At 68.5% G+C, this 57,131-nt stretch carries 50 protein-coding genes (1 of these 50 running past the window's edge); 24 read left to right on the forward strand and 26 right to left on the reverse strand.

What is annotated here, in order from left to right; genetic code table 11:
- Positions 1-189: 189 nt before the first annotated feature.
- The 5 genes from AAF430_13980 to AAF430_14000 all read right to left on the reverse strand — a co-directional run bounded on the left by AAF430_13980 (position 190) and on the right by AAF430_14000 (position 5,033).
- On the reverse strand, positions 190-384 hold the full coding sequence (locus AAF430_13980) for a hypothetical protein (GenBank protein MEM7411342.1): 195 nt from the start codon (positions 382-384) through the stop codon (positions 190-192).
- Between the two features lie 184 nt (positions 385-568).
- Positions 569-1,528, reverse strand: a complete 960-nt coding sequence (locus AAF430_13985) for a fumarylacetoacetate hydrolase family protein (protein MEM7411343.1) — start codon at positions 1,526-1,528, stop codon at positions 569-571.
- 15 nt (positions 1,529-1,543) lie between these two features.
- Positions 1,544-2,554: a VOC family protein gene (locus AAF430_13990; protein ID MEM7411344.1), complete on the reverse strand. Its 1,011-nt coding sequence runs from the start codon at positions 2,552-2,554 to the stop codon at positions 1,544-1,546.
- On the reverse strand, positions 2,551-4,245 hold the full coding sequence (locus tag AAF430_13995) for an FAD-dependent monooxygenase (GenBank protein ID MEM7411345.1): 1,695 nt from the start codon (positions 4,243-4,245) through the stop codon (positions 2,551-2,553). Before AAF430_13995 ends, AAF430_13990 begins: the two co-directional genes overlap by 4 nt.
- Before the next feature lie 8 nt (positions 4,246-4,253).
- Entirely contained in the window at positions 4,254-5,033 is a 780-nt protein-coding gene (locus AAF430_14000; GenBank protein MEM7411346.1) for an SDR family oxidoreductase, read from the reverse strand.
- A 125-nt stretch (positions 5,034-5,158) separates the two neighbouring features.
- Here AAF430_14000 and AAF430_14005 point away from each other — a divergent pair, with 125 nt between their 5' ends.
- Together AAF430_14005 and AAF430_14010 are read left to right on the forward strand one after the other, a co-directional pair.
- A complete protein-coding gene (locus tag AAF430_14005; GenBank protein ID MEM7411347.1) occupies positions 5,159-5,830 on the forward strand; it encodes a TetR/AcrR family transcriptional regulator in 672 nt (223 codons plus the stop codon).
- A 97-nt stretch (positions 5,831-5,927) separates the two neighbouring features.
- Positions 5,928-6,797, forward strand: a complete 870-nt coding sequence (locus tag AAF430_14010; protein MEM7411348.1) for a TIGR03619 family F420-dependent LLM class oxidoreductase — start codon at positions 5,928-5,930, stop codon at positions 6,795-6,797.
- A gap of 19 nt (positions 6,798-6,816) precedes the next feature.
- On the opposite strand, the gene AAF430_14015 is transcribed toward AAF430_14010, so the two are convergent.
- Positions 6,817-7,599 carry a glucose 1-dehydrogenase gene (locus tag AAF430_14015; protein ID MEM7411349.1) on the reverse strand — a complete coding sequence of 261 codons (783 nt, stop codon included), beginning with the start codon at positions 7,597-7,599 and terminating at the stop codon, positions 6,817-6,819.
- Positions 7,600-7,801: 202 nt separating this feature from the next.
- Here AAF430_14015 and glk point away from each other — a divergent pair, with 202 nt between their 5' ends.
- On the forward strand, positions 7,802-8,776 hold the full coding sequence (glk, locus tag AAF430_14020; protein ID MEM7411350.1) for a glucokinase: 975 nt from the start codon (positions 7,802-7,804) through the stop codon (positions 8,774-8,776).
- A 19-nt stretch (positions 8,777-8,795) separates the two neighbouring features.
- On the opposite strand, the gene AAF430_14025 is transcribed toward glk, so the two are convergent.
- Both AAF430_14025 and AAF430_14030 read right to left on the reverse strand, forming a co-directional pair.
- Complete coding sequence (locus tag AAF430_14025) at positions 8,796-9,857, reverse strand: FHA domain-containing protein (protein MEM7411351.1); 1,062 nt, start codon at positions 9,855-9,857, stop codon at positions 8,796-8,798.
- 17 nt (positions 9,858-9,874) lie between these two features.
- On the reverse strand, positions 9,875-11,098 hold the full coding sequence (locus tag AAF430_14030) for a serine protease (GenBank protein ID MEM7411352.1): 1,224 nt from the start codon (positions 11,096-11,098) through the stop codon (positions 9,875-9,877).
- Positions 11,099-11,338: 240 nt separating this feature from the next.
- Here AAF430_14030 and AAF430_14035 point away from each other — a divergent pair, with 240 nt between their 5' ends.
- Positions 11,339-12,991 (forward strand): hypothetical protein, encoded by a 1,653-nt coding sequence (locus AAF430_14035; protein ID MEM7411353.1) that lies wholly within the window; start codon positions 11,339-11,341, stop codon positions 12,989-12,991.
- Positions 12,992-13,012: 21 nt separating this feature from the next.
- On the opposite strand, the gene AAF430_14040 is transcribed toward AAF430_14035, so the two are convergent.
- Complete coding sequence (locus AAF430_14040; protein MEM7411354.1) at positions 13,013-13,924, reverse strand: LLM class flavin-dependent oxidoreductase; 912 nt, start codon at positions 13,922-13,924, stop codon at positions 13,013-13,015.
- Between the two features lie 58 nt (positions 13,925-13,982).
- Between AAF430_14040 and AAF430_14045 the strand changes: the two genes are divergently transcribed.
- Positions 13,983-15,113: a nuclear transport factor 2 family protein gene (locus AAF430_14045; GenBank protein MEM7411355.1), complete on the forward strand. Its 1,131-nt coding sequence runs from the start codon at positions 13,983-13,985 to the stop codon at positions 15,111-15,113.
- Here the strand turns inward: AAF430_14045 and AAF430_14050 are convergent, their stop codons facing one another.
- Both AAF430_14050 and AAF430_14055 read right to left on the reverse strand, forming a co-directional pair.
- The gene (locus AAF430_14050; GenBank protein ID MEM7411356.1) at positions 15,114-15,818 is read right to left on the reverse strand and encodes an EthD domain-containing protein; all 705 of its coding nucleotides are present in this window, start codon (positions 15,816-15,818) and stop codon (positions 15,114-15,116) included. It lies immediately after the preceding gene.
- Between the two features lie 8 nt (positions 15,819-15,826).
- Positions 15,827-16,639 (reverse strand): SDR family oxidoreductase, encoded by an 813-nt coding sequence (locus tag AAF430_14055; protein MEM7411357.1) that lies wholly within the window; start codon positions 16,637-16,639, stop codon positions 15,827-15,829.
- A 240-nt stretch (positions 16,640-16,879) separates the two neighbouring features.
- Between AAF430_14055 and AAF430_14060 the strand changes: the two genes are divergently transcribed.
- Complete coding sequence (locus AAF430_14060; protein MEM7411358.1) at positions 16,880-18,052, forward strand: sulfotransferase; 1,173 nt, start codon at positions 16,880-16,882, stop codon at positions 18,050-18,052.
- Between the two features lie 32 nt (positions 18,053-18,084).
- On the opposite strand, the gene AAF430_14065 is transcribed toward AAF430_14060, so the two are convergent.
- Both AAF430_14065 and AAF430_14070 read right to left on the reverse strand, forming a co-directional pair.
- Positions 18,085-19,254, reverse strand: a complete 1,170-nt coding sequence (locus tag AAF430_14065) for a hypothetical protein (protein MEM7411359.1) — start codon at positions 19,252-19,254, stop codon at positions 18,085-18,087.
- 59 nt (positions 19,255-19,313) lie between these two features.
- Positions 19,314-20,081, reverse strand: coding sequence for an enoyl-CoA hydratase/isomerase family protein (locus AAF430_14070; protein MEM7411360.1), 768 nt, complete (start codon positions 20,079-20,081; stop codon positions 19,314-19,316).
- 335 nt (positions 20,082-20,416) lie between these two features.
- Here AAF430_14070 and AAF430_14075 point away from each other — a divergent pair, with 335 nt between their 5' ends.
- Positions 20,417-21,586, forward strand: a complete 1,170-nt coding sequence (locus tag AAF430_14075) for an amidohydrolase family protein (protein MEM7411361.1) — start codon at positions 20,417-20,419, stop codon at positions 21,584-21,586.
- A gap of 63 nt (positions 21,587-21,649) precedes the next feature.
- Here the strand turns inward: AAF430_14075 and AAF430_14080 are convergent, their stop codons facing one another.
- The 3 genes from AAF430_14080 to AAF430_14090 form a co-directional block, all read right to left on the reverse strand.
- Positions 21,650-22,927 (reverse strand): hypothetical protein, encoded by a 1,278-nt coding sequence (locus tag AAF430_14080; protein MEM7411362.1) that lies wholly within the window; start codon positions 22,925-22,927, stop codon positions 21,650-21,652.
- Positions 22,928-23,057: 130 nt separating this feature from the next.
- On the reverse strand, positions 23,058-23,750 hold the full coding sequence (locus AAF430_14085; protein MEM7411363.1) for a VOC family protein: 693 nt from the start codon (positions 23,748-23,750) through the stop codon (positions 23,058-23,060).
- A gap of 205 nt (positions 23,751-23,955) precedes the next feature.
- On the reverse strand, positions 23,956-24,888 hold the full coding sequence (locus tag AAF430_14090) for an SDR family NAD(P)-dependent oxidoreductase (GenBank protein ID MEM7411364.1): 933 nt from the start codon (positions 24,886-24,888) through the stop codon (positions 23,956-23,958).
- A gap of 185 nt (positions 24,889-25,073) precedes the next feature.
- Here AAF430_14090 and AAF430_14095 point away from each other — a divergent pair, with 185 nt between their 5' ends.
- From AAF430_14095 to nei, 5 genes are all read left to right on the forward strand, one after another.
- A complete protein-coding gene (locus tag AAF430_14095) occupies positions 25,074-26,033 on the forward strand; it encodes a hypothetical protein (GenBank protein ID MEM7411365.1) in 960 nt (319 codons plus the stop codon).
- Positions 26,033-26,863, forward strand: a complete 831-nt coding sequence (locus AAF430_14100) for a metal-dependent hydrolase (protein MEM7411366.1) — start codon at positions 26,033-26,035, stop codon at positions 26,861-26,863. The genes AAF430_14095 and AAF430_14100 overlap by 1 nt, the downstream gene beginning before the upstream one ends.
- Before the next feature lie 25 nt (positions 26,864-26,888).
- Positions 26,889-27,251, forward strand: a complete 363-nt coding sequence (locus AAF430_14105) for a VOC family protein (protein ID MEM7411367.1) — start codon at positions 26,889-26,891, stop codon at positions 27,249-27,251.
- Positions 27,252-27,320: 69 nt separating this feature from the next.
- Positions 27,321-28,085: a sulfite exporter TauE/SafE family protein gene (locus AAF430_14110; GenBank protein MEM7411368.1), complete on the forward strand. Its 765-nt coding sequence runs from the start codon at positions 27,321-27,323 to the stop codon at positions 28,083-28,085.
- 72 nt (positions 28,086-28,157) lie between these two features.
- The gene (gene nei, locus AAF430_14115; protein MEM7411369.1) at positions 28,158-28,991 is read left to right on the forward strand and encodes an endonuclease VIII; all 834 of its coding nucleotides are present in this window, start codon (positions 28,158-28,160) and stop codon (positions 28,989-28,991) included.
- A 19-nt stretch (positions 28,992-29,010) separates the two neighbouring features.
- Here nei and AAF430_14120 read toward each other — a convergent pair whose 3' ends face one another.
- The 3 genes from AAF430_14120 to AAF430_14130 all read right to left on the reverse strand — a co-directional run bounded on the left by AAF430_14120 (position 29,011) and on the right by AAF430_14130 (position 32,149).
- Positions 29,011-29,922, reverse strand: a complete 912-nt coding sequence (locus tag AAF430_14120; protein ID MEM7411370.1) for a 3-keto-5-aminohexanoate cleavage protein — start codon at positions 29,920-29,922, stop codon at positions 29,011-29,013.
- A 60-nt stretch (positions 29,923-29,982) separates the two neighbouring features.
- Positions 29,983-30,567, reverse strand: coding sequence for a hypothetical protein (locus AAF430_14125; protein MEM7411371.1), 585 nt, complete (start codon positions 30,565-30,567; stop codon positions 29,983-29,985).
- A gap of 172 nt (positions 30,568-30,739) precedes the next feature.
- A complete protein-coding gene (locus AAF430_14130; protein ID MEM7411372.1) occupies positions 30,740-32,149 on the reverse strand; it encodes a DUF3336 domain-containing protein in 1,410 nt (469 codons plus the stop codon).
- 177 nt (positions 32,150-32,326) lie between these two features.
- On the opposite strand from AAF430_14130, the gene AAF430_14135 reads away from it, so the two are divergent.
- Positions 32,327-34,189, forward strand: coding sequence for a class II glutamine amidotransferase (locus AAF430_14135; GenBank protein ID MEM7411373.1), 1,863 nt, complete (start codon positions 32,327-32,329; stop codon positions 34,187-34,189).
- Here the strand turns inward: AAF430_14135 and AAF430_14140 are convergent.
- A complete protein-coding gene (locus AAF430_14140; protein ID MEM7411374.1) occupies positions 34,186-34,983 on the reverse strand; it encodes a 20S proteasome subunit A/B in 798 nt (265 codons plus the stop codon). The genes AAF430_14135 and AAF430_14140 overlap by 4 nt on opposite strands.
- A complete protein-coding gene (locus AAF430_14145) occupies positions 34,980-38,327 on the reverse strand; it encodes a transglutaminase family protein (protein ID MEM7411375.1) in 3,348 nt (1,115 codons plus the stop codon). The genes AAF430_14140 and AAF430_14145 overlap by 4 nt, the downstream gene beginning before the upstream one ends.
- A 214-nt stretch (positions 38,328-38,541) precedes the next feature.
- Between AAF430_14145 and AAF430_14150 the strand changes: the two genes are divergently transcribed.
- Entirely contained in the window at positions 38,542-39,267 is a 726-nt protein-coding gene (locus AAF430_14150; GenBank protein ID MEM7411376.1) for a mobilization protein, read from the forward strand.
- Between the two features lie 43 nt (positions 39,268-39,310).
- On the opposite strand, the gene AAF430_14155 is transcribed toward AAF430_14150, so the two are convergent.
- Positions 39,311-41,236, reverse strand: coding sequence for a DUF3604 domain-containing protein (locus AAF430_14155; GenBank protein MEM7411377.1), 1,926 nt, complete (start codon positions 41,234-41,236; stop codon positions 39,311-39,313).
- Positions 41,237-41,397: 161 nt separating this feature from the next.
- On the opposite strand from AAF430_14155, the gene AAF430_14160 reads away from it, so the two are divergent.
- From AAF430_14160 to AAF430_14170, 3 genes are all read left to right on the forward strand, one after another.
- Positions 41,398-42,156: an SDR family oxidoreductase gene (locus tag AAF430_14160; GenBank protein MEM7411378.1), complete on the forward strand. Its 759-nt coding sequence runs from the start codon at positions 41,398-41,400 to the stop codon at positions 42,154-42,156.
- A gap of 69 nt (positions 42,157-42,225) precedes the next feature.
- Entirely contained in the window at positions 42,226-43,566 is a 1,341-nt protein-coding gene (locus AAF430_14165; GenBank protein MEM7411379.1) for a TIGR00366 family protein, read from the forward strand.
- 74 nt (positions 43,567-43,640) lie between these two features.
- The gene (locus tag AAF430_14170) at positions 43,641-44,816 is read left to right on the forward strand and encodes an acyl-CoA dehydrogenase family protein (protein MEM7411380.1); all 1,176 of its coding nucleotides are present in this window, start codon (positions 43,641-43,643) and stop codon (positions 44,814-44,816) included.
- A gap of 2 nt (positions 44,817-44,818) precedes the next feature.
- On the opposite strand, the gene AAF430_14175 is transcribed toward AAF430_14170, so the two are convergent.
- Positions 44,819-46,048, reverse strand: coding sequence for an acyl-CoA dehydrogenase family protein (locus AAF430_14175; protein MEM7411381.1), 1,230 nt, complete (start codon positions 46,046-46,048; stop codon positions 44,819-44,821).
- A gap of 159 nt (positions 46,049-46,207) precedes the next feature.
- Here AAF430_14175 and AAF430_14180 point away from each other — a divergent pair, with 159 nt between their 5' ends.
- The 5 genes from AAF430_14180 to nthA all read left to right on the forward strand — a co-directional run bounded on the left by AAF430_14180 (position 46,208) and on the right by nthA (position 50,060).
- A complete protein-coding gene (locus AAF430_14180) occupies positions 46,208-46,825 on the forward strand; it encodes a TetR/AcrR family transcriptional regulator (protein MEM7411382.1) in 618 nt (205 codons plus the stop codon).
- Positions 46,822-47,706: a metal-dependent hydrolase gene (locus AAF430_14185; GenBank protein MEM7411383.1), complete on the forward strand. Its 885-nt coding sequence runs from the start codon at positions 46,822-46,824 to the stop codon at positions 47,704-47,706. Before AAF430_14180 ends, AAF430_14185 begins: the two co-directional genes overlap by 4 nt.
- Entirely contained in the window at positions 47,703-48,716 is a 1,014-nt protein-coding gene (locus AAF430_14190) for an alcohol dehydrogenase catalytic domain-containing protein (GenBank protein ID MEM7411384.1), read from the forward strand. The genes AAF430_14185 and AAF430_14190 overlap by 4 nt, the downstream gene beginning before the upstream one ends.
- 47 nt (positions 48,717-48,763) lie before the next feature.
- Entirely contained in the window at positions 48,764-49,396 is a 633-nt protein-coding gene (gene nthB, locus AAF430_14195; GenBank protein MEM7411385.1) for a nitrile hydratase subunit beta, read from the forward strand.
- Between the two features lie 76 nt (positions 49,397-49,472).
- On the forward strand, positions 49,473-50,060 hold the full coding sequence (nthA, locus tag AAF430_14200) for a nitrile hydratase subunit alpha (protein ID MEM7411386.1): 588 nt from the start codon (positions 49,473-49,475) through the stop codon (positions 50,058-50,060).
- Positions 50,061-50,073: 13 nt separating this feature from the next.
- On the opposite strand, the gene AAF430_14205 is transcribed toward nthA, so the two are convergent.
- Positions 50,074-51,360, reverse strand: a complete 1,287-nt coding sequence (locus tag AAF430_14205) for a RidA family protein (GenBank protein ID MEM7411387.1) — start codon at positions 51,358-51,360, stop codon at positions 50,074-50,076.
- Positions 51,361-51,423: 63 nt separating this feature from the next.
- Complete coding sequence (locus AAF430_14210) at positions 51,424-52,623, reverse strand: DUF1565 domain-containing protein (GenBank protein MEM7411388.1); 1,200 nt, start codon at positions 52,621-52,623, stop codon at positions 51,424-51,426.
- A 313-nt stretch (positions 52,624-52,936) separates the two neighbouring features.
- Here AAF430_14210 and AAF430_14215 point away from each other — a divergent pair, with 313 nt between their 5' ends.
- Positions 52,937-55,312 carry a tetratricopeptide repeat protein gene (locus tag AAF430_14215; protein MEM7411389.1) on the forward strand — a complete coding sequence of 792 codons (2,376 nt, stop codon included), beginning with the start codon at positions 52,937-52,939 and terminating at the stop codon, positions 55,310-55,312.
- Here the strand turns inward: AAF430_14215 and AAF430_14220 are convergent.
- The gene (locus AAF430_14220; GenBank protein MEM7411390.1) at positions 55,309-56,052 is read right to left on the reverse strand and encodes a hypothetical protein; all 744 of its coding nucleotides are present in this window, start codon (positions 56,050-56,052) and stop codon (positions 55,309-55,311) included. The two genes, AAF430_14215 and AAF430_14220, sit on opposite strands and share 4 nt — an antisense overlap.
- Positions 56,053-56,190: 138 nt before the next feature.
- Here AAF430_14220 and AAF430_14225 point away from each other — a divergent pair, with 138 nt between their 5' ends.
- Positions 56,191-57,131: the 5' portion of an acyl-CoA dehydrogenase family protein gene (locus AAF430_14225; protein ID MEM7411391.1), read on the forward strand. Its footprint extends 205 nt past the window's final position; 941 of the gene's 1,146 nt are visible here — the first part of the coding sequence; it begins with the start codon at positions 56,191-56,193; the stop codon falls past the right edge of the window.

The following is a 57,131-nucleotide window of genomic DNA, read 5'->3' on the forward strand; positions in this document are numbered from 1 at the left end:
CGTCAACCGCTAACTGCTGGGCTTGGCACCCCCTACCTTGTGTTTTGTTTGTGGGGTGCCTATGTGCTTGGGTGCGGGGTTGGGGCTGGGGCGCCCTTTGCGGGGGGGGGGGGCCCCCTGCGGGGCCGCCCCCCGACGCCTTCGGCCGGCACAAGCGATACGCCGAAGCGGCGGTCGCTCCGTTGGCGCTCAGGGCGCCGCGGGTGACGGGGAGCCGAGCAGCGGCTCTCCCTCGCGGGCAGCGATCGAGTTGTGCCGGAGCACGTCGACGCGAAAGCCGCGCTCTTCACGTTCGATGTCGCAGAAGTGATCGAGGTCGAACTCGCCCGCGGCGCACTTCTGAGAGCGAGATCTGCGCGGCCCGACGGCGTTGGCCTCCAGCATCTTCGGTAGGCGCCAGAAGGGCCGCATCGGACCGGCGCCGTTCGGAGGCCCGAGATCGTTCAGGTCGCCATGACTTCGCGGGTGTACGACCGCATCTCTCGATCCAGATCCGACCACGTGCGCGGCATTCGAGGTAGTAGGCCTGGGGCGCTCCTCCGCGTTGGCATGCCTCGGGCAGTGAGTGCTAGCCGGCCGCCGCGACGACCTTGTTGCGCTGGACGCCGAGGTCGATGGCTCCGTCGTCGGTGCGGACCCTCGCCTCGACCACGTCCCCCGGCCGCAGGCGCTTCGGGTTGTTGGCGGCCACGCGCCGGAGCAGCGCCTGTCGCCTGGCGGGAGAAACGATCTGGGCGACCAGGGCGAGCGGCTTCGCCGGCGCCTGGAGCGCGCAGCCGCCCGGGGTGCCGGTGGCCAGCAGATCGCCGGCTTCCCAGTCCTGGAGACCCGAGAGCTCGGTGAGGCTGGGGGCGGGTTTGTGGACCATGTCGCTCGCGAGCGAGTTCTGTCGCTCCTCGCCATTCACCGAGAGCTGGAGCCGCAGCTCGTCGAAGCGCGCCAGTTCATCGGCGGAGACGAGGGTCAGGAACGGACCCGCGGGCCCGAAGGTGCGGTAGCTCTTGCCCTTGTAGAACTGCATCTCCGGCAGCTGGACGTCGCGCGCGCTGACGTCGTTCAGAAGCACGAGGCCGCCCACGTAGTCGCCGAGGTTGGCGACACGCACGTCGATCGGTGCGCTCACGTCCTGGGAGAACACGAGGCCGATCTCGACTTCGTAGTCGAGGAACTCGACGTGGGCCGGCGAGACGATATCCGTCGTCGCTGGCGCCAGACAGGACGAGGCTTTGCGGAAGAAGATGTTGAAGGGGCTCGAAGCCGGGTCGATGCCCGACTCGCGCATGTGACTGTGGTAGTTGATCGCCTGGCACAGGAACTGGCGATCCGAGGTGATCGGGCACAGGACTTCGACGTCGGCCAACGCCAGCGTCTCGCCGCTCGTAGCGCCGGCGCGGGCACGCTCGGCGCCCTCGCGCATGAAGGCGCGGGTGGTGGGGTAGTCCCCCTCGAGGGGCGCTACTGCATCGCCGTCCACAATGCCCCAACGGGTCGCGCTGCCCTGCCGATACCGAACGACCTGGGTTGTCATGGGTCCTCCTGAACTTCAGCTGCGCGCGCCGCGCAGGCGCGCGCCGAGCAGGCTCGCCACGTTCTGGATCGCTTTCCAGTTCCAGCGCGCCACCAGGAACGCGGGCGTCGGCGGCGGCCCCCAGTAGTCCTGCAGACCCGCGACGTCGGCGTCGGTGGGAACGTTGTCCTCGTTGACGAGATCCGTATCCGTCCAGTGCTCGTGGATGACGCCCCACGGGCTCGACCAGTAGTCGAAGATCTGTCCACCGAAGCGGTGCCGGCCGATTCCCCAGACGTTCTTGTACTTCTTCTTCTTCAAGTACTCGTGGCCGGCCATCAGATCGTCGAAGTTTCCGACCTCGAACGCGACGTGCTGGACCCGCGCGCCTTCGTCGAGAGCGTACTGGAAGCCGACGACGTGGTGGTCGACGAAGTCCGGACCCCGGTCGAGGTGGGCGAAGCGCATCTGGGTCGTACCGTCGGGCAGGCGCACTTCATCGGCTTTGCGGAGCCCGAGGTGTGCGTGGTACCAGTCGTACACCGAAGCCGGGTCGGCGCTCTCGAGCACCAGATGCCCCAGCCGTCGCACGTGAGACGGCCCCGGACGGACGCTCGGGAGCGGTCCTGCGCGGAGGCGCTTGCCATCCATGTTGAAGGCGTGCGAGGGCGCCGGGTCGATTGCGTCGAGCGCACTCTGGCCGTGGACGACTTCGACGGTCGTTCCCTGTGGGTCGCGCAAGCGGACGACTTGGCCCCCGGCGGGTTCGTCCAGCTTCTCGATCGCGGAAGCGCCGGGGAGCTGGGCGAGCTTCGCGAGGTCGGCCTCTTCGTCGGCTTCGAAGGCGATCGCGTGCACACCGGGCGCCCCCTGGGTGAGGACGTAGCAGTGGGGGTTCGCGTCGGTGCCGCGCAGGTAGACGGCGCCGCCGGCCCGCGCGGCGACCTCGAGCCCGAACTCGAGCAGGAAGGCTTCCGCCTTCCCGAGGTCGGGGGCACCCACGCGCACATAGCTCAGCCGCTTCGCCTTGATGGTCGGTTCAGTCATGTCGGTTCTCCCAGGATGTGGGTGAGCGCGCTTTCGAGCGCCGTTCGCGGCGCGTCGGGAAGGGTGGGGGCTCGCCACGCGACGTGCTGATCGGGACGGATCAGCAGCGCTCCGTTGGAGTCGAGGCCGCACGTCGTGCGCCAGCCGTCGTCGGACCGTTCGTCGTCGGAAAACTGGAAGTCGTTCCCCATCCGAACCAGCCGAATCGGAACGTCGCCGGCCTCGACGATGGCGTCGGCCCAGGCTTCGTGCGCTCCCACGCTCAGCAGGGTCAAGCCGTCGCCCTCGATCAAGTCGAGGGTCGAGCGGCGCTCGCCGGCGACGTCGATCCAGGCGTGGGGCAAGCGCGCCCCCGGGTGTGCCGTCGGCACGTAGTCGCGGGCGGACTCGAGCTTTGGCGGGGTGCCCTCGGGCACGAGCGCTCCCGCACCGTAGATGTAGCCGAGCTGCAGCCCGAGCATGTCGAAGTGCTCGGCCTGTTCCTGCACCGCCACCTCGGCTGCGGCGCGCGTTTGCGGGTCGGCGAGGGCGGCCTCGATGCGCGCACGCGTCGGCTCGGTGTCGGTGCCCAACGCCTGGGGCAGCAGCACCATCTTCAGCGCGTTCTTTAGACTCTGTTGGGTGTTCTCGTGGGCCACGGGCAGGCGCTCGGCGGCGTAGGTGTCGAGGAGCGCGGGCGGGGCCCAACCGTCCTCGACCGCGCAGAGCTTCCAGGCGAGATTGTGCGCGTCCTGGAACCCACTGTTCAAACCCAGGCCTCCCGTCGGGGGGAAGCGGTGGGCCGCATCGCCGGCGAGGAAGATCCGCTCCTTGCGCATGCCGTCGGCGACCTGCGAGCTCATGTGCCAGCTGCCCTTGTGCAGGATCTCGAGCGGGACCTCGCATCCGATGGCGTTCGACACGAGTTCTCGGCAGCGGGCGTCGTCGAAGTCGTCCTCGCTCTCCGCGTCCGGGTCGAAGCCGTGCATGAACACCCACTCGCGGTCGATGTCGTGGGCGATGAAGGCACCGCGGACCTCGGGATCCATCACGAAGTGGAGAACGCCCGGACGATCCCGGACGATCTCGCGCAGATTCGCCCCGAAGTGGATCATCAGGAAGCTCTCGAGGCGCGGCGGGCCCTGCATCTCGATGCCGAGCGACCGACGCACACGGCTGCCGGCACCGTCGGCCGCGATCACGTAGCGGCTGCGGACCTCGTGGCGTTCACCGCTGTCGAGGTCGCGCAGGGTCGAGCTGACCCCGCTCGCATCCTGCCGGCTCTCCTCCCACTGCCAGCCGTAGCGCAGGTCGATGTTCGGCTCCTTGCGGAGCGCCTCGACGAGGATCGGCTCGAAGCGGTGTTGGGAGAGGTTGCGCAGCGGGGTGGGCGTGAACCGCAAGCATTCTTCGCCCTGCCGCTCGAAGGGCAGGTGGCCGATGGACTCTCCGGCGAGACGCGTGACGAAGCGGACGTGGCCCGCGTCCTCTGGTCGTTTGCAAGCCGCCTCGACGGCGGCCATGTCGAGTCCGGCCTGACGACAGATCTCGAAGGTTCGCGCGTTCACCACGTGTGCGGCGGGTGCGGTCTGGGGGCCGGCGCGTCGCTCGGCCACGAAGCACCGGCGCCCTCGATGCGCCAGCAGCAGAGCCTCGATCATGCCGACGGGGCCGGCACCCACGACGAGGAAGGGAACCTCGAATTGTGCCATGACGTCTCCTAGATCAGCCCGGCGTAGCTTCCGCCGTCGAGCTGCAGATTCTGTCCTGAGATGAAGCCGGCCTGAGCGCTGCACAGGAACGCGCATGCGTCGCCGAACTCTTCGGGGCGGCCGAGGCGACCGGCCGCGATCGTGGCCTTCATTGCGTCGTAGGCCTCTTCGAGCGTGATCCCACCGAGCTTCGCGTGCAGCTCGGCCATCCCGCGTTGTCGCGCCGTGTCGATGCGTTCAGGCAGCAGGTTGTTGATCGTGACGTTCGAAGCGGCGACGTCGTGAGCGAGGGCCTTGGACATCGACGTGAGACCGGTGCGTGCGCCGGTGGAGAGCCCCATCGGTGCGCGCGGCGTCTTCACCATCGCCGACGTGATGTTCACGATGCGTCCGAAGCTGCGTTCGCACATGCCTTCGAGCACGGCCCGGATCATCGCGAGCGGTGCGAGCATGTTGGCGTCGAGGGCCGCGAGCCAGGCCTCGCGATCCCAATCGGCGAAGCGGCCGGGCGGTGGGCCGCCGTTGTTGTTCACGAGGATGTCCGGCGCCGGGCAGGCGTCGAGGAGCGCCCGCTGGGTGGTCTCCGCTGCGATGTCGCCGACCACCGTCTCGACCCGGACGCCGTGAGCCGCGCGAATCGCTTCGGCGGTTTCTTTGAGGGTGCCCGCGTCGCGACCGTTCAGCGTGACGTGGACCCCCTCGCGTGCCAGGGCCTCCGCGCAGGCGCGACCCAAGCCGCGGCTCGATGCGCAGACGATGGCCTGGCGGTCTCGAATCCCAAGGTCCATGGGGGGAACTCCTCGTGTGCGCACGTGCTTCGAAGCCCCTTCCGCGGGCTCGGGCAGCCAGTATCCCCATAATTGGGACTATTGTCAATATTGGGAATGGCGTCGTTTTGGCCTAGGCTCTCCCCATGCCCGACACCTCTGGAGCCCGACGCACCCGGGGCCACAAGAAGAAGGAGCGGACGCGCCGCCAGCTGGTGGAGGCGGGACTCCGCGTGCTCGCGTCGAAAGGGCAGGGGCTGACCGTGAGCGACGTCGTGGCCGAGGCCGACGTCTCCAACGGCACCTTCTACAACTACTTCGCCGATCGAGAGGTGCTGCTCGAAGCACTCGCCGAGCACACGGCCCTCTCGTTGGCGGCTGCCGCCGCTCGTGAGCCGATCGAAGACCCGGCCCGTCGTTTCGCCATGGCCACGACGCGCGTGCTGCTCCACGCGCGCGAGGACGAAACCTGGGCCCGGGTGATGCTGCGCCTGCTGGGCCGGCCGGGCTCGGGTATCGAGCTGGCGCGCTATCTGCGCGAAGACCTCGCCGACGGCGCGGCGAGCGGGCGCTTCGATTTCGCGCCGGAGCCGGGTCGCTCGGGAGCCGACGGCGTCTTGCCCGACGACGCGACGCTCGACCAGGTCACCGGGCTGGTGGCGATGACGATCCGCCGCATGGTCGAGGGCCACGCCGCTCCCGACGCCCCGGAGCAGGCCGTGCAACGCGGACTTCGCGCCCTGGGAGTCGATGCCCGCGAGGCCGCCGCGCTGGCGGCGGATGCCGCCGCCGCCGCGCGTCGCACCCACGCCGACTGACAGCCGGGCGCGTCCGTCGGCCAGACGCCGGGTGCTACACCTCTCGGACCCGCTCCCCGCTCGCGAGAGCCGGAGGAACACGAAGAGGTCCGTCCGCGTGCAGTTCAGTCTCTCCACCCAGTTCACGAACACCGCCGACTTCCTCGAGCTGGCGCCCGTCGTCGAGTCCCATGGCTACGGCGAGATGGTGATGGGTGACCACCTCGTCTACCACGAGCAGATCGCGTCGAAGTATCCGTACGGAAAGTCCGACGAGCGCATGTGGCACCGCGAAACCGAGTGGCCCGACGTGTGGGTGGCCTCGGGCATGATGGCGGCGGTCACCAAGACCCTGCTCTTCAGTCAGGCCGTCTACGTCCTTCCCCAGCGCGACCCGGTGCTCGTGGCGAAGGCGGCGGGCACGGCCGCGTTCCTGTCCGGCGGTCGCATGCGCATCGGCGTGGGCCTCGGTTGGACGCGTGAAGAGTTCGAGCTCGTGGGCGTTCCCTTCGAACGGCGCGGTGCCCGCACCGACGAGATGATCGAAGTCATGCGCAAGCTGTGGACCGGAGACACCGTCGAGCACCACGGCGAGTTCTTCGATCTGCCGCCGATGACCATGCGTCCTCCGGTCGAGGGCGGAGTCCCGATCGTCATTGGCGGCATCTCGAAGCCTGCGATGCGTCGCGCGGCGCGCCTGGGCGACGGTTGGGCCCCGGCCTACCTGACGGTCGAGCAGACCCGGGCAGGCCTGGAGGAGATCGCCGCGATGCGCGTCGAGGCCGGGCGCAGCGGTCCCTTCGAGGTCTGCACGGCTTGCGTGGATGCCTTCGACCTCGATGGCTACCGGCGCATGCGCGACGCCGGCGTGACCTTCGCCACCACCGCACCGTGGGTGCTCTACGGAAAACCGCTGATCGACCCGCCGCGCGACGTCGTGTTCGACAGCGTGCGGCGGTTCGCCGACGAGATCATCGCCAAGCTCTGAAGGCGACTCGCCGACCCTCTTAGAGGGTGTTGAAGCCGGGCACGAAGCAACCCGCGGTGGCGCCGCCATCCACGGGAAGGTCGACTCCCGTGCAGTGTCGGCTGGCGTCGCCGGCGAGGAAGGCGATGGCGTCCACGATGCTCTCGATCGGGGCCGAGCCCGGAATGCCCCGGTTCTCGTTGTAGGCCAGCGTCTCGTCGAGGAATCCCATCACCTGGTCCATCCACGGCGCGTACATCTCCGGGTTGCCGCCGGCCGGGCAAACCGTGTTGACGCGAATCCCGTCGCGGCCGAGCTCGAGGGCCGCTGCCTTCGCGAGGCCGCGCAGCCCGAATTTCGAGGCGCAGTACGCGGTCAGGCCGTTCATGGCGGCGAGCGAGTCGATCGAGCCGACGTTGACGATCGAACCCGCGCCCTGCTCCCGCATGGGGGGCGCGACGGCCTGAATGCCGAGGAAGGGTCCGAGAGTGTTGACCTCGAGGAGCCGGCGGAAGTCGTGCTCGGAGGTGCGCTCGATGGCCCCTTGGTGAAGCACGCCCGCGTTGTTCACGAGGATGTCGATGCGCCCGAACTGATCGAGTGTCCGGCGGACGAGCGCGGACCACTGGGTGGCATCCGTCACGTCGTGGCGGACGAAGGACGCATGGCCTCCGAGGCGCGCCGCCGTCGCGGCGCCGGCGTCGTCGCGGACGTCCCCCAACACCACGCGCGCGCCCTCGGCGCAGAAGCGCTCGGCGACGGCCGCGCCGGTGCCGCGGGCCGCACCCGTCACGATCGCCACTTTTCCTTCGAAACCCGTCATGCCCACCTCCTCACTCAGCGCGATCCCCTTCGTATTTGCCGAAGCCTGATCTGGGCGTCGCGAAGCCCGAGACCAACGCGCCATCGTCGCATGCTTCGGCCCAGGGAGCTGCGTCGAGTCGCAAGTTCGCAGCGGTGCGGGGAGTCGCTGTATCGTGAGGCCCGCAAGCGATCGCGAGGAGCCAGGTCGAAGGCATGACGGCATGAGGACGGGGCCGAGCTATCTCGTCGCCGATATCGGCGGCACGAACGCGCGCTTCGCGATCGCTCGGGGGGGACCCGAGGGTGGGTTTTCGCTCGATCACGTACGCCGCTTCAAGAACGAGGAGTTCGCGGAGCTTCGCGACGCGGCACGCGACTACCTCGACAGCTACGACGGCGAACGTCCGCTGCGAGGCTGCATGGCGGCGGCCGCCGTGGTCGGGTCGGGCGTCGTGCAGCTGACGAATGCGAGCTGGAGCTTCCACCCGGACACTCTGGCCCGCGATCTCGGACTCGAATCGCTGCTGGCGGTGAACGACTTTGCGGCTCAGGCGCGCGGTGCCCCGCTGACCGCTCGGGCTGACTTGGTGCCCATCCACGACGCCACGCCCAAGGCCGACGCGCCCTGCGCCGTACTCGGCCCCGGTACGGGGCTCGGGCTCGGACTCCTCGTGCCGAGCGAGACCGGCTGGGTGGTGGTTCCCACCGAAGGTGGCCATGCCGGGTTCGCTCCGCGGACGGAAGAAGAGGCGGGCATCCGCCGGGTGCTCGCCGATGACTTCGACTTCGTCTCCTGGGAGCGACTGCTCTCGGGTGTCGGTCTGGTCCACATCGACCGCGCTCTCGGTCAGCTCGAGGGACGCGTTCCGCGGGAGACGCGACCCGAGGAGATCACCGAGGAGGCGTTGGCCGAGCCGGGCTCGGTGTCCCGGCGCGTGGTGGACGTCTTCTGCGCCGTGCTCGGTTCCTTCGCTGGCGACGTGGCGGTCGTCTCGGGGGCGCTCGGCGGGGTCTACCTCGGGGGCGGGATCCTGCCGCGAATCCGCCCCATTCTCGAAGCCAGCGAGTTCGTCACGCGCTTCGTGCGACACGATCCGATGACGGACTACGCGGCGTCGATCCCGGTGTGGATGATCACCGCGGACACCACGCCCCTGCTCGGCGCCGCGGCCCTCGCTTCCGCGTCGCGGGGCTAGCCGCCGACGGCAGCTGGGCCTAGTCCGAGGGCTCGGTGGAATCGGAAGGCGCGGAGACCTCCGCCTCCAGATCCTCGTCCGCGAGCGCACGGGCCTCCTCGAAGAGGCCGGGAAGCGACTCTCCGAGGGAGGACGCGGGTTCCGGAGTGGCGAACAAGAGCGCGGGCTGGCGTACCGGTGTGTAGTAGTCGGGCCCGAACGAGAAGAAGCCGTCCTCGGTGGCCAGCGTCCAGATCAGATTGAGGCCGAGGAGCACGGCGGCCGTCCCGCCGGCCGCGTACAGGCGGGCTCGGGGACGCAGCCCGGTGGCAAGGCTGATGCTCGCCCAGATCGCCGCGGACAGGGAGAGCGTGCCCAGGATCATCTCGATCCCGTCCTGGAGTGCGGCGCTGCTCGCGTTGTAGCCGAGCCAGCCAGCGACGAAGGTCGTCACCGATTCGACGAGATCGACCCCGATCCAGATCGACAGGTGGGCGAGGAAGTGGGCGCGGTGCCGAATGACACGCCCGACGAGCGCCCAGACCGCGGCGACGATCGCCCAGACGAAGGGCAGCGAGAGTGCCGGCGCCAGCAGGGTTTCGGTTTCGAGCGCTTCGACGCTGCTCCAGTAGGTCTCGACGGCGGTTTCCCCGACGAGCAGCGCGACGAGCGTCGTCACGATGGGAAGGCGTCCGAGCCCCGCGAGCCAGATCTCGGTCCACTCGAGAGGCTGGGCCGGTTCGACCTCGTGGTGCTCATCGAAGACGTGGAGTGTGGTGCGACCGAGGGTGAGGGTGTCCCCCGAAGCGATGTGGCCGTCTCGTGCGGCGGAGCCGGGGTGGCCGAGGCCGTTCGTGGAATCCAGGTCGACGAAGCGCCAGCCCGCGTCGATGCGCTCGAGCCGCAGGTGCCGTGGCGACACGTAGACGTCGTCGACGATCAGATCGTTCTCGAAGGAACGGCCGATGGCGATCGTGCGCGCCGTCGTGCGGAATCGCTCGAGGAGCTGGCCCCCGGCACCCCGCACCTCGACGATCGTCGTGGCGGCTTCCTCTTCGCCGCTCGAGAGCGCGTCGTCGGAGGGCTCTGCTCGGACGCCCAACGGTTCTTCTCCGAGGTTCAACGTCCCGCCGCCTCCAGGAAGCGCTCGAGGAAGCGTTCGATCGACGCGCGGCTCATGCCTGCCAGCGTGAAGTGGCTCATGTACGCGCTGCGCGGGGTATCGACGGATCCGCGAATGAACAGCGCATCGAAGAGCTCCTCGTACTCGCGATAGGCGCGGATGCAGAGGACGGTCTTGTCCGTGTGCCCGCGCTCGTCGGTGATGAAGGATTCGTCACAGACGAAGTCTCCCGCGTCGTCCTCGCCGGCGACGTTGTCGGGACGGAAGCTCTCGAAGACCGACTGGTACTGGGTCTGGAAGCGCGGCGCCTCGAGCTCGTGGGCCTCGAGCCAGATGAACTGGTAGGCGAGCACACCCGTGTTGAAGCCCGAACGGAGAAAGATGCCCTGGTCGCTCGCGCACAAGTTCGAGATCGACTTGTAGAGAGCGTCGGGTTCGCTCGAGCTGCCCCAGCACTTCACGAAGGGCTTGAGCTCGCCGATCGCCCGGGCGCTCGCCATCTCCTCCTCGGGCCACTCTTCGGCGAGCAGGCGCGCCATGAAGCGCTCCTGGTTGGCGAAGAGCTGGTCGCGAATCCGCTCCCGGAAGCTCTCGATCGCGCCCTCGCGGTCTCGCCACTCCCCGATCAATCGTCCCAGAGCCTTGCTGGGCACGAGGAAACTGACCTGATTTCCGGCGGTGGAGACGTTGACTCCGACGACGCGGCCCTGACGGTCGAGTACGGGACCGCCGCTCATCCCCGAGTTGATGGAGCCCGAGAAGTGGATGTGTTCGTAGTAGCTGCCCCGATCGATGCCGTTGTAGGTGCCGGGGACGACGGTGAAGCCGATGTCGAAGGGGTTGCCGAGGGAGTAGATCGTGACGCCCTGCTCGGGAGGCGTCTCGGCCAGTTCGAGCGGCGCCGGCATCGGGTCGTCGGTGCGCAACAGCGCCAGATCGTGCACGACGTCGACGTCGAGCAGGGTGAGCGCGCCCGCCTTTCCGGCCTGGTCCAGGTACTCCAGGCGGTAGCGCTCGGGATAGTCCACGAACTGGGAGATCACGTGGTAGTTCGTGGCGACGAGTCGGTCTTCGGCGACGAGGAAGCCGGTTCCCAGGGACGACTTGTTCTCGGCCTCGCGATCGACGACCCGAACCTGGAAGACCCGGTCCTTGTGGCGGCTGAACAGATCGGCTGCGCCCGGTTCCTCGGCGTGGGTCGCGGCCGCGAACAGGGCCACGAGAGCGGCGCTCCACCACCGAAGGCAGGCTCGACGTCGCTCCCGGCCCCGGTTTCGATGCGGTCGGTCTGCAAAGGGCGGGGAGACCGGCGAAGTGCTTCGGCTCACCCGGGGAGGATAGCTCCAAGCGTGGCCGGGGGATGCCTATCTTCCGCGCGGCAAGCGCTGGACAGCCCCGCGAACGCTGGTCACCCTGGCCCGGCCGCTCGGAACGAGCCGGCCAGACCGCGAGGAGTTCCCATGCCCGTTGCCTCCCGTCCCGGTTGGACCGCCCTGGTGATCGCGTTGGCGGCAGGTGTGCTCGCGGCCCCGATTTGGGCGGACACCCCGGAGCGGGCGCTCCACACCCTGGCGCCGCGGAACCCCTTCGCGGCCGATGGCCCCTACCCGATGTCCCACCACGATCCGGGGCAGACCGACACGACGGTCGTGGCCGGACCGACGAAGGGCAAGCCGCTCACCCGCGCCGACGCGAAGACCGTTCCCGTGTCCTGGTGTTCTGCACCGATCGTCAAGAAGGTGGGCGATCACACGACCGTGATCGCCGGTACGCCGCACGGCCTCGCGAAGATCGACGCGACCGGGGAGAACTTCGCGCTGGTCTCCTTCATGTCCTATCCGGGCTCGGAAGACGCCGTGGTCTCGCACGAGGATCTCGATTGGCATCGACGCAAGATCGACGAGCGCCGGCGCGGGAAGCAGGACTGGCGGCTGCTCTTCCAGTCCGCCTACCTGCTCTATGACCTCGGGCTGCGCGAGCACAACGGCGGATCGGGTGCCTACGGGATCATCGATCGCGACGGCTACCACTACACCTTCTACGACGCGATCCGCCTGCTGAAGTCCACGGATGGCAACGAGCGGGACGCGCCGCTACGTCCGATCGCGTCGACGTCGATCACCGAGGGCCTTCCCGAGGAGGCGAAGCGCGAGGTGACGCGGATCCTCGGGATCTCGATGACCTACGACGGCCACCTCGCCGTCGCGTCCAAGGGCGGGCTCTTCATCTTCGACCGGGAACTCGTGCGCAAGGATGTTCTCCTCTTCCCGCCCGGTGAGCACGTGGAGAACTCGATCGCGGTCGACGAGAAGCGCATCTACGTCGTCACTTCGAAGGCGATGCGCGGCGTGGCTTGGGACGGGAAGCGCCTCTCGGTCGAAGAGGAAGATGGAGGCTGGGTCTCGCCCTACGAAGCGCTGCCCGAAGGCGAGGCCATCTCGCGGGGGGCGGCGTCGCACGGCTCGGGGACGACGCCGACGCTGATGGGCTTCGGCGACGATGAAGACAAGCTCGTCCTGATTTCCGACGGCAGTCGCGATGGGGCCCAGCTGGTGGCCTTCTGGCGCGACGCGATTCCCGAAGGCTTCGAGCAGAAGCCCGGCACGCCCTCGCGGCGGGTGGCCGACGCGATCCGGATCCAGGTGAGTCCTCTCACCGTCGAGGCCTCGCCGGCGGCCTACGGAACCGGGGTGATCGTCCTCAACTCGACCTATCCCGAGTCGGCACCCGCTCCGCTGAACATCATCGGCAATGCGTTCCTGGCGGGCGAGACGCGTCCGGCCCCGCGCGGTGCCCAGAAGTTCGATTGGAACGTCGCGGAGAACCGCTTCGAGGAGGGCTGGTTCCTCGAAGACATCGACAACACGGACTGGATGCCGCCGGCGATCTCTCCGCAGAACGGCCTCGCCTACGTCGCCACGCGCGTCGACAGCGTGTACGAGTACCGGGCGATCGATTTCGCCACCGGTGAGACCGTCGCCCGTTGGACGTTTCCCGACGACTCGGTGCTCTGGAACAACTGGGGCGGGATCACGACGCTGCTCGAGGACGGCGATCTGCTCCTGGGCGGCTGGTTCGCCGTCAAGCGCTACGACGTGGGACACCTGCGCTAGCGCGCCGCACCGGCGCCTTGCTCAGGTTTCGCCGCGCCCGCGCCGCGCGCGCTCGGCGAGGAAAGCCCGGGTGCGAGATGCGCACTCCGGGTCCGCCTCCCCCGACACGAGGATCGGGTTCAGGTCGGTCGCGCCGCTCGCATCGAGCCTCGCCAGGCCGGCCTCGAGGGTCTGTTCGTTCCCCACGATCGCGAGCTCGCTCACGCGCTCGAAGCCCTGGGTCTGCATCGTGCGCTGGTATGGCGCGAGGGCCATGGAGGGGGCCGTATAGGCGTTCACCAGTTCCTCGATGGCTGCGCCTCGGTCGGTCAATGCGACGGGGACGCTCGCGACGATGCGCTTTCCGGCGGGCAGTCGCGACGCGACGTGCCCTGCGATGAAATCGGGTCCCGCAAAGACGAGGGTCACGCCGTCGGCGAGTTCGCCGGCCAGCTCGATCATCCTGGGCCCGAGCGCAGCGAGGATCACCGGCGGCGCCTCGGTACCGGGCACCGGCGTATCGACGCGCACCCGTTCGAACTCCCCCGCGTACTTCACGTATTCCCCGCGCAGGAGCGGGCGCAACACCTCGAGCGTTTCCCGTGTCCGGCTGAGCATCCGGTCGCCGTCGAGCCCGAGCTTCTTCTGGAGGATCACCGCATGGCCGCTGCCGACGCCCAGGCACAGGCGGTTGCGGGAGGCCAGCTGGGTGGTGAGGGCCTGCTGGGCGAGGGTCGCGACGTGGCGGGTGGGGAGCGGCACGACCGAGGTGCCCAGCTCGATGCGCTTCGTGCGGAGCCCGGCCATCGCGAACAGGGTCAGCACGTCGTGGGCGAAGATCTGGCCGATCCAAAGGCTGTCGAAGCCTTCCGCTTCGGCTACCTCGAAGTCCGCGAGCAGGCTCTCTGCGTCGGGCGCGGCGCGCGTGTCGAACTGAACTCCGATCCGAAGCATCGGCTCCATAGTCTACACTGCGTTGTCATCTCCAGACGACATGGTAAAGGGGCCCTGCATGGGACGGTGGAGCAAGGAAGAGATCGAGCGCGCCTTCAAGACCTATCAGGTGCAGGGCCGCGCCGCAGCGCGCTCGGGTGACTGGCACCGCTGGGGCGAGATGTTCACCGAGGACGCCACCTACCTGGAACATCAGGTGGGCGAATGGGGTGGGCGAGCCGCCATCGCGCGCGAGATGGCGGCGCTCATGCACAAGAGCGAAGACACGCCTTGGGTCTGGGTCAACCAATACCCGGTGAAGGCCTACCTCGTCGACGAGGACCGCGGTTGGGTCTGGTCGCAGATCTGGAACCGGATGGAGGATCCGGGCAACGGCCGCGTTTTCCAAGAGAACTGCTTGACCATGCTGCGCTACGACGGACACGGACTCTTCAGCTACGAGGAAGACCTCTACAACCCACACGCCTACGTGCGGATGGTCGAGGAGTGGGTCGAGGTCCGCGCGGAGTGTGAACGAGACGGCGCCGACGCGACGACCCGCGCCGCGCGCGCAGATGCGGCGCGCGCCTTCGCCGACATCCCGACGTTCGCAGCAGCGACTCCGCCCGACACGATCGGTGCGGCGCACGCCGACGCGCGGGCGGCCCGCGGCACCCGCGGACGCTTTCCGCGGGAAGAGATCGAGGAGGCCTTCGATCACTTCCGCAAACAGCTCGCACTCGCCGGGAAGACGCGGGATTGGAACCACCTGGGAGCCGCGCTCACCAAGGACGTCACCTGGATCGACTGCGCGTTGGGTCATCTCGGGAAGCGCGAAGGCATCGTGCGGGTGCTGGAGGAGCGGTTGCATCGGGTCGACCCCGATGCGCCCTGGGTCCAGCTCTGTCGCTTCCCGGTCGGTGAGTTCATCATCGACGAAGCGCGCGAGAGCGTGTGGGCCTTCTTCTGGGCGCGCTTCGACGACGTGGGTGATGGCAGTCGGCACGAAGCGAAGGTCTTCGCCGAGCTGCAGTACCACGGCGACGGCCTGTTCAAGGTGGTCGAGACGCTCTACAACCCGAATCACTTCGATCGGGCGATGGAGTCCTACAAGGCGGCGCGCGATGCCTACGAGGAGCGTCGCGAACGCCGGGCGAAACGTCTGGCGGAACGCGAGGCGAAGGCCCGCGCCGTGACGCCGGACGATTGATCAGGCCAAGGGACTTCGCCAGGGCGCCGCTCGGAGGATCGTCTCGCTCATCGTCACCGAGCCCATGGTCTTGAAGTTCACGAAGCGGAGCAGATCGGCCACCGCTTCACGCTGGCCTTCTTCGCTTCCGTAGAAGGCGTCGCGATCCGTGAGGATCTCGAGGGAGGCGACCGATTCGAAGACGATCCCACGATAGGGCGGGGCGTCCTCGGTGACGGGCCGGGCGATGGTGTTGCGCACGTAACGCGTGAGCGGGTGGATGCGCAACGAAAGGGGCGTGTGCGATCCATGCCAACACGCGAAGAACTCGTCGTCCGAGAGGCCAGGCTTCGGACCGAGGGCGGTGCCGATCGAAACCGTCGGACTCGTGACCCCGTCGGGCCAGTCGCGCTTCGCGTACTCTCGGGGAGTCGACTCAGCGACCGAGTAGCCCGCGAGTCGCGTGCTCACGCCCCGAAGCGCCTCCTCGATGGGGGTTCGGCCGTCGACGCTGTCGAGCCAGACCGAGATGCTCGCCGACATCAGGCCGAGCGGATCCATCTGGCTCTCGACGGGCGGCGCGTCGGGGCCACGCTGGTCGCTCACGTAGACCTCCAACTCGAGGAGATCCGTCGCGAGGAGCCGTTCGGCGACGGGTCCGACCAGCGCCTCTCGAAGCGCGTTCGGCTCCATCTCCGAGCCGAGCAGGTAGATGAGCTTCTCCATCGGGTGTCCTATTGGGCGAAGTACTCGCCGCCGTTGGCATCGAGGGTCTGCCCCGTCACCGCGAGCGAGCGGGGCGAGGCCATCAAGAGGACCGAGCCCGCGATGTCGTCCGACGTGGGGATGCGTTGCCCGAGCGGGATCCGCGCCTCGATCTCGCCGCGCACTTCGGCTTCGCTGACCCCCCGCTGCGACGCGTCCCAGGTGATCCACTGCTGGACGCTCGGGCCATCGATCCAGCCTGGCGCCACTGCGTTCACGCGCACCTGCTCGGGGCCGAGTTCCAGGGCCAGCATCTTCACGGTGGTGTGCAGACTCCCCTTCGAGATGGCGTAGGCCCCGTCGCCCACGCGCACCTTCCGCATCGCCATGGAAGTAACGAACACGACCGAAGCGTCGCCGCGTTCCGCGGCCGCGCGCACGAGGTGCGGTCGGCACGCCTTCGTCAGCTCGAGCGGGCCGTAGAGATTGACCTCGAAGATGCGCCGCCAGTCCTCATAGTCGGCGTCGACCACGCCGGCGGGGGCTCCTGCCGTGAACGCGTTGTGCACCAGCACGTCGACGGCGCCGAAGGCATCGAAGGCGGCGGCGGCGAGACCTGCCGCCTGTCGCGGGTCGGCGAGGTCGGTGGGCACCGCGATGGCTTCCGCACCCGTGGCGGCGAGTTCCTGTTGTAGTGCTTCGAGGCGGTCGCTCGAGCGTGCTGCCAAGACGAGCTTCGCTCCCGCTTCCGCGAGAAGCCGGGCCGTCGACACGCCCAGCCCGGGTCCGACGCCCGAGACGATTGCGACCTTGCCTTCGAGCCCCAGCAGATCCGTGCCCACGCGCGGTCCTTTCGATGGGACGCCGCGCAGATTCCGTCAGGGGGCTGCGTGATCGTCCAGATCGGAACACGGTAGCGGTTCATGACCGGCCCGTGTCCGGCTCGCTTCGATCGAGTGCGCGCGATTCGGGGGTGCCCGGGCGAGCCGGGAGCGTGAGCGCCGGACGGAGGCGTGCTATCCCGCTGGCGGTTTCCTCCGGCTTCCGACGAGCCGGGGCCGTACGCAGCGCAGGAGCCTCTGATGACCACGCCCGACGTCAGCCTCGAACCCGACGATCTCCTCGCCGAGGCGTCCCAACGCGCCGATGGGCTCACGGACCTCGGCGAAGAGCCGTTTCGCGAGGGGTTGGAGCGGTTCAGCGCTTCCCTGGAGTCGGAAGGGAAACTGAATCCCCTTGGACGCGTGATCGCGAAGGAACGGGCACTCGGTCATGCGGTGAACCGGCTGCGCTACGTCGACGACCGCAAGACGCATCCCGAGATCGCGAAGCAAGAGATCGAGAAGCCCGTGTTCATCGTTGGGCTTCCGCGCACAGGCACGACGATCCTCCACGATATCCTGGCGAAGGACCCGTCGAATCGCGCCCCGATGACGTGGGAGACGATGTTCCCGTCGCCGCCCCCGGAGGCCGCGACCTTCGACACCGACCCCCGCATCGCCCAATGCGCCGCCACGTTCCCCGACGTCTTCGACCAGATCCCGGGCTTCAAGGCGATGCACCCGATGGGGGCCGAACTCACCCAGGAGTGCGTCACGATGATGGGGGAGGCGATGATCACGCCGCTCTTCCACAACCAGTTCCGCGTTCCGAGCTACCAGGACTGGGTCGATGACGAAGCCGATTTCGGTCCGGTCTACGCGTTCCACCGGAAACAGCTCCAACACCTCCAATCACGGCACGCGCGCGATCGTTGGATCCTGAAGACGGGCGCCCATATGTGGGGGCTCGCCCATCTGCTGGAGACCTACCCCGACGCGCGGATCGTCTTCACCCACCGCGATCCGGTCGACTCGATGACCTCCTACGCGAGCTTGACGTCCTTGGTTCGGACGATGGGGAGCGATTCCGTCGACCGCGAGGAGATTGCGGCCGACTGGACGGCGCGCCTGCAGAAAGTGGTGGCGCGCACCCTCGCGGTCCGAAACGCCCGGGACTACCCCGACGCTCAGTTCACCGATGTCCTGTTCTCGGATTTCGTCGCGGACCCCTTCGCGACGGTACGCCGGATCTATGAGGCCTTCGGGATCCCGATGAGCGCCGAGGCCGAGGCCCGGGTGCGCGCATTCATCGACGACAACCCGAAGGGGAAGCACGGGGTTCACGAGTACGCGGCCGAGGACTACGGGGTCGATCCGCGCGCCGTGCGGGACGCTTTCGCCGGGTACGTCGAGCGCTTCGGGCTGGCGCCGTAGCCGCGGTTGCGCGCGCTGTGAGGGCGTAGCCCTCAGACCAGGAAGCTGTCCGGCGAGAGCCCCACCCGGAGGCGACCGTAGAGTTCGTGGCGCGCGTCGGCATCGAAGGCGATGTGGCCGACGACCACGTTGGCGTCGCGCAGGGCGCGCTGCAGCGGATCGGTGGAGAACTGGGCGCTACCGCCGCTGGCGTTGGATACGAGCTGGATGGTGTCGCGGGCCTGGTGCACCGAGCGCGTCATCGCGAGCGCCCAGCGCGCGCGGTCGAGCATGCTGGCGTCGCCGCGTCGCGCCATGACGTCGGCGATCGTGTCTCGCATCCGACGTTCCGCGTCCTGCAAGCCGGCCTCGGCTTCGGCGATGCGCCGTTGGATCGAGCTCTTCGCGCTCTCGGGTTTGCTGCCGAGCATGCGCACGCGCGCCGCGGTCTTCTCGGCGAAGCGCCGCACGACGCTGCGGGCCTGGCCGATGATCGGGGTCGACGCCGCGGTCATCAGCACTGGAACCATCGGCGTGCGAAAGATCGGATCCGACCAGAGCCGGGCGCCACGGCCGTTCCCGGACACCGCGTCGAGGAGCGACATGCTCTGTTCTTCGGGAACGAAGACCTCGTGCAAGACGACGTCGTTGCTTGCCGTGGCGCGCATGCCGGCCACGTGCCAGACGTCGTCGATCTCCACCTGGTCGCGCGGCACCGCGAAGAAGCGGGGGGCGGGTCCGCCGTCTCCACCCGGGTCGCCGCCGACCATCACCCAGGAGCAGTGGGACGACCCGCTGCCCCAGCGCCAGCGCCCGTCGAGCACGAAGCCTCCGTCGACGGTGCGGCAACTGGACTCGCCGTGGATCGCGGCGGGCGCCAGCACCGGTTCGGCGTCGGCGTAGAGGCTCTTCGAGAACGACTCGGGGAAATGGCAGAAGAGCCAGTTGTGTTCCACCAGGAAGGTGGTCCACCAGGCGAGCGAGGTATCCGCCTCGCCCAGGGTCATGCCCACGTCGCAGAAGGTGTCGAGATCGAGCGCGTCGCCGCCGTACTCGCGGGGGAGCAGGGCGCGGAAGACGCCGCTGTCGCGTACCAGTTCCACGGCGCGGTCGGTGGGCCGTCGCAGCTCCTCGGAAGCCGCGGCCTCCTCGGCCAGCTGCGGCACGACCGCGCGGACACGCTCGAGGAGTTGGGCGGCTCGTTCGTTCGCTGCGGCGCTCATGTCGACACCCTACTCGATCGCGCCGGCTTCGGGTCCACCGCGCACGCTCGTCTTGGCGCTCAGTCGCGCGGCCACTCGGGCGGCCGCTTCTCGATGAACGCCTTCATGCCCTCGGTCATCTCGGGGCTTCGCATGGCCCGTTTGAACAGGTTGTGGTCGTGGCGGGGGAGCCGGGCGTTGAAGTCTTCCTTGATCATCGAGCGCGCCTGGGGCCCGGTGCGTCGGATCTGGTCCAGGGTCCACGCAATCTCCGACTCGAAATCGGCGTCGGGTACCACCTTGCCCACCAGCCCGAGGCTCTCGGCCTCGCGCGCTTCGAGCTTTGCGCCGGTGAACATCAGATACTTCGCCTTCCCCAGTCCGACGTAGTCGGCCAGGCGCGCGCTCATGTAGGGGTCGGGGATGCCGCGGAGCAGCTCCGGGCTGCGAAACACGGCGCTCTCGACCGCGATCGAGACGTCGCTGTGCATCAGCAAGTTCAGCCCACCCGCGTGACACGCACCGTTCACGGCCGCGACGACGAGCTTGCGGCAGCTCTCGAAGTGGCGGAACGGGAAGTTGGCCGTCGGATCGGCCTCCTTCATGGCTGCCGAATCTTCCTGCTGGCCCGACATGTCGCCGCCCACGCAGAACCAGTCGCCGGTGCCGCGGAAGCAGAGGGCGTCGATCTCCGGGTCGTCATCGGCGAGGATCGCCGCGTCGCGGAGGCCCCGATACATGTCGAGGGTCATCGCGTTGCGGCGATCGACCCGATCGATCCGCACGTGCACCACGCGGTTCTCCAGCGTGCCGTGGAGGTAGGGCGTTCCGAGGTCGAGTTCCTTCATTCGGGTCCTTCCGAGCTACCGCGGGCCGTGCAGCGACGGCGCCAGGGGCGGCGCAGTCTATCAGCAGACCGCGGCGGGCTGGCGCTGGTGGCAGCCAGGATGCTTCGCCTGACCTGACGAACCGACCCTCGTAGCTCTTTCGGACGGATGGCGAATTTCGCCTCGAAGCACCATTCTCAAGGAGCCGTCGAGCAACGCCCCGTTCCCGGGCCTCGACTCCCCCCAGCCGCGCATGCGCCCGGCTCTCACGCCGGAATCCGTGCGTCGCGCGAGGAGGTCGTTCGAGTCCCGAAGACGCGGGAGAACCGCGACTTCCGCGTGGAAAGGAAAGCCCCATGAGCCAGAAGCTCTTCGAGAAGTACAAGGTGATCGACATCGACACCCACATCACCGAGCCCGCCGACGTGTGGACGGCGCGGGTCCCGAGCAAGTGGGGCGACAGGGTTCCTCACATCAAGCAGATCGAAGGCCGCGACATGTGGTTCATCGGGGATCAGCCGGCGGGAGGGCCTGGCTTCGTCACGATGGCGGGCCACACGGGCACCTTCCCCGACGTCCCGCATGGCTACCACGACATCCCGGCCGCTTCCTACGACGCCAAGGCCCGCCTGCAGCTGATGGACGAAGAGGACATCTACGCCATGGTCCTCTACCCGAACCTCGGCGGCTTCGGGTCGGGGGGGTTCCTCAAGCTCGGCGAGCCGGACCTGATGCTCGCGTGTGTGCAGGCCTACAACGACTTCCTGGTCGATTGGTGCAGTGAAGACCTGAACCGGCTGCTGCCCGTGATGGCGCTGCCCTTCTGGGACGTCGATGCCTCGGTGAAGGAGATCGAGCGCTGCGCGGCGAAGCGACACCGCGCCGTGCTCTTCGGGAGCCGGCCGGAGACCTTCGGCGAGCCGCCGCTCGCCCACAAACACTGGGATCCGATCTGGGCGGCGACCCAGGATGCGGGGCTGCCGATCAGCTTCCACATCGGTTCCGGCGATCTCAGCGAGATCGTGAACGACTCGGCCGACATGGGGGCGAAGGCGAACTTCTCCCGCGGTGGCTCGCTGGCGCTGCTCGACAACCAGAACTGCCTCGCCAACCTGCTCTTCGGCGGGGTCTGCGCGCGCTTCCCGAAGCTCGACTTCGTGTCGGTCGAGAGCGGTGTGGGCTGGCTGCAGTGCGTGCTCGAGATGTTCGACTGGCAGTGGGTGAACGGCGACGTCGTGAAGGAGCACCCCGAGTACGATCTGTTGCCGTCGGAGTACTTCAAGCGCCAGGTCTACGGTTCGTTCTGGTTCGAGCGCCGGGGCATCGACGCCGCCATCGAGGCCTTCCCCGACAACCTGATGTGGGAGACCGATTACCCCCACCCGACGTGTCAGTACCCGAGCCCCAACAGCTCGGCCGAGCGGCCGTCGGACTACGCCGAGGCCGCACTGGCCAACGTGCCCGAGGCGACCACCCGAAAGATCCTGCAGGACACTCCGGCGCGCCTCTACGGCGTCGAGCTCTAGCCGGCCGTCGTCACCGAACGACCCGACGGACGGGCCCGGCAGCGCGCCGGGCCCGCGTCGAGGTCAGTGACGCCGAGAGCGGCGGGGGCCCCGTCCGCTCCGTGCGCCGATCCCAGCGAGCACGGCGGCGAGCGCCGCGAGTGCGATCGGGCCGAGCGAGGGCAGGGCGGGCACCGGGTTCGCGACCAGTCGGAAATCGAAGGCCGAGGTGACGTAGGTGGTGCCATCGGCCTCGACCAGCAGGCGGTAGTCGCCCGGCAGCAGGACGTCGTCGAAGTCCAGCGTCTCGCTCTGCTCCGAGGTGTCCGTGCTGACCGCGTAGAGGACCGTCGCGCCGCGGGTGAACGTCAGGTCGGTCGTGCCGAAGCCGATCCCGATTCCGCTGGTCTCGCTGTTGTCCAGGGTGCCAATGATGCGGACGCGTGCCTTGCGGTCGAGGCGGAAGCTGACGTCGTAGACCGAGTCGGCAGTGCCTTGCGAGCTCGTCTCGCCGGAGATGTCTGCCGACCCCGCGGCGAGGCCGTCACCCGCCAGCTCGGCAGAAGTGGCGGTGCTGTCCTGGCTCGCGAAGCCGAGGCCGGCACCCGCCGACACGTCGAAGGTGGCGAAGGGCGCCGACGGCGTGATGTTGAACGACTCGGGCGGGTCGCACTGTTCGCCCCCGCCCATGGTCGCCGTGCAGTTGGTTCCCGACCCGTCGATGAAACGAGCGTCGGAGAGGAGTTCCATCGTGCCCCCGGTGCCGAAGACCGGGTCGGGCGGCTCGGTGACCGTGATGTCGTCGACCGCCAGCACGAAGACGCCCAGCGGGTAGCTGATCGTCACGGAGACGACCTCATCGAAGTCGCTCGAAAGGCTGCCCGTCACGAAGACGTTCCCGGTGGGCGAGAAGGAATCGGCGACACTCCCGCCGCCTGAAGTCGTCCCGTCGATCGCGATCAGACCGGCCATGAGGAACGTGGAGTAGGAGATCGACTCCAGGTCGAACGCGGCGCCGTCGGTGCGTGCGAGCGTGATGCTGCTGATGGTGTCGGTGACGACGTACTGGCCGTTCGAGAATGTCGGGCAGCCGGTCGCTCCGGGCGTCGGGCAGAGGGAGCCGCCGGGTTCGACGCTCGACACGGTGAGGGTGAAGTCGCCTTCGACGATCGGCCCCCCGGGAGCGCCCGAGGTCTGGGACTCGAAGTCGAGCACGACCGCCCCGGTCGGCGAAGCCAGGCCTAACAGGAACCACAAGGCGACCCAGAGACCTCGCTTCGAGGCCAGACCTCGACTCGAAGCGGTTCGGTTCCGAGACGGCAGCTTCGGGGTGCACACGCAACGATCGGGTCCGTCGAACATGTCGACTCCTCGTTGGGGCGATCCGCATCCGGGTGGTCCGCGGGGGCCACCTCGAGCCCACTGCAATCTACACCCGCTGGGGTCGGCGTGTGTGACGAATCCCAGCGGGGGCCCGGCGGCCCCAACCTTCCTATTCGTCGACCGCGACCGGCGGATCGGGCTGGCTGCTCCGCTCGAAGACGACGGCGTCGGGCAGCGCGACCACCTTGCGGTACGACTGCTCCTCGTAGCCGCGCATCCAGGGCTTCTCCGGGTCGAACTCGGGCTGAGGAACCGCGCCGTTCTCGGATGCGAACGGGGCCGGTGCCCGATAACGCTCGAGCTCCTCGGCCGTAATGCCCGCCCGCGCGACCACGTCGGGGTCGATCCAGGCCCGGCCGTCGATGGCGCGCTCCGAGGTCGCGATCTCCAGGCTCAGGTCTTCGGGGCCCGCGAAGTACATCGACCAGCACATCCCGTGATCGATCGGGCCGAGTACCGTGACCCCGTGGGCGCGAATCCGATCCCGCAGCGCGAGCAACTCGTCCTTCGTGTCCACGTTGAGTGCCACGTGCTGCATCGTGCCTCCCGCACAGGGGTTGCCGCCGTTGCCCGCGTGGGTGACGCCCAGCGTCCGCTCGATCTTCGCGATCTCCGGGGTTTCTACGAAGGCCAGGTACGAGGCGTCGTTCAGCTTGAGGAAGCCGTGCCACGCGCCGTCCACGCCGTGCATCCAGTAGAGCGCGACCAGCTCCATGCCGAGCACTTCGCTGAAGAACGCGATCTGTGTCTTGATGTCGGCGGTGGCGACCGCCAGATGATGAACGCCGCTGGGTAGGCCCATGGGAAGCTCCTTCGCGATGCCACGAGTGTCGCACGTCCGGGATCCCCTGGGGCGAGTCCTCCGGCGGGTCCCAGCCCGCTCACCGCTTTCTCGTCGCCGGCATGCGAAGACTGGATCGACGCAGCCCGTGCCGGCAACCCGGTGTTGTTTCCGGGACGCGTCTCGTGGGAGGGCGCACTCGACGCGAGCGCGCCCTGGCCCGCGCTCAGCCGAAGGACACGCCCGTCAGCTTCTCCGACTCGGCCCAGAGCCGGGCTTCCGAGGCCGGTTCGTAGGCCCACGGCGCGTAGCCACCCGTCGCCTTCGGGTCGGGGATCGGTTCCGCGATCTGGCAGTCGAGGAGATACTTGCCGCCGTGGGCGGCGAGCTCCTCGGCGGTCGCAGCCCACACCGAGGTGGCTGCGCCCTGGGGCACGCTCTTCAGGCTGACGCCGCGCGACGCGAAGTTCTCGGCCATGCCCTCGACGATCGCCGCAGGCAGGTGCCGGGTGAGATCGGTTTGAATCACGCCCGGGTGCACCGAGAGGGAGAGCAGACGATCGCCGAAGCGGCGCTGCAGCTCGGATGCGAACCAGAGATTCGCGGTCTTCGACTGGGCGTAGGCGAGGCGCGGGTCGTAGTCGCGCGCCTGCCACTGGAGGTCGTCGAGGTCGCAGGTGCCATAGAGGTGAGCGCCCGAGCTCAGCGTGACGACGCGCGCGTTGGGTGCGAGGGCGGGCAGCACCCCGGCCGTGAAGGCGAAGTGCCCGAGGTGGTTCGTGCCGAACTGGGTCTCGAAGCCGTCGGTCGTCTTCCCTTCCGGGCACATCATGACGCCCGCGTTGAGGATCAGGCGGTCGATCGCGCGTCCGCTCGCCACGATCCGCTTCGACGCTTCGGCCACGTTCGAGAGCGACCCGAGCTCGAGCTCTTCGCCGTCGAACTGGGCGCCCGGGACCTGTTCGCGCAGCGTGCGCAGCGCCGCGGCGATCTTGTCGCCGCCGCGCCCGGTGATCGTGACCGATGCGCCCACCGAGGCGAGGGCGCGCGCTGTCTCGATGCCGAGGCCGCCCGTCGCGCCGGTGACGAGTGCGTGCTTGCCGTCGAGGCGCACGCCTTCGAGGACTTCGTCGGTGGTGGATTCCGCGTGGAAAGGCATGGTCGGGCTCCTCGTGGCTGGGGTTCGCGAAAGGGGAGGGCGCGGTCGCAGGCTTCCGCTCCCTGACGATACCGGAGTCGGCTTGGTTCGACTCTGGCGGGCCCGCGCGAGCTGTCGGGGGAGACCTGGGGCGTCGGGGACCGTACCCGCCCCGATGCGGTAGCTTGTCCGACGGGAGACGCGCCATGGATTTCGCCCCGCCCATCGCGATCGACGGCCTGCTCGAGGATCCGAGCGCGGTTCGGGAGCTGCTCGAACGGCACGCCCCCTACGCGCCGGTGCAGCGCTACCTGCGCAGCGATGCCGAGTACCGCAACGCCAGCGGTTCGGGGGCGGCTCAGCAGATCATCGCTCCGAACTTCCGCGGCGACTGGGCCTTCGAAGGGCGTGTCGAACCCGGTGCCGAACTCTTCCTCGAGCACCCCACGCTGGTCGACGCGGCCGCCCGACTCTTCGAGAGCGACCTGGTCCGTCCCTTCGCCGTCTTCAGCAACATCACCTGGCAGCTGCCCTTCTCACAGGGCGGCGGGCACACGGACGTGCCGGCCTTCCGCGGGATCGACCGCCGCGAGTACCCCACCTGGTTGCTCGGCACGATGGGCCATTCGCGCCTCTTCGAGTCCGAGCGCATCCGCATCGCGACGGCCGTGGCCTGGTTCTACGCCGGGCCGGACGGCGGCTTCGAGTACTGGCCCGACGGACCGGAAGCGGCGTCGGTGCTGCACGAAGGCGCGATCGCGAACACGGCGATCATGGGCGACAACGACTTCATGTATCACCGCGTGCGGCCGGTGGGCCGCCGCGAGGACGGCTTCCCGGGCGGGCTCTCCCTCGACTCGCGGCTCGAGCACACGGGAGGCGACGACTGGCGGATCGTCGACGGCGACCGCGTCATCGCGACGCCGGGTTTCGACGCGCTGCGCGTGAGCGTCTCGTGGAAGGCCTACGTCTTCCGTGACGAAGACGAGCGCGATCGTGTCGACGCTGGAACCGACGCCCTGACGATCGACGCAGTCTGGCAGCGCTTCTACACCGATCTCGATGCGCGCAGCGTGGCGTTCGAGCGCCCGGACGCGCCGCTCGACGATGCCGCCTTCATCGATCTCCTGTCGCGCACCTACATGCGCGCACCCCAGAACGTCTAGTGCGCGCCCGACTTCCCGACATCGACTTTCGCGACGCCGACGGGTTCTGGCTGCCGAGCTGGCCCGAGTTCACCCACCGTATGAACGGGGCCTCGCTGCTGCTCCCGTACCTCGAGCCCTACCTGATCCGCGTGATGAAGCTCGCGCGGTCGCGGCTCGAGAGCGTGGCCCCCGCGCTCCTCGCGGACGTCGACCTCTTCAACCGCCAGGAAGCGAACCACTACAAGGTGCACGCGCGCTACAACGCGGAGCTGCGCGCGCAGTACCCCGGGCTCGAGCCCTTCGAGGCCGAGATCAAGGCCGACTTCCAGCGCTTCCTCGCCGAAGAGCCGCTCGAGTGGAACCTCGCCTACTCCGAGGGATTCGAGTCGGTCGGGCTCATCATGTCCGAGTTCTTCCTGCAGGAGATCCCGGACGCCCTCGAAGACGCCGATCCGGCGGTGCGGGAGCTCTGGGCCTGGCATCTGGCCGAGGAGTTCGAACATCGCTCGGTGGTGCACGACGTACTCGCCGCCGTCGCGCCGGGGTGGGTCCGCCGCCTCCAGGGCTTCCGCTTCTTCGGTCAGCACCTCTACGCCTTCACGGCCCGCGTCTGCGAACACATGACCCAGATCGACCGCGAGCGCGGTCGACTGCGAGACGACGATCCCCGCGTCCAGGCCAGCGCGAAGCGCTACGCCCGCCGGGAGTCGCGCTTCTATGCCGTGCGCACCGCGCAGCTGCTCACCCCCTGGTACCGCCCCCACGGCCGGCCTCTGCAGGCGCCGACCCGGCGGGTGCTGGAGTCGTACCCGCAGGCGCAGAGTCCGCGTGTCGCCGGCGGCGGGTGACCATATACCCCGCGAGGAAGGTCTCATGAAGTTCGATCTCGGAGTGCACCACGTTTCACTGAACGTCGACGATCTCGACGCGTGTCTCTCCTTCTACGTCGACACGCTCGGCTTGACCCCGATCGAACGCCCGGATCTCGGGTTCCCCGGAGCCTGGCTCGCGTTCGGCCCCCAGGAGCTGCACTTGCTCCAGGTCGAAGATCACCAGGCGCCGGACGGGCAGCATTTCGCATTCCGGGTGACCGACCTGGACGCCACCCTCGCCGCGCTCGACGCCGCGGGGGTGAAGGCCACACCGCCCTTCGAGATCCCGGGGGTGTGTCGGCAAGCCTTCCTGAAGGACCCGGCTGGCAACCTGCTCGAGCTGAACGAGCCGAAGTCCCGATAGACCCTTGGCGGATCGTTCGTTGGAAGTGCCGAGCGTCGACGGCGGGATTCGCGCGCGCGGGGCGATCGTTTGACGCCCGAGATCGCGCTCCTGCTCGTGGCCGGGGGGGCCTTCGCGGGCTTCGTCAACACCCTCGCCGGCGGCGGTTCCTTCCTGACCGTGCCGCTGCTCGTGCTGGCGGGGCTTCCGGCCACCGATGCAAACGCCACCAATCGGGTGGGCGTGCTGGCGGCGAGCGCGTCGGCGCTGTGGGGCTTCAAGCGAGAACAGGTTGGCGGCCTGCAGCACACGCTGCCGATGATCTTGTCGGTGCTCGCCGGTTCCTGGCTGGGGGCCTACGCCGCGAGCGTCGTCTCCGATGCGCTCTTCGAGCGGGCCTTCGGGTTCGTCATGCTGCTCGCGCTCCCGCTGCTGCTGCGCAACCCGAAGCCCGAGGGCGAGGGGCATCGCGTCGGTTGGGCCGCGCAGCTCCTCTACTTCGCCGTCGGCTTCTACGGCGGCGCGATCCAGGCGGGGATCGGGATACCGCTGCTGCTCGTGCTGGTCGGCGTGGCGGGCTTCGACCTCGTGCGTGCGAATCACATCAAGATGGCGCTCGTCGGCGCGCTCACGATCGTTGCGCTCGCCCAGTTCATCTGGGCGGGGAAGGTGTGGTGGGCCTACGGGCTCGCTCTCGCGGTCGGCAACAGCGTCGGTGCGCAGCTCGCCGCGCGCTGGGGCTCTCGCGTCGGGCCTCGCTTGATCCGCCCCGTGCTCGTCGCCTGTGTCGTCCTCCTGGCCGCGCGCATGATCCTCGGTGGCGGAGCGCTCGCCTTCGGAGGATCGGGCGCCTGAGCGTGCCGGCGGCCTCGCGCGGCGCAGCGTGCGCGGCAGGCTAGGGTCCCCCTTCACGCGAGGGAGCGCCCGATGCCCGAAGGCCCCGAAATCCGCCGCGCCGCAGATCGCGTGCAGCGCGCGGTCGCCGGAAAGGTCGCCGAGCGCGTCGAGTTCCTGTTCCCCGATCTCCAGTGCTACGGACCCCAGCTCGAGGGTCGGGTCGTCACCCACGTCGAAACCCGGGGCAAGGCAATGCTGACCCACTTCGACTGCGGGCTCAGCGTCTACTCCCACAACCAGCTCTATGGGCGCTGGTACGTACAGCGCGCGGGCACCTTCCCGCGAACCGGCCGCAGCCTCCGCTTCGCCGTTCACAACGAGACCCACTCGGCGCTCCTCTACAGCGCGTCCGAGATCCAGGTGCTGGAGACGGGTCGCGTCGACGAGCACCCCTTCCTCGCGAAGCTCGGCCCGGATCTGCTCGCGCCGACCCTCGACGAGAAACGGCTGCGCGCCCAGATCGCCGACCCTCGCTTCGCGCGCCGTCCGTTGCACGCGTTGCTGTTGGACCAGGCGTTCGTCGCGGGCGTCGGCAACTACCTGCGTTCGGAGATCCTGTTCCAGGCGAAGCTCCATCCTCTGCGGCGTCCGAAGGAGCTGTCGGCGACCGAACGGCGTCGCCTCGCGCGGGCCGTGCTGACGATCGGTCGCCGAGCCTACGAGACCGGCGGCATCACCAACGATCCGCGTCGGGCGAAGCGTCTGATGAAGGAAGGGCTCCGCCGCGGACAGGCGCGTCACCACGTCTTCACGCGAACGAACCGTCCGTGCTGGACCTGCGGGACGCGGGTGCAGCGCAAGGACTGGGGACAGCGGAAGCTGTTCTTCTGCCCGCGCTGTCAGCCCGAAGTCGCCGACACGTAGGGCGCGCGCGTCGCCGGTGTCAGGCGGCCTGCGGCCGCACCGGGAACTGGGGGAGCTGCAGGAGTCCGGCGGCCTCGGCGGGCGTCGCGAGGGGACGCCCGTGCTTGTGGGCGATCTGCGCGACGCGGTCGACGAGGGCTTCGTTCGTCACGCTTCCGTTGCCGCCCCCGAGCGGTTCGAGGCCCACCTGCACGTGTCCGCCGCGCAGAATCGCCTGTTCGGCCAGGCCGCAGTCGACGCAGTCGTCCCCGAAGACCGAGACGAGCCAGGGGAGGCCCGAACCCTCGATCATCTCGAGATAGGCCGCGAGAGCGGTCTCGGTGGGAGGGAGGCCGAAGGGCACGACGTTCGTTCCGAAGTAGAACTTGAGCAGTCCGCCCGGCGGCATCCGCCCCGCCTCGACGTAGGCCAGGATGAACTTCACGAAGCCCGGCTCGAAGATCGAGATGCTGAGCCCGAGCGAGAGTCGACGACAGGCTTCCACGTAGTAGTGGGAGTCGCTCATGTCGTTGCGATAGAGGTACGTGCTCGGGGCGAAGAGCCCGTCTTCCCCCCGGATCGAGTAGTTGAAGGTGCCCGGGTCGCAGAGTCCCATGGCCACCAGACCGCGCTTCGCGAGCACCTCGATGTGGGCGTAGCGCGTCTCCACCGGGACGCCTTCCTGCCCGACGGGCATGGTCGGGGTGAGGATGGCGTCGGGACGCGCTTCGAGGATGCGCCGCCAGGGCGTGGCGTAGAGCTCGGGATCGAGCCGTCCTGGCCCACCGATGATGGGCTCGGGGGTGTGGGTGTGGATGAGGGCGGCGCCGGCTTCCATGCAGGCGACTGCCTGCTCGACGACTTCGTCGTCGGAGATCGGAACATGGGGGTTCGCCGCCTTCGGCGTCTGCCCGTTCAAGGCGGCCTCGATGATCAGCGGTGCGGCGTCCATCGCGGAACGATAGCCGCCAAGGAGTTCTCCCGACGCGGGTCGGGTCGCCCCGGCGTCGGCCTACTGGACGGGGTCGGTGCGCCAATCGCGGGCGAGGTTCTCGATCGAGTCGACTCCCGACGACGGGGTCGCGAGCGGTTCCAACCAGAACCAGTCGTCGACCTGATCGTCCCGGGTGCGAATCGCGAAGCGCCGCGGCTGTAGGCCGAAGCGGGCGAAGTGGGCGAGCACGTGAGCTACGAGGCCGATCGAATCCTTGCCCTCGACGCGGGCGTAGACGTCACCGGGCGCGTCGTGGGAGAGCTGGGCCGAGATCGAGACCACGGGGTCGGGCACTGCCGAGGGCAGGTGGGGCGCACTCCGGGCCATGGCCAGGAAGTCGTGTCGCAGTGGCGCCCGCGCGTCAGCGGTCTGGAGCAGGAAGGACGCCGCCCAGGGGCCGGGCGGCGTGCGGATCGCATCGCCGACGACCACCTGGACGCGTGCGGCGAAGAGCTGGAGCCCGAGGTTCCCCGCCCATTCCGGGCGCAGGCGTCCCCAGAGCTCGAGTCGATGTCCGGTGCCTTCCCGCTCACACCGAAACCCGTCGGGCTCGGTGACGGCTCGGTGCATGATGGGTTCGAGCGCGCGAAGGTCGTCTCCCATGGCCATCTCTCCCGTGTTCCCCGTACCCACGGACAAAGCAAACCCCGTGCCGCCCCAAGCGGGTCGGAGCGTGCGGAATTGGGCCATTATCGGCGCGCGCATCGGTTCGTCGAACGCAGTTTCGAGGCGTCGACTGCCGTGAAAGGCGGCACACGGGGCGCAGGTGGTGGAATCATGCGGTGGCGACGGAGCTGGGTTCTGGCCGGAGCCGGACCCGAATCGCGTCGATGCACCGACTCACCTTCGTGCAGTTGCGAACCAGCTCGATCTTCGGCCAGGTCGCCCGTTCGCCTTCGGACACCAGCGCGGAGGCGTCCTCTCGGGAAAGGGGCGAGAGGAAACGTCCCGGCGAGAACAGCCGTTGGCGCGGCACGATGTTGACGTCACTGGTGTAGTCCTGGGTCGCCACGCTGAACCACAGCCGTGTGTAGGTGTCGACCGGGTGCACGCCTCGCACCATCCGCATGGCGAACGGGTACCACGCCCGCAGCCACTCGCGCGTCGCGGTGAGCGACACGTCGACCAGGCGTCCCGGCAACCCCTGGCTGGCATGAGGATCTTGTAGCGCCCAGAGAACGATCGGATTCGCCTGGCTGCTGATGAAGTGGTTGACACCGTAGAGACGAGCCAGGCGCTTCGCGGGCAGGTCGTCGGTGATCGAACCGTCGACCCATTGTCGCGAAGGAACGTAGGGTCTGCGCTTCCCCGAGATGTCCTTCGCCGCGAGCGTGACGGGCGGGAACATTCCAGGGATGGCACACGAGGCCAGCACGGCCTCCCGCAGGAACGCGTTCGGTGAGGTCGAGGCGTTGAGCAGGCGGGAGCGCTGGTGGAGCGATGCGGGTGCCACCGACACGTTGATCTGGCAGCCGGTTTCCTCGAGGGCCTCCTGAAACGTCATGTCCGGGACCACCCACTCGATCATGGCCCGCAGGTCGTCGATCTGGATGCGTGCGCCGCTTCGCTCGCTGGAGCCGCGAAGCAGGTCGAAGGTCTTCGCCACCTCGGTATCGGAGAAGATCCGCTCGAGACCCACCCCCGAGTGGGTGCCCAGCATCGCGGCGACGATGGAGCCAGCGCTCGCACCCGAGATCACCTGCGGGAGGAGGTCCTGCTCGACCAGTGCGCGCGCCACACCGATGTGGAAGGCACCGAGAGAACCCGCGCCGCTGAGCATGAGCGCCGAACGTCCGAAGCAGTCGCTCGCCCGGCGAAAGTACGCCTGCTTCTCTTCGAAGCCGATCTCTGCGGCGGTGATCGATTCCAGGTCGTGGAGTGCCGCCACGATCTCATCGATGTAGTCGCAGACCAGGTGCTTCGTGCCGAAGCGTGCGCGCGCGTAGAGCGCGGGCGAGCCCATGCCTCCCATGTTGCCGTGAAGGCCCTCGTTCAAGTAGTACAGGAGTCGCTGGGCGTCGCCGGAGCCGCGAATCTCGACCAGCTCATCGAAGCGCCGACGGATCACGTCGTGGTCGTAGAGCCGCGTTCGCTGCTCGCTCTTCCAGGCCTCCGCGCCGGACGAGGCATCCTCCGCGAGGGCCTGTCGTTTCCAGTCTTCGTATGTCGCCGGCTCCTGCACCACGCTTGGCTCCCTGACCCCAGAAGAACGCTAGCCGCTCTGTCCTCGCGCGAAGGCATCACGGGCCCATGAAGTCGCGACGAAGCGAAAACACCAGTGCGGATTTCGGCACACTCTCGCCGGTCCCAGCGAAGTGAGGGCGTCGTTCACGCGAAGCAGTGTTTCGATTACGCTGACGCCGTGGATGCCGCACCGGGGCCGCTCAGCGAGCAGATGGCACTGTCGTTCGACGGGCAGGCGTCCCCTGCGATCGCGCTCCGCGGAGAGGTCGAGCACCAGGCGAACCTGCTGCCTTCGAGCTGGGGACTCGGGTGGTACCCGGAGAACCAACGCGCCGCATCCGTGCTTCGGGATTCCGACCTTCCCCAGGCCACGCCGCTCTCGGCGTTCCTTCACCGACGGGGCGATGCGCGCTCCAGCCTCTTCCTCGGGCACACCCGGGGTCTCCAGCCTCGTGGGGAACGCGGCAGCGCGCAGCCCTTCGCCAAGTCCTACGCCGGTCGCCAATGGCTCTTCTCGTGCGCGGGCGACCTTGCGCCCCACCTGAAGACGGCCCTTTCGCTGGACGACTCCTTCGACATCGCGCCGGTCGGCTCGACGCCGGTAGAGCACGCGTTCAGTTGGGTCGTGGCCCAACTCCGTCGGAAGACCGCACGGACCATCGACGAGTTCGGTTGGATCGAGATGCACGGGCTGCTGCGGCGGCTCAACGAGTTCGGGGCGGCGAGCTTTCTGCTCACCGATGGTGTCGACCTGCTTGCGTATCGGGACGCGGAGGATGCGGTCCCGCTCTACTGGACCCGTCGGATTCCGCCTCACGACGTGACCTCCCTCGAGGGTCGCTCCTTCTCGATCACCTACGATGATCCGACGGACGTCTCGCGCACGCTCCTGGCGTTCTCGACCTTGCCGATGCGGGGCGCCGCCTGGAATCCGCTCGAGACGAGTGAGCTGCGCGTGGTACGCCGGGGCGTTTCGGTATGGAGCAGTCATCCCGCCGGCATGGAAGAGCAGGTGTTTGCGCTCGCTCCGCATCGCCACACGAGCCCGGCCGAGCCCGAGGTCATGCACGCGACGGCATCCCAGCAGCAGGGCGCGGCGGCGCCGGTGCTGGCCGCGGGGATCACGCCCGACTTCGCGAACCTCACGGTCCGGCACGAGACGATCTACCGCTACGACCAGCCCATCGAGCGCAGCTCCCACCGCTTCTGCCTGCGACCGGTCGAAGACGAGCGACAGAAGGTGCTCGACCATTCACTCGAGATCTCGATCGACGGGATGCAGCGAGACTTCGAAGACGTGTTCGGAAACCGCGCCACGATCTTCGAGGTGACGACACCCTTCCAGGAGATGCGAATCGTCTCGCGGTCGGCCGTGCGCGTCGAGGGGGTGCTCGCGTCGCGGCTGAAGTCGCCGCTGCGCCGTGACCAGATCCCTCTGGTCTGGATGCCGTGGCAGCGTCAGATGATGCAGGCGTATTTGATGCCGCCCGAGCTGCCGGAGCTCGAGCTGCGTGAACTCTCGGAGTTCGCGATGAGCTTCGTGGAGCGTTGCGACCACGACCTCGTAGAGACGCTCCTCGACCTGAATCGAACCATCTATCGCGACTTCGGCTACCTGCCGGGCTCGACCACGGTAGAGACCACGCCCTTCCAGGCCTATGTCCAGCGCCGCGGCGTGTGTCAGGATTTCGCGAACGTACTGATCTGCGTCGCGCGCCTCCTCGGCGTTCCCGCCCGCTACCGCGTCGGCTACATCTACACGGGCGGCAGCTACGAGAACAAGATCCAGTCCGACGCCTCCCACGCCTGGGTCGAGGTCTATCTGCCGTGGACGGGATGGTTCGGCTTCGACCCGACGAACGGGTGCCTCGTCGGTGCCGATCACGTGCGCGTCGCCTGCGGGCGACAGTTTCGCGACGCGGCGCCGACCTCGGGCACGATCTACCGCGGAGGGGGTTTCGAGACCCTGGAGGTGGGGGTGCAGGTCGAGCGACTCACCGACGACGAGCTCGGAGAGCGCGGAATCATCCTTCCCAGCTAGCTGGGCTGCTCCGGGTTCGGCACGAAGTTCGCGCTGGGATCCATCGGTGGGGCTGTGCTGGGGAGCGGCGCGGGAAAGGCGGGGAGCTTCGCGAAGCTCTCGGCGAAGCCCCGTTGCCAGGCCTCGCGGACCTCGTGGTAGTAGGGCGAATCGGACTCGATCCGAAACGGCGTCGGCGGTGCGAAGTGGTCCGTCGGGTAGAGCGCGAAGTCGAATGGCGCCGCTACCGTGATGTTCGAGCGCACGGTGGCATCCATCGAAACCAACGCGAGCTTCGCTGCCTCCGATAGGGGCAGCGACTTGCGGACCAGCCGATCGAGCACGGGCTTCCCGTACTTCGTCTCGCCGATCTGGAGATAGGGAGTCTCGTCCGAGACTCCGATGTAGTTGCCCTGCGGGTAGATGAGGCGCAGCTCCGGTGGACCTCCTCGGATCTGGCCTCCGAGAATCAGGGTGACCTCGCCGGTCACGCCACTGCGAGCGAGCGCGGCACCGTGTTTCTCCTGGATCTCGCGGGACAGGCGACCCACGTACTCGGCGGCCTCGAAGACGCGACCGGCTGTCGAGAGGGAGGCGCCGTTCGGGGGGAACGCGAGGTCTCGCTCGATTCGATCGATGAGCTCGCGCGTGGTCGCGAGACTGCCCGCGGCGAGCAACACGAACGAGCGATCCTGGGCCGGCGCGAAGACATGGAGCTTGCGATAGCTCGTGACGTAGTCGACGCCGGCGTTCGTCCGTGTGTCCGCTCCGAATACGATGCCCTCGTCCACCTGGATCGCGACGCAGTAGGTCATCGGGGCCCGCCGCCCGTGGTGCTGGCCCAGCGGAGGTCCAGGATGTGGGGGAAGTGCGGGTGGGGGCGCAAGGGAATCGGGTCGAACGCGCCCTGTTGGTGGCCCCGGGCTTCGAAGCGCGCCAACCGGCGGCTCTCTGCCGCGGGGGCATTCACCGGACGTACTTCGGAAGCGCGCCCGCCCGGGTGCACGACGTGGTAGGTGCAACCGGCGACGTTTCGTCGATTCCACGTGTCGTAGAGATCCACGTGCAGGGGCGAGTGCACCCCGATGCGCGGGTGAAGACAGTGGGGTGGTTGCCAAGCGCGATAGCGCACACCGGCGATGAACTCACCGTTCGTCGCCGTCGGTTGCATCGGCACCTCGAAGCCGTTGCACAGGACCTTGTAGCGCTCCTCGACGAACCCGTACGCCTTCACCTGAATGCGCTCGACCGACGAGTCGACGTAGCGCGCTTGTCCGCCGGCTGCCGATTCCTCCCCGAGGACGTGCCAGGGTTCGAGGGCTCCGCGCACTTCGAGGCGCGTGGAATCGAGGGCCACCTCGCCGAAGCGAGGAAATCGGAATTCGAAGTGCGGGGCGAACCAATCAGGGTCCAGGTCGAAACCCGCGGCTCGGAGCTCTTCGAAGACCTCTCGGAGATCGCTTTCGACCCAGTGGGGCATCATGAACTGGTCGTGCAGGGCGGTTCGCCATTTGATCAGCGGACGCTCGTCTGGGCTGCGCCAGAACTTCGCGAGCAGCGAGCGTACGAGCAGCTGTTGGACGGCGCTCATGCGCTCGTGGGGCGGCATCTCGAACGCGCGGAGCTCGACGAGGCCGAGCCTTCCCGTCGGACCCTCCGGCGAGTAGAGCTTGTCGATGCAGAACTCGGCTCGGTGGGTGTTTCCCGTGACGTCGATGAGCACGTTCCGCAGGACGCGATCGACGAGCCAAGGCGCGACCGGCAGCTCGTCCTTGCGCGGAAGCTGGGCCAGCGCGAGCTCGAGTTCGTAGGCCGAATCGTCGCGTGCCTCGTCGACACGGGGTGCCTGGGAGGTAGGACCGATGAACCTGCCGCTGAAGAGGAAGGAGAGGGAGGGGTGGTTGTGCCAGAAGCGGAGGAAGCTCCCGAGGACGTCCGGGCGTCGGAGGAAGGGACTGTCGGCGGGCGTCAGACCGCCGAGCACGACGTGGTTGCCCCCGCCCGATCCAATGTGGGTGCCATCGACCTCGAACTTCTCCGCGATGAGCTTCTCGTGACGCGCCGCTTCGTAGAGCTCCTCGCTCTGACGCACGGCACCTCGCCAAGAGGTCGTCGGTGGGACGTTCACCTCGATCACCCCTGGGTCGGGCGTGATCCTGAACTCTCCGAGCCGGGGGTCGCGCGGAGGCGGGTAGCCTTCGAGCTGAACCGGAAGATCGAATTCGGCGGAAGTGTCCTCGATGGCCGCGATCAGCTCGATGAAGGGCTCGACGCGAGTGAGCGGCGGCAAGAAGACCTTGAGCTGGCCGCCCCGCGGCTCGACACAGAGCGCGCTGCGCACGATTCCGGGGGCCGACTCGAACGGGAGTGGCGGTGAAGCGCGCAAGCCTTCCGTCGCCGCATCCGTGCCGGTGAGACCCGAGCGGCGCTCCTGGAGTCGGGGCGACGTCTCGGCGAAGCGCCCAGGCTCGCCGAAGGGACGCGGCAGGGCAGGTCGCGGGGCGTACGGATCGAGGTCGCTGGAAAGCGGGAGGTCGCCTGGCGCCGCCCAGGGCTGGGACTCGAGCGGCAACCGGAATCCCATCGGCGAGTCCCCCGGGATCAGGTAACAGCGCTCCGAGCGCAGGAACCACTCACCGGTTTGCCACGCGCCGACATGCTCGAGGGGGAGCACCCAGCCCACGATCGAGGCGAGTCCCTGCTCGAAGATGCGCGCGAGTCGCGCGCGCTCGATCGGATCCTCGAGCTTCGAGTCGTGGGGGTCGACGTTGGTTGGGAGGCGACGCTCGCGCCAGAGGTGATACCAGGCGTCCTCGTATGCATCGATCCAGCGGTACTCCCGCAAACCGAGGCGTTGCGCGAGCCGATCGCCGAAGCGGGCCGCGTCGTCGACATCGTGCCCGTAGCTCCGGCCCGACTCGGCGAGGCGCGACGGATCGCGCCACAGCGGGTACCCGTCGTTGCGGTAGTAGCATCCGTAGGCCCAGCGCGGCAGCTGCTCCCCCGGGTACCACTTTCCCTGCCCGTGTTGGACAACGCCGCCCGGTGCCCAGAGCTGCATCAGGCGTCGCGTGAGGCGATCCGCGATCTCCGCCTTTCGACCGCCGAGTGCCTCCGTGTTCCATTCAGGCGCATCCGGTTCCTCGGAACTCACGAAGGTCGGCTCACCGCCGACACTCAACCGGACGTCATCGTGGGCAAGCTCCGCGTCGATCCGATCCCCGAGTTCGAGGATCCGCTGCCATCCTTCGTCGGTATAGGGCTTCGTGATCCGCGCATGGTCCACTACGCGCTGGACGTGCATGTCGAACTCGAACTCGGTCTCGACTTCCTCGACCACCCCCGACACGGGAGCCGCCGAAGACGGGTTCGGCGTCGCCGCGAGCGGAATGTGTCCTTCCGCGGCCAACAGCCCGGAGGTGGGGTCGAGTCCGACCCAGCCCGCGCCGGGAATGAAGCACTCGCACCAGGCGTGCAGGTCGGTGAAGTCGCGCTCGGGGCCAGGCGGTCCTTCGAGGGGCTTCTGGTCCGGCTTGAGTTGGATCAGGTAGCCCGAGACGAAGCGGGCGGCGATGCCCATGCGCCGAAGCACCTGGACCAGGAGCCAGGCCGAGTCGCGGCAGGAGCCGCGTCCGAGCTGCAGCGTCTCGTCGGGCGTCTGCACGCCGGGCTCCATCCGGATGACGTAGTCGACGGCAGCGGAGACCGCGCGGTTCGTTTCGACGAGCAGATCGTTGGTTTCGCGCGCGGTCCAGTCGAGCCCCTCGACGAACGCGGCAAGAGCGGGGGACGCGGGGAGCGTCACGAGGTAGGGCTCGAGGTCGGATCGCCATTCCTTGTCGTAGACGAAGGGCCACTCGCGAACCGACTCTTCGAGGAAGTAGTCGAAGGGGCTGTAGGCCTCGAGGTCGACGACCAGATCCACCGAGACCTCGAAGCGCTCGATCTTCTCGGGGTAGACCACCCGCGCGAGATAGTTGCCGTGCACGTCCTGTTGCCAGTTCAGGTAGTGCCCGTCGGGTCGGACGTCGAGGCTGTAGCGATGGACCGGCGTTCGGTTGTGCGGGGCGGGGCGGAGCCGAATCGTCTGCGGCCCGAGTTGCACCGGGCGCGCGTAGCCGTAGCTCGTGCGGTGATGGAGGGCGACGCGAATGGCCAAGGGAGGAATCCTCTGCGGGGCCCTGCAAGGATCACGAACCGCGTTCGGACCGCCAGGCGTTTTCACGCCGCTTCCGCGCTTGCCTGGGCCGCTCTCGGTCCATGTGCGCGGAGAACGGCGCATCGCGTTGCACATCCCGAGAAAGTTCGCGCCCGGCGCGCAGGCGAACCGACGCCTTCGGCTAGGTTTCCCGCTCACCGACGGGAGCAAGCGAATGGGCCGAGTGCACTGGATCGGCGGCGAGAAGGGAGGCGTCGGCAAATCGGTCGTCGCCCGCTTGCTCGCCCAGTACTGCATCGATCGAATGATCCCCTGGTCGGGTTTCGACACCGATCGGTCGCACGGCGCACTGCTTCGCTACTACAGCGAGTACACGCAGCGACTCGACGTCACCGAGATGGAAGAACTCGACGCGGTCGTGGATCAGCTCGAGGCGGGAGTCGAGGAGGTGGTCGTCGATCTCGCGGCGCAAACCGAAGCTCCGCTCTTCGAGTGGCTCGGGGCCGGAGACGTCATCGCGCTACTCGAGCAGCTCGGGCATCAGTCCTGGTTCTGGTATGTCGTGGACGACGGCAAGGATTCGGTGCAGCTGCTCTCGTCGCTCCTCGATCGGCTCGGCCGCTCGGGGAACGTCGTGTGCGTGCTCAACCGCGGGCGAGGCCGAGACTTCATGCTCTTCGAAGAAGCGAAGCTCGCGCAACGCGTCGAGGAGAGCGGGGGGGACGTCATCGAGCTTCCCGCACTGCACCCGGGTTCGATGCTCAGGATGGACGCCTACGACAAGAGCTTCTGGGCCGCGATCCACAACGACGACGCGACCCGCGGTCCCTGCCTCACGCTGATGCAGCGCCAGCGAGCGAACGTGTTCGTGCGCACGGCTCACGCGAACTTCTACGGACTCTTCCGCGAGCGCGCGAAGCGCAGGGGCGCCGCCGCATAACCCATCGCAGTTTCGCGGGGCGCGCTCGATCGTCGATGGCTGGCTAAGGGGTCGGGGCCCGCCTCGGAGTTACCCAGATCGCGGACGTGACGGCGCGCTCTTGCAGCGACTTCGGAGCCGGGGCGTTCACGCCGAGCAGGGCGGCGGCGTAGGTGGTGTGGCGCGGCGTCGGGATCTCGATGACCCGTGCGTAGTAGAGGGCTTCCTCGGCCGGATCGAAGTCCGGGTCCTGCCACATGGCGGTGAGCTGGGGGGCGCCGATCTCGTTCGTGTAGCTGGCCTCGTCGACGTTCACGGTGTTGCCGACGGGGGCGATGCCTCCGTCGGTGGGGGACTCCAGGCGTCCATCGGAGGCGGCCACGTCGTAGATGCGTTCGTGGGTCTTGCCGTCGGCGTCGACCCAGGCCTTGATGATCTGCGCGCGGTCGAGGTGCGCGCCGACCGGGTCCTTCAGCGCGACGACGACGAAGGTCGGCGACGTGTCCTGCTTCGCGTCGAGGGTGCCTCCCATCGGCACGCCCTCGCGGTAGGCGGTTTCGAGCCAATCGCCGCGGAGCAGGTCGCCCGGGTAGTCCCAGCCCGCGAAGAAGCGCACCGACATGCGCGGACCCGACGTGGCGTAGGTCTCCTTACGCTGCATGGCATCGAAGACCGACGGTCGGGTGTTGGCCTCGGCCCAGACCGCCACCAGCCCCGCCGCGCCGTAGACCCGCCAGGGAATGCGCTCGTAGGGCAGGATCGAAGCCTCGCCGACACGCTGGGCCGGGCTCCCGTCCATGAGCGGGAGCTTCCCGTGGTAGTTGTCCTCCTCGACCGAGAAGCTGGCGTTGTGGCTGTCGCTGCTTCCGATCACCCCGAAGCGGAACGGGTTCCAACCTTCGCGGTGGGCGAAGCCCAGGCCGGTGCGCAGGGCGTCGCGCGCGTAGCTGCCCTTCGGTTGGCTCGGCGGCGAATCGGCGGACATCACCGTCGTCATCAGCTCGAAGTCGGCGAAGGTGTCTTCGGGGGAGAGGTCGGGGTGGGTCTCGGAGGTGCCCTTGATCTGGAAGATCTCGACGATCGGTTCGTTGCGACCGCGCATCTCCGCGTAGGCGGCGTCGAAGGGCTCGCCCGCGAACTTCGTGGCCTCGAACATCCGGCCGTCGCTCACGTTCGAGTTGTGCGGAATCGCGAGTACCGGCATACCGTCGGCGCGCTGGGCGTCGAGGGCCTGCCAGAGGTCTTCCGGGTTCTCGGAATCGAGGGAGGAGTACGGGTAGTCCGGCACCTGGTTCGAGCGATAAACGACGTTGCGGTGGAGGTTCCGCGCCTCGGGCATCGAGGACCACTCGTAGGCGATGAAGCTGGTGAAGCGACCCGGGTCGTTGTGGCGCTCGGCGGCTTCGACCACGCTCTGCCAGGCGGAGCGGGAAACCTCCTCCATCCCCGCTCCCCCGAACGCTGCGTGGCGCTTCTCGCGACTCGACATCTGGCTGAAGACGATGCGGCCGAAGTGCCAGGTCATCCGCAGCGGGCTGCCCGACCGCACGACCTCTCGGAGTGCATCCGATTCGGCCTGTCCGCCGTCGGCCTGGTGTCGCGCGACGCCGAGGTACTCGGAGTGGTCGGTGACGGCCCCGAAGTCGAGCGGGCGCTGGGCGCGGATCGGGTAGCCGAGGGCGTGTTCGATCGTGCCGCCCTTCATGTAGTGATAGGCGTCATCGGGCAGCGCGCGTACCCCCATCGTGAAGGCGTCGTAGGAGAGCGCGGTGTGGATGTGGAGATCGCCCCAGAGCAGGTTGCGGTGGGGATCCGCCTCCACCACGGGGCGCTCGGGCGGCGGCGCCACCGTGGCCGGGTCGAAGGCCACGTCCAGGGTCGGGTCGTCGTAGCTGCCGCAGGCCAGCTGGGCCGACGCGAGGCCGCTGAGCATCGAAAGCCCCAGCGCAAGGGATCGCGAGCACGAGAACGAACGACGCGCGGTCTTCATGAACCGAGGGCTCCTCTCCGCGCCCCACGCCGCACGATCACGGGAGTGGGCCGGTTTTACATTGCGCGCACAATGTAACTTGACGTAGGATGCACGCGCAACGCAGGTTTTCCCGGGGCGGCGCGCAAGGGCCGGGCCCGGCATGCATCAGGAGGCACGCGATGGGTTTCCCGGGAATCGAAGGCAAGGTGGCGATCGTCACCGGTTCGGGGGGTGGCATCGGTGAGGGCTACGCCCGAGCACTCGCGCGAGAGGGTGCGCGGGTGGTCATCGCGGAGATCGACAAAGAGAAGGGCACGCGGGTGGCCGACGCCCTGCGCGCCGAGGGTGCCGAGGCCACCTTCGTCGAAGTCGACGTCAGCTCTCCCGAGTCGACGACGGCCCTCGCCGCCGCCACGGTCGACGCCTTCGGGGGCATCGACTTTCTCGTGAACAACGCTGCGATCTTCGGCGACATGAAGCTCGACTCGCTGGTGAACGTCGACTGGGACTACTACCAGAAGTTCATGGACGTCAACGTGAACGGTGCCTTGCTGTGCACCCGCGCTTGCGCGAAGAGCATGAAGGAGCGCGGGGGCGGCGCCATCGTGAACCAGTCCTCGACCGCCGGGTGGATGGGCGTCGGCTTCTACGGGCTCTCGAAGGGCGCCACGAACAGCCTCACCCACTGTCTCGCGCGCGAGCTCGGGCACGCGAACATCCGCGTGAACGCGATCGCGCCGGGGCCGACCGATACAGACGCGCTCGACAAGCAGGTGCCCGACGCGTATCGCGACCAGCTCGTGGCCGGGTTGCCGCTGGCTCGACTCGGGACGCCCGAAGACATGGCCGACGCCTGCCTGTTCCTGCTCTCGGACGCGGCGAAGTGGGTAACCGGGCAGATCTTCGCGGTGGACGGGGGCCAGATCACCCGGGGTTAGCGTCGAGGACACCGTGGGGCGTCGTCCCGCGTCTGCCGAACCCCCGGATTCCAGGGCTAACCTGCCGCCATGTCGCTCTCGCTCGATCGTCTGGCGCGGCCCTTCGTCACCTTCTCGGAGCGCTACTACCCCGACCCCTTCGTCTTCGCGATCGGGCTCACTGCGCTGACGTTCGGACTGGCGGTGACCGCGACGCCGACGACGGCCCAGGAAGCGCTCGAGATCTGGGGCGGCGGGCTCACGAACTTCCTGGGTTTCGCGATGCAGATCTGCATCGTCCTCGCGACGGCGCATGCGCTGGCCCACACCGACGCCGTGCGCCGCGGAATCGATCGCGTCGCACGCTGGCCACGCTCACCCGGGCAGGCCTACGCGTGGATCGCGCTGCTCTCGGGCATGGCGAGCATGGTGGCCGGCGCCCTCGGGCTCGTCGTCGGTGCGCTCGGTTCGCGCGCGATCGCGCGCGAGGGACGCGCGCGCGGGCTCCGCCTGCACTTCCCACTGCTCGTGGCGAGCGCCTACGGCGGCTTCCTGATCTGGCACATGGGTTACTCGGGCACCGCGCCCCTCGCGGTTGCGACCCCGGGCCACACCCTCGAAGGGGTGATGGGCATCCTGCCGATCACCGAAACCACCTTCGGCGCGTGGAATCTGGGCATCGCGGCCGTGACGCTCGTCGCGGTTGCCGCGGCGTGCAGCTTGTTGGCGCCACCCGAAGCCGAGGTCCTCGAACTCGAAGCGCCGCCCGACGCCGAGGCCGAGCCCGTCGTGGTCCCCGACACCCCTGCCGCACGACTCGATGGCGCGCGCTGGCTCTCGGTGCTGCTGGGTCTCCTATTCCTCGCGTTCGTCGTGTCCTGGTTCCGGAGCCGGGGCTTCCAACTCACCCTCGACCTCGTGAACTGGACGTTTCTCGCGGCCGGGCTCCTGCTCGCGCGTTCGCCCCGGCACTACCTCGCGCTGATCGCCGATGCGTGTCGAACCCTCGGCCCGGTCATTCTCCAGTACCCGCTCTACGCCGCGATCGTCGCCTTGATCACCCAGACCGAACTCGTCGGCCTGTTCTCGGACGGCTTCGTCGCCGTGGCGACGCCCCGCACCCTGGGCTTCTGGGCGTTCGTCTCCGGCGGCGTCTTGAACGTCTTCGTGCCGTCCGGGGGAGGGCAGTGGGCCGTGCAAGGCCCCATCTTCTTGCAGGCGGCGCGCGAGCTCGGCGTCCAGGACACGGTGATCGTGATGGGCGTCGCCTACGGAGACCAATGGACGAACATGATCCAGCCCTTCTGGGCCCTGCCGTTGCTCGCCATCGCGGGCGTCAACGCGCGCGCGATCATGGGCTACTGCTTCGTGATCTTCCTCGTGGGATTCGTCTGCCTCGGCGGTGGTTTGCTGGTGTGGGGTGCGGGCTAGCCGCGGGGGCTGCGTCGCGACTGCGCTAGTTTGGGCGGTCCATTCGACCCGAGACACGGACCGAGGACGCCCCCATGCTCGAACGCGACTTCACCGAAGAACAGCAGATGTTTCGCGCCGCCTACCGCCAGTTCCTGGCGACCGAGGTGGTGCCCTACATGGAGAAGTGGCGCGACGCCGGCATCGTCGACCGCGAGGTGTTCCGCAAGGCCGGCGAACAGGGGTTCCTGATGGTCTGGCCCGACGAGAAATACGGCGGCATGGGCGATCCGGACTTCCGCTTCGAGCAGGTGATCATCGAAGAAACGGCCTATGCCCGCGCCAACGACTGGTACAACTCGCTCCACAGCCGTCTGGTGGGTCCCTACCTGACGCGCTTCGGTTCCCAGGAGCAGTGTGATCGCTTTCTCCCGAAATGCGTGAGCGGCGAGACGGTCCTGGCGATCGCGATGACGGAGCCCGACGCGGGCTCGGATCTCGCCGGTATGCGCGCCACCGCGGTGGAGCACGACGACCACTGGGTCCTCAATGGGACGAAGACCTATATCTCGAACGGGATCAACGGCGACCTGATCGTCGTCGCCGCGAAGACCGGCTCGAGTGAAGAGCGCCATGCGATGACCCTCTTCCTCGTCGAGCGCGGGATGGAGGGCTTCGAGCGCGGACGCAATCTCAAGAAGATGGGTCTGAAGGCCCAGGACACCGCCGAGATCTTCTTCAAGGACGTGAAGGTGCCGAAGGCGAACGTGCTCGGTGAGCCGGGCCGCGGCTTCTACTACCTGATGGAGGGCCTGGCCGAGGAGCGCTTGATCGGGGCCTGCGGCTATCTCGCCGCCGCCCAGTGCTCCTTCGACCTGACCCTCGAGTTCGTGAAGGACCGGCAGGTGTTTCAGAAGCCCCTGGCGGCCTTCCAGAACACCCAGTTCCAGCTGGCCCAGTTGCGCACCGAGCTCGACCTCGCGCAGACCTACGTCGACCAGTGCGTCGCGTCCTTCAATCGCGGAAAACTGTCGGCGGTCGACGCGGCGAAGGCGAAGCTCGTCACCTCCGAACTCCAGGTGAAGTCTGCGGACGTCGGGGTGCAGCTCCACGGCGGCGCCGGCTACATGGACGAGTATCCGATCTCGCGCCAGTACACGGATGCCCGCATCGCACCGATCTACGCGGGGACCTCCGAGGTGATGAAGATCATCATCAGCCGCGACGTCCTCGGCGACGGCTACGAGCCCTTCAACAAGCGCAACTTCTGAGGCTAGGCGCTCGCGCTGGCGTTGAGCGCGTCGCGAATCGTCAGCTTCCCCAGCTGCGACATGTGGACCTCGTCAGGGCCGTCGGCGATCCGACAGAAGCGCGCCTGCAGGAACACCTCGGGGAGCAGGGTGTCCTGAGACACGCCCATCCCGCCGAACACCTGGATGGCGCGGTCGGCGACGTTCTGGGCCATCTGGGGCGCCACGATCTTGACCATCGCGATGTGGTGGCGCGCTCCGGCCACGCCCTCGCGGTCCATCTTGTCCGCAGCGGCGAGCACCAGGAGCCGGCACTGCTCGATCTCGCAGCGGGATCGCGCGATCTCGTGCTGCACGCTCGTCTTGTCGCTGAGCGGCTCGCGGAAGGCGACGCGTGACGTGGCGCGCTCGCACATGAGTTCCAGGCAGCGCTGGGCAAGCCCGACGAAGGTCATGGCGTACTGGAAGCGCCCGGGCCCGAGGCGTCCCTGGGCGATCTCGAAGCCGCGTCCCTCGCCGAGGATCAGGTTCTCGACGGGCACCCGCACGTCTTCGAAGACGCAGTCGCCCTCGCCCCGAGGCGAGTGGTAGCCGCCGAACGCGCGCAGCGGCCGTTCGATGCGAAAGCCGGGGGTGTCCGTCGGCACCAGGATCGTCGAGTGCTGCTGGTGACGATCGTTCTCGGGGTTCGACTTCCCCATCACCAGCATCACCTTGCAGTCGGGGCTGATGACACCGGTGGTCCACCACTTCCGGCCGTTCAAGACGTAGTGATCGCCGTCGCGTTCGATCTCGAGCTCCATGTTCGTCGCGTCCGACGAGGCGACCTGGGGCTCGGTCATCGCGTAGGCCGAGCGGATCTCGCCGTCGAGCAGCGGCTGCAACCAGCGCTCCTGCTGCGCGGGCGTCCCGTACTTGCACAGCACTTCCATGTTGCCGCGGTCGGGCGCGCTGCAGTTGAAGATCCCCTGGGCCCAGGTGACCCGCGACATCGTCTCCATCAGCGGTGCGATCTCGAGATTGCTGAGACCGGGGCTCCAGGGCGCGTACTCCTTCGGCAAGAAGAAGTTCCAGAGGCCCTGTTCGCGCGCCTTGCCTTTGAGTTCGGACACGAAAGGCGGCGATTGCCAGAGGTTCGTGTGATCCGAGACGAAGGCCTCGTACTCGCGCTCGCGCGGGAAGATGTGCTCGTCCATGAACGCCTGCAGGCGCGCGCGGATCTCGGTGACTCGTTCGCTGGGTTCGAAGCTCATCCAGGCCTCCGGGGGTGAGTGGCGAATCGGGGCCCCGGGCTTCCCCGGGAGACCGCCCAAGGTTCCACGTTTCCTCGGCTTTTTCACTTCCCGCCGACCAGAGGCAGGCCTCGGGTCTTTTGATTTACATCATTAAAAAAATGGTGTAAAACTTACCCGATGCCGCGTCCCGCCATGCCCGCCGAAGCCGTCGCCGCCACCCGCGCGGCGCTCCTCGACGTCGCCGAGTCGCTCTACGAGGCGGGCGGGCACGAGGCCATGTCGTTTCGCGCGATCGCCTCGGCCTACGGCTGCAGCAACACGATGCCCTACTCGTACTTCGATTCGAAGGCGGCCATCGTCGACGCGCTGCGGATTCGCGCGTACCGCTGGATGCAAGGCGTCCTCGAGAAAGCGGTGGTGTCGACTCCCGACGCCTTGGAAGCGCTTGGCGCGCTCGCGCGGGCCTACGTCGCGGCCGCAGCCGAGCGCCCGCGCATGTACGAGCTCCTGTACTCGTCGCACGGCGCGATTCGCGAGACCGACCCGGCGTTGGTCGAGGCGAAGCTCGGAGCGTTGTCGGTGTGTCGCCGGGTCATCGAGGCCGTTGCCGAGGAGTCCGAGTGGGCACTGCGCGCGAACCCGGAAACCACCGCCCACCTGTTCTGGGTGGCGGCCCATGGACTCGTGTCTCTCGAGGAGGGCGGCTTCCTCGTGTTGGGACCCCGCATCGACGAACTCTTGCCCGTGCTGTTCACGGCGCTGTCCGTCGGCATGGTGGAGCAGAAGGACGCATGAGCGAGCTGCCTCGAGAGGGCGACATCGTCGTTCGCCAGATTCCCTTCGCCTTCCCGGACGATCTCGATCCGCTCTGGAGTTCGCACCACGAGTGGTCTCACATGGTGAACGGGACTTCGCTCACCATGCCCTACCTGGAGCCCTTCCTGATCGCGACCTTGAAGGAAGGGATCGAGCTCACCGACGACCCCGCTGTGAAGAGAGAAGCACGCGGTTTCATGGCCCAGGAGGCCCAGCACTACAAGACCCACCGGCGCTACAACGAGCTGCTGAAGGCCCATGGCTACCCCGAACTGGCCGAGATCGAGGTGGCGATGGAACGCAGCTACGACCGGTTGCGGAAGCGCTCGCTCACCTACCGCCTCGCCTACGCCTGCGGGTTCGAGACGATGACGCTGGGTGTCACCAACTGGCTGATCTCGGATCGAAAGGCGCTCTTCGGCGGCACCGACACCCGCGTCGCCTCCTTCATCCTGTGGCACTTCGTCGAGGAGGCCGAGCACAAGCGCGCAGCCTTCGACGTCTACCAGGCGGTGCGCGGGCAGTACTGGCCGCGGCTGCTGGGGGTGTTCACGGGTTCGTTCCACGTGCTCTGGTGGGCGCGGAAGGGCACCGTCGCGATGCTGAAGGCCGACGGGCGCTGGCACGACTGGCGATCGCGTCTGCGGCTGTGGCGGCGTACGGCCGACTTCTTCCGCGCGGCGCTCCCGGTCATCCTGCGCAGCGCGAGTCCCTGGCACGATCCGCGCAACGAACCCGATCCGCCGTGGGTGCGCGACTGGATCGCCGGCTATGCGGCCGCAGATCCGGGCCGCGCTCCGCTGCTCGATACCGACGATCCCGAACTCCCCATCCCGTTCGCGATGAAAGGAGCCGCATGAAGGCCCTCAAGCTCTCGGCGCCCCGGGGTGCCGTTTCCCTCGAAGACGTGGCCAAGCCCACGCCCGGCGCGGGCGAAGTGCTGATCCAGGTCGAGGCCTCCGGGCTGTGTTACACGGACGTCCACCTCTGCGACGGCGACTGGGCCCTCGTCGAGGACGTCATGAAGCGCGATCTCACCCTCGGCCACGAGGCGATCGGGGTGATCGAGGCCATCGGCCCGGGCGTCACCGAGCGCACGGTCGGAGAGCGCGTCGCGGCGCCCTTTCTGCGGGCCGCCTGCGGGACCTGCAAACAGTGTCGCCGCGGCGAGGAGAACCACTGCCCCGGCGCGACGACCCTCGGCATGACCCACGACGGTTCCCACGCGGAGTACGTCGTGGCGGTCGCAGACTTCGTGGTCCCGGTCCCCGACGGTGTGGCGCCCGAACAGGCGGCGCCGCTGGCGTGCGCCGGCATGAGCGTGCTCGGCGCGCTCCGCAACGCGGGCGTCGGCGTGGGCACCGGGCTCGGTGTGATCGGTGTGGGCGGCCAGGGCCACTTCGCGATCCAACTCGGCAAGGCGATGGGGGCGACGGTCGTGGCGATGGACCTCGACCCGGAGAAGGTGGAGTTGGCGACGAAGCTCGGCGCCGATCGCGCCCTGTGCGTGTCCGACGCCGCCTTGCTGCCCGAACTCATGGGGTTGGGACTCGACGTCGTGGTCGTCACGGCGCCCTCCCACGAAGCCCACGCCCTGGCGCTCGCCGTCGCCGGGCATGGCGGCACGATCTCGCTGTGCGCGGTGCCGGGGGGCGAGACCCCGATCTCGATGACCGCCTGTGCCTTCAAGGGGCTGAAGCTCCTGACCCAGGCGGTGGCCACGCGTCAGGAGCTGACCGACATCCTGGAGCTCGCGGCGCAGGGCAAGATCGAATCCCACGTCGAGACGCGCCCGCTGGAACGCGGCCCCGAAGCGATCGCCCAGCTGCGCGACCGCGGCGTCGTGGGCCGCATCGTGTTGGTGCCCTGAGCGACCGGACATCGCGGGAGCCGCCGCCGGTCGCGTAGAATGCGCCCATGGACGGGATCCACGACCTCGGCGGCATGGTGGGCTTCGGCGCCATCGATCCGGAGGGCGACGAGCCCACCTTTCATGCGCCCTGGGAGGCCACGGCGTTTCGCATCAACGTTGCCGCGATCGCGCTGTTGCGGGCCTACAACACCGACGAGTACCGCCACGCGATCGAACGCATGGAGCCGGTGCACTACCTCCAGGCGCGCTACTACGAGCGCGTGCTGACGGGGGCGACCAGCCTGCTGGTCGAGAAGGGCGTCCTCGACCACGCCGATCTCGAGCGGCGCGCCGGGGGACGTTTTCCCCTGGCGCTGCCGGTGCACGCCAACGCAGACGAGGGACGGTCCGAGCCCGCGGCTCCGCGGTTCGCCGTGGGGGACGGGGTGATCGTGCGCCGCGACCACAAGCCCGGGCACACGCGCGCGCCGCGCTACGTCCGAGGACAGCCGGGCGTCGTGGTCCACGTCGCGCCGGCGTTTTGGTATCCCGACGCCAGTGCGCACGGGCTCCCCGGTCGACGCGAGCCCACCTATCACGTCGAGTTCGAAGCCACGGCACTCTGGGGCGACGCGGCCGAGCCCGATGCCCCGGTCGTCGTGGATCTGTGGGAGAGCTATCTGGAGCCCCGGTCATGAAACGGGACCCCAATCGTGAGTTCGGAGTCCCCTTCGTGAGCTCCGAGTCCGGTACCTTGAATCGGGAGTCCGTGGCGTGAGTGAATCTCCGATCGCGAGCCCGAAAGCTCGGGCCGAAGCCGTCGTCCAGGCGCTGCGCGAGCAGGGGCAGCTCCCCGAAGGCGCCCTGGAAACCGTCGAGGCCATCGAGGAGCGCCTCGATTGGCACAACGGGGCGCGCGTCGTCGCGAAAGCGTGGACCGACCCGGGCTATCACGCCCGACTCCTCGCCGATGGAACCACCGCATGCGCGGAGCTCGGTTTCGAGGGGCCCCAGGGCGAGTACATCGTGGTGCTCGAAGACACGGACACCACGAAGAACGTGATCGTGTGCACCCAGTGCTCGTGCACCGCCTGGCCGGTGCTCGGCCTGCCCCCCGACTGGTACAAGCGCCCCGAGTACCGCGCGCGCGTGGTCCGCGAACCGCGCCGCGTGTTGCGCGAACTCGGGCTCGATCTCGCGCCCGAGATTCGGGTGCGCGTGTGGGACACCACCGCCGAGACACGTTTCCTCGTGTTGCCCCAGCGTCCGGCGGGTACGGAGAGCTGGAGCGAGGATGACCTCGCGGAGCTGGTGACGCGCGAATCGATGATCGGGATCGCGCGGGTGCCCGCGCCGGGCTGAGCCCGGACGACCGCTAGGTCGTGGATGCCGGTGCGGGTCGCAGGGCGAGCACCTCGGTCTCGCACAAGAGATCCGGTCGGCACACGGTGGCGGCGACCAGGGCGTGGGGGAACCCGTCGAACCCCGCCGCTCGCAGCTGCGCACGCAGACGCTCGGCGTCGGCCGGGTGCTTCAGGTAGGTGATCGCCGAGGCGATGTCGCCGAAGCCCGCGTCCTGGCGTTCCAGCAGCGTCGCGACGTTCAGGAGCATGCGCTCGACCTGGGCCTCGAGATCGCCGGCGTGCACCGTTTGCCCGGCTTCGTCGATGCTCGCCGTGCCCGACACGTACAGGGCGACCTTGTTCGCCTCGGCGACACGGAGGCCCCGCACGAAGTCCGAGCCGTAGACGGGCGCTTCGTTCAACGTGGGCGTCGTCATCACCGTGCGTTCGGGCGCCCCGGGACCGCTCGTCGCGATCGCGGTCAGGCCCAGGCACAGGTCGTGATGCTCTGGAACCGGGGCGCCGCCGATGCCGGTACTCGCCGGCGGCGGATCGATGGACCGCTCGGCGAAGAAGTCACGTCGCGCCCGGTTGAAGGCGTCGTAGTCGCGTTCCATCTCGCGCAGATGGATCCAGGTGCGCGCCACGTCTTCGAAGCCGAACCCCGCGTCCGCGAGCAGCCGATCCGACGCCCGGAACATGGCCCGTGTTTGCGCGTAGGCGTCCGCGCCGGAACCGACGATTCCGTGGGCCGTGAAGCGGCGCTCCTCACCCAGGGTGATGCGTTGTCCCGGCGCAGGCGGGCGCGCAGGGGCCTCGTCGCGCACCGCGAAGGACTCGAAGCGTGCCGGCTCCGTCGGAACCCAGGCCTGCAGCGAGAGCTCGAGCGGCGCGTCCGCCTGCAGCGGCGGCTGGCGAACCTCGAGGGTGGGCGGCGTGGGATCACCTTTGGCCGCCCCGACGACCTGCGCACGTGCCGCGCGCACGGCCTCGGCATCCGACGTGTGGCGCAAGAAGCAGAACTCGCTCGAGATCGCGTCGAACCCGGTGCCGGCGGTGGCGAGGGCCTCGCCGACGGCCCTGTAGAGAGCGCGCGCCTGACCGCCCACATCCGGGTTCGCTGAAACGGGGGCCGCGTGCAGGTAGAACTCCTGCGCAACGGGACCCTTCCAGCGACGGAGCGTGACGCGGCAGCCTTGTGCCTCGAGCGTCTCGGCGGGCGAAAGCGGCGACACGCGGATCCTCAGCGCGGGAGCGACGCCCAGAGCTGCGGCGCCGAGCTCGCGCACCACGCGCGGCCGATCGAATCGATAGCGCACCGCGGGCCCGCCCGTCCTGGGGACGAGCGGGCGCCGCGAAAGCGACTCAGGCCGAGTGCGTCCTCAGCAGCCGTCCGTCGGCAACAGGCCGTCGGGCTGCGACGAGAAGAAGGTGAGATCGCTCGGGCGGTTGCCCTGGAAGCAGTTGCCGATTCCGGGCTCCGGCCCTGCCGGCGGCGGGGTCTGGAAGTAGAGGATGTCCACCGGCGGCAGCGGGATCGGCGGCACGCCGCCCGCGTTGTCGATGAACCGGTTCGCGAAGATGCTGTTGTTGTTCGCGGAGGGATCGGCGACCGGTGGCCGGTTGATACAGTTGCGACTGGGATCCCCGAGCGCCACGGCGGTACACCACCCCAACACGCCGAGCCCGACGAAGTCGTTCCCCTTGATGCGGTTCCACGCCACCACGTGGTCGGAAACGCCGAGTAACAACACGCCCACGCCCGGGTTCAAGCCGGCCTGGAAGGACTGCGGCGGGGCCGGGTTCGGCAGGTTGTTGTCGTAGATGTTGTTGAACGCGACGATCCAGTTTTCCATCACGGCCTGCGGCGGGTTGCCGGCCGCATTCGGGTGGAAGAGGCCCACGCCCACCGTGTTGTCGTGGATCTTGTTGAAGGTGACCCACACGTTGTTGGCGACGGTGATCTCGAAGCCGATCGTGCTGTTGAACATCTCGTTGCCGACCACGCGGACGTTCTCGCCGCCGGCCACCCACATCGCGGTGTCGAGCGAGCCGTAGGAGACGTTGGCCGCGACCAGGCCGTTCGCGGACAGGGTCGGGTAGATGCCGTTGTTCAGGTTGTTGACCGACTCGTTCCGGATGAACTGGAAGTCGTCGACCCAGCGCGTCTGGATCCCGTTCACCGGGAAGCCCTCGACGGTGAAGCCGCGCAGGTAGAAGCCCTGCAGGCGCGTCGGGCAGGTGCCTTCGTCGTCGTCGTACTCGCAGCCGGGAGGCGCCGCGTAGATGCCCGTCTCCTGACTGCCGTCGTGGAGGATGCGGACCTTGCCGGCTTCGCCGAGGTGCCGGCGCACCTTGCCGATCAGGCGGATGTCGTCCTTCTCGATGCGAAGGCCGTACAGGCCGTTCGGATCTTCCTGGTAGGTGCCGGGCCAGACGAGCACCGTGTCGCCCGGCGAGGCGGCATCGAGTGCCGCCTGAATCGACTCGCCCGGATGGACGCGGTGGATCGCCGCGGTCGCGGCGCTCGCCGTGACGAGCAGCGCGATTCCGAGCAGAAGGGATGTGCAGCGCAGTTTCATCGGGTTCTCCGCAATCGGCCGTGGGCCGAATCCGACGTGGATGAGCAGGGGAGGGGCAACTTCCCGCGTTCCCTTTCTACGCGGAAAGGCTTTCCCCTGTCAATTTCAGAAGCGGGGAAGGCAGGTTCCAGCCGCGCCGCCCGGCTCGGTCGGCTCCGCCCGGTCGGGGTCGGCGGTGCGGCCGGCCCGGTTTGACTTCGCTCGGCTGGATCCACCACAATCCGGCCGAACCCGCGGGGCCACGGCCACATCGCCCCGACCCTGCCCGCGCTCCGGCATTCTCGCCGCGCCCTCCCAACAGGTCCCCAACTCTATGGCCCTCCGCTCCACCGCGCGCGCCGCGACCCGAAACGCCTTTGCGCGCGGTGCCTTTGCCGTGCTCGCCGGTCTCCATTGGCTGGCCTGCGAAGCCGCCCAGACGCCGATCGCGTTTCCGAGCGCCGCGTCCGGCGCGCTCGAGATCGCCTATCCGCTCGATCAAACGCTGTTTCCCCCGGAGATCGCGGCTCCGACGGTGGTCTGGGAGGATGCGACCGACGGCGTGGCGCGGTGGGAGGTGTTCGTGCGCGCCGGTTCGCTCGAACTCCAGGCCTCGGCCGCCGAGCCGCGCTGGCAGCCCAGCGAAACCGACTGGAGCCGGATCAAGGAAGCGAGCGTCGCGGCCGACGCCGAGCTGGCCGTCGTCGGAGTCGCGGAGGGCGGGGCGCGGTCGTCCGCGACCGTCCGCGTCCGCACCTCCACCGACCCGGTCGGCGACGCGATCTTCTACCGCGAGGTGCCGCTGCCCTTCATCGACGCGGTGCAGGATCCCTCCCAGATCCGCTGGCGCTTCGGACAGGTCGACTCGGTGGAGCGACCGCCGATCGTGCTCACCGACCTGCCGGTCTGCGGCAACTGCCACTCCTTCTCCGACGACGGCGCGACCCTCGGGCTCGACGTCGACTACGGCAACGACAAGGGCGGCTACGCGATCCTGCCCGTCTCGAAGGAGATGGTGCTCGACGACGAGAAGATCATCACCTGGAGCGACTACCGCCGCGACGACGGCGAGGGCACGTTCGGCCTGCTGTCCCAGGTGTCGCCCGACGGTCGCTACGTGATCAGCACGGTGAAGGACCGCGCCGTGTTCGTCGCGACGCCGGGCATCGAGTTCTCGCAGCTCTTCTTCCCCATCAAGGGGATCCTCGTCGTCTACGACACCCAGACGGGCACCTACACACCGCTGCCCGGCGCTGACGACCCGGAGTACGTCCAGAGCAACCCGACCTGGAGCCCGGACGGCAAGACGATCGTGTTCGCGCGTTCGAAGGCCTATCGCAAGGAGGCGATCGAGAACGCGCCCGGCATCCTGCTGTCCGAACACGACGTGCCCGAGTTCATCGAGGACGACGAGCCGTTCCAGTTCGATCTGTACCGCATCCCCTTCAACGAGGGACGCGGCGGCCAGGCCGAGCCGATCGAAGGCGCGTCCCACGACGGCAAGAGCAACTTCTTCGCGAAGTTCTCGCCCGACGGGAAGTGGATCGTCTTCTGCAAGGCCCAGAACTACATGCTGCTCATGCCGGACAGCGAGCTCTTCATCATCCCGGCCGAGGGCGGCGAGGCGCGGCGCCTGCGCGCGAACACGCCGCTCATGAACTCGTGGCACAGCTTCTCCTCGAACGGCCGCTGGCTCGTGTTCTCGTCGAAGGCCTACACGCCCTACACCCAGCTCTTCCTCACCCACATCGACGAAGCAGGGCGCTCCACGCCGCCGGTGGTGCTCGATCGCTTCACCGAGCCCGATCGCGCCGCGAACATCCCCGAGTTCGTGCCGATCCCGGCGGCTTCGATCGCGAAGATCCAGGAGCAGTTCCTCGACGCCTATTCCTTCCTGCGCGCGGGCATGGCGAACGAGCGCACGGGCAACTACCCGGGCGCCGTGCGCTCCTACGAGCGCGGCCTCGCCGTCGAGCCCGAGAACGTCGAACTCTTGAACGCCCTCGGCTTCTCGCTCTTCCAACAAGGGAAGAGCGACGAAGCGGTGGTCGCCCTCGAACGCGCCGTCGACATCGACCCGGAGCACGCGAAGTCCCACAACAACCTGGCCCTCGCGTCGATCGACCTCGGCGAGCTCGAGATCGCGGAGGTCCACTACCGAGAGTCCCTCGCGATCGAGCCCCAGGCCGCCGTCTACAACGACCTGGGTTTCGTGCTGGAGCGTCAGGGGATCCTCGAAGAAGCGGTCGAGATGTACCGCAAGTCGCTCGCGCTGGATCCCGACTCGGCGGCCGCTCACTACAACTTCGCGGCCTACCTGTCTCGCGTCGGAGAGTACGCCGAAGCCGAGACCCACTTCCGGGCGGCCCTCGAGCAGAGCCCGAACAGCCAGACCCACAGCGGCCTGGGCTTCGTCCTCGGGCAGCAGGGGCGCGGCGAAGAAGCGGTCCGCAGCTTGAACGCCGCGATCGACGCCGACAAGAACAACGCCGTCGCCTACGAACACCTCGCCGCCCTCTACGTCGAGCAGGGGAAGTTCGACGAAGCCGCCGGCGCCTACCGCCGCCTCACGCGCGCGCGTCCGAGCGCCAGCGCCCACGCCGGGCTCGCCGACGTGTTGGATCGACTCGGGCGGCCCCAGGAAGCCGCACGCGAGCGCGAGCTGGCGCGGATGTTCGAGCGCGGAGGCGCCGGAGCGCCCGGCTCCTAGGGAAGGGGCAGCGTGATCTGGCCAGCGAGCGCCAGTGCGCCTTGCGCCACTGCGGCCAGCCATGCGGTCTCGCCCGCCAGGAGCGAGCCGCCCAACGCGAGTACCGCGACGGCGAGCGCGACGTCGAACACGACATAGGCGAGTGGCCCATCGATTCCTTGCCGGCGGTCTGCGGACGCGTCGGAGAGCGCGGGCCCCTGGGCCGCGATCGCCGCGGTGAGCGCTCTCCAGCCGCCGCGCGGCGGGGTCGTGAGGTCGAGCTTGCGGGTCATCGGGTTCCACAGGAAGTGCTCACCGACCGCCCAGCGATCGCGTCGGCCCACGAGCTTCTCGACGAAGCCGCGTCCACCATCCGGGCTCTCCACCGCCGGGTCGATGGCGAACGCGAGGACGGTCACCCACATCGGGTCTTCGCTGTTCGGCTTGCGCTCGATGCGGCGCTCCTCGAACGCGACGCCTCGAATCGCCGACCAGGCCAGGAGGTGGTCCGAGGCGCCGATTCCGCCCAACCCCACCGAACCGGCATACAGTCGCAGGCCCTCGGGAAGCAGATCGAGGAGCGGCTTCGCCGGACCCCGCAGCGCCGTCGCGCCGAGGCCCACGAGCAGGGCGCCCAGCCCGCCGAACAGCGGCCAGCTGCCGGCACCGGTCTCGCGCATCAGGCACGCCACGCCCAAGAGGCCCAGGGACAGGGTCCAGGTCGCCCGCCAGACGCCGCGCCGATCCTCGTGAAACCGCACCTCTTCCCTAGCGGCCGAACGCGGCGGGTACTGGACGGCCGGGCCCCGGGGCCGCTAGCGACCGCAGGCGGCGGCTCGATAGACTGCCCCTTCCGCTGCGGCGACCGCCGTGCGGCTCTTTGCGAAAGGACCCGTCCGATGGCTGACGCCCTGCTCTCCAGCCCCGAACACGACCTCTTCCGGGAGACCGTCCGCAAGTTCGTCGAGGACGAGTTGCGTCCGCGGGCGCGCGAGTTCGACGCGGCGGGCCGCTTCGACAAGACCCTCTACAAGAAGATGGGTGACCTCGGGATGCTCGGGCTGCGCTACGAGCCCGAGTACGGCGGCGCCGGGCTCGACTGGTCCTTCACCGCGGTGATGTTCGAAGAGATCGGCCGCTGCGACAACGCGGGCGTGTCGATGGGCATCAGCGTCCACACGGACATGGCGACGCCCTCCCTCGCCGAGTTCGGCAGCGACGAGTTGAAACGTCACTACCTCGCGCCGTCGATCGCGGGCGAGATGGTCTCGGCGATCGCGGTCACCGAGCCCGACGCGGGCTCGGACGTGGCCGGCGTGAAGACGCGCGCCGTCCGCGATGGCGACGAGTGGGTGATCAACGGCTCGAAGATCTACATCACCAACGCGGCCACGGCGGACTGGCTGTGTCTGCTGGCCGTCACCGACCCGGACGCGGGCTACGGCGGCTACTCCCAGATCATCGTCCCGACCGACAGCCCGGGCTTCCGCTACGACCTGCTCGACAAGATCGGCAACCGCGGCTCGGACACGGGACAGCTCTTCTTCGAAGATGTCCGCGTGCCCGTCGCGAACACGATCGGCGACATCGGTCGCGGCTTCCAGCAGCAGATGATGCAGTTCCAGGACGAACGCCTGGTGGCCTGCGTGGCGGCGATGGCCCAGTCCCTCGATCTCTGGGACGAGACGAAGCGCTGGGCCCAGGAGCGCGTGCTCTTCGGCAAGCCGCTATCGAAGATGCAGAACACCCAGTTCAAGCTGGTGGAGCTGAAGACCCAGATCACCGCGGCGAAGGCCCTGATCCGGGATTGCGTGCAGCAGCGCGTCGACGGCGTGGACGC

It is taken from the genome of Myxococcota bacterium (genome assembly GCA_039030075.1).
Taxonomy (GTDB): domain Bacteria; phylum Myxococcota_A; class UBA9160; order UBA9160; family SMWR01; genus JAHEJV01.

Coding starts and splice junctions, on each gene's coding strand:
- AAF430_13980 (MEM7411342.1), bottom strand. CDS start 384: ATGCTGGAGGCCAACGCCGTCGGGCCGCGCAGATCTCGCTCTCAGAAG.
- AAF430_13985 (MEM7411343.1), bottom strand. CDS start 1,528: ATGACAACCCAGGTCGTTCGGTATCGGCAGGGCAGCGCGACCCGTTGG.
- AAF430_13990 (MEM7411344.1), bottom strand. CDS start 2,554: ATGACTGAACCGACCATCAAGGCGAAGCGGCTGAGCTATGTGCGCGTG.
- AAF430_13995 (MEM7411345.1), bottom strand. CDS start 4,245: ATGGCACAATTCGAGGTTCCCTTCCTCGTCGTGGGTGCCGGCCCCGTC.
- AAF430_14000 (MEM7411346.1), bottom strand. CDS start 5,033: ATGGACCTTGGGATTCGAGACCGCCAGGCCATCGTCTGCGCATCGAGC.
- AAF430_14005 (MEM7411347.1), top strand. CDS start 5,159: ATGCCCGACACCTCTGGAGCCCGACGCACCCGGGGCCACAAGAAGAAG.
- AAF430_14015 (MEM7411349.1), bottom strand. CDS start 7,599: ATGACGGGTTTCGAAGGAAAAGTGGCGATCGTGACGGGTGCGGCCCGC.
- glk (MEM7411350.1), top strand. CDS start 7,802: ATGAGGACGGGGCCGAGCTATCTCGTCGCCGATATCGGCGGCACGAAC.
- AAF430_14035 (MEM7411353.1), top strand. CDS start 11,339: ATGCCCGTTGCCTCCCGTCCCGGTTGGACCGCCCTGGTGATCGCGTTG.
- AAF430_14040 (MEM7411354.1), bottom strand. CDS start 13,924: ATGCTTCGGATCGGAGTTCAGTTCGACACGCGCGCCGCGCCCGACGCA.
- AAF430_14045 (MEM7411355.1), top strand. CDS start 13,983: ATGGGACGGTGGAGCAAGGAAGAGATCGAGCGCGCCTTCAAGACCTAT.
- AAF430_14050 (MEM7411356.1), bottom strand. CDS start 15,818: ATGGAGAAGCTCATCTACCTGCTCGGCTCGGAGATGGAGCCGAACGCG.
- AAF430_14060 (MEM7411358.1), top strand. CDS start 16,880: ATGACCACGCCCGACGTCAGCCTCGAACCCGACGATCTCCTCGCCGAG.
- AAF430_14065 (MEM7411359.1), bottom strand. CDS start 19,254: ATGAGCGCCGCAGCGAACGAACGAGCCGCCCAACTCCTCGAGCGTGTC.
- AAF430_14070 (MEM7411360.1), bottom strand. CDS start 20,081: ATGAAGGAACTCGACCTCGGAACGCCCTACCTCCACGGCACGCTGGAG.
- AAF430_14075 (MEM7411361.1), top strand. CDS start 20,417: ATGAGCCAGAAGCTCTTCGAGAAGTACAAGGTGATCGACATCGACACC.
- AAF430_14080 (MEM7411362.1), bottom strand. CDS start 22,927: ATGTTCGACGGACCCGATCGTTGCGTGTGCACCCCGAAGCTGCCGTCT.
- AAF430_14085 (MEM7411363.1), bottom strand. CDS start 23,750: ATGGGCCTACCCAGCGGCGTTCATCATCTGGCGGTCGCCACCGCCGAC.
- AAF430_14090 (MEM7411364.1), bottom strand. CDS start 24,888: ATGCCTTTCCACGCGGAATCCACCACCGACGAAGTCCTCGAAGGCGTG.
- AAF430_14095 (MEM7411365.1), top strand. CDS start 25,074: ATGGATTTCGCCCCGCCCATCGCGATCGACGGCCTGCTCGAGGATCCG.
- AAF430_14105 (MEM7411367.1), top strand. CDS start 26,889: ATGAAGTTCGATCTCGGAGTGCACCACGTTTCACTGAACGTCGACGAT.
- nei (MEM7411369.1), top strand. CDS start 28,158: ATGCCCGAAGGCCCCGAAATCCGCCGCGCCGCAGATCGCGTGCAGCGC.
- AAF430_14120 (MEM7411370.1), bottom strand. CDS start 29,922: ATGGACGCCGCACCGCTGATCATCGAGGCCGCCTTGAACGGGCAGACG.
- AAF430_14125 (MEM7411371.1), bottom strand. CDS start 30,567: ATGGGAGACGACCTTCGCGCGCTCGAACCCATCATGCACCGAGCCGTC.
- AAF430_14140 (MEM7411374.1), bottom strand. CDS start 34,983: ATGACCTACTGCGTCGCGATCCAGGTGGACGAGGGCATCGTATTCGGA.
- AAF430_14150 (MEM7411376.1), top strand. CDS start 38,542: ATGGGCCGAGTGCACTGGATCGGCGGCGAGAAGGGAGGCGTCGGCAAA.
- AAF430_14155 (MEM7411377.1), bottom strand. CDS start 41,236: ATGAAGACCGCGCGTCGTTCGTTCTCGTGCTCGCGATCCCTTGCGCTG.
- AAF430_14160 (MEM7411378.1), top strand. CDS start 41,398: ATGGGTTTCCCGGGAATCGAAGGCAAGGTGGCGATCGTCACCGGTTCG.
- AAF430_14165 (MEM7411379.1), top strand. CDS start 42,226: ATGTCGCTCTCGCTCGATCGTCTGGCGCGGCCCTTCGTCACCTTCTCG.
- AAF430_14170 (MEM7411380.1), top strand. CDS start 43,641: ATGCTCGAACGCGACTTCACCGAAGAACAGCAGATGTTTCGCGCCGCC.
- AAF430_14175 (MEM7411381.1), bottom strand. CDS start 46,048: ATGAGCTTCGAACCCAGCGAACGAGTCACCGAGATCCGCGCGCGCCTG.
- AAF430_14180 (MEM7411382.1), top strand. CDS start 46,208: ATGCCGCGTCCCGCCATGCCCGCCGAAGCCGTCGCCGCCACCCGCGCG.
- AAF430_14185 (MEM7411383.1), top strand. CDS start 46,822: ATGAGCGAGCTGCCTCGAGAGGGCGACATCGTCGTTCGCCAGATTCCC.
- AAF430_14190 (MEM7411384.1), top strand. CDS start 47,703: ATGAAGGCCCTCAAGCTCTCGGCGCCCCGGGGTGCCGTTTCCCTCGAA.
- nthB (MEM7411385.1), top strand. CDS start 48,764: ATGGACGGGATCCACGACCTCGGCGGCATGGTGGGCTTCGGCGCCATC.
- AAF430_14210 (MEM7411388.1), bottom strand. CDS start 52,623: ATGAAACTGCGCTGCACATCCCTTCTGCTCGGAATCGCGCTGCTCGTC.
- AAF430_14215 (MEM7411389.1), top strand. CDS start 52,937: ATGGCCCTCCGCTCCACCGCGCGCGCCGCGACCCGAAACGCCTTTGCG.